General features: G+C 68.8%; 56 protein-coding genes, 1 pseudogene and 1 riboswitch (1 of these 58 running past the window's edge). Of the genes and pseudogenes, 20 read left to right on the forward strand and 37 right to left on the reverse strand.

Annotation, left to right across the window (positions count from 1 at the left end; genetic code table 11):
• Positions 1-143: 143 nt before the first annotated feature.
• Both MOQ72_RS25115 and MOQ72_RS25120 read right to left on the reverse strand, forming a co-directional pair.
• Complete coding sequence (locus MOQ72_RS25115; protein ID WP_242188089.1) at positions 144-320, reverse strand: DUF397 domain-containing protein; 177 nt, start codon at positions 318-320, stop codon at positions 144-146.
• Complete coding sequence (locus MOQ72_RS25120; protein WP_242188090.1) at positions 310-1,155, reverse strand: helix-turn-helix domain-containing protein; 846 nt, start codon at positions 1,153-1,155, stop codon at positions 310-312. Before MOQ72_RS25120 ends, MOQ72_RS25115 begins: the two co-directional genes overlap by 11 nt.
• Positions 1,156-1,322: 167 nt before the next feature.
• Here MOQ72_RS25120 and MOQ72_RS25125 point away from each other — a divergent pair, with 167 nt between their 5' ends.
• Entirely contained in the window at positions 1,323-1,814 is a 492-nt protein-coding gene (locus MOQ72_RS25125; RefSeq protein WP_242188091.1) for a hypothetical protein, read from the forward strand.
• 3 nt (positions 1,815-1,817) lie between these two features.
• Here MOQ72_RS25125 and MOQ72_RS25130 read toward each other — a convergent pair whose 3' ends face one another.
• The 6 genes from MOQ72_RS25130 to MOQ72_RS25155 form a co-directional block, all read right to left on the reverse strand.
• Positions 1,818-2,639, reverse strand: coding sequence for a hypothetical protein (locus MOQ72_RS25130; RefSeq protein ID WP_242188092.1), 822 nt, complete (start codon positions 2,637-2,639; stop codon positions 1,818-1,820).
• A gap of 2 nt (positions 2,640-2,641) precedes the next feature.
• On the reverse strand, positions 2,642-3,496 hold the full coding sequence (locus MOQ72_RS25135; protein WP_242188093.1) for a hypothetical protein: 855 nt from the start codon (positions 3,494-3,496) through the stop codon (positions 2,642-2,644).
• Between the two features lie 18 nt (positions 3,497-3,514).
• The gene (locus tag MOQ72_RS25140) at positions 3,515-4,300 is read right to left on the reverse strand and encodes a hypothetical protein (RefSeq protein WP_242188094.1); all 786 of its coding nucleotides are present in this window, start codon (positions 4,298-4,300) and stop codon (positions 3,515-3,517) included.
• Between the two features lie 62 nt (positions 4,301-4,362).
• Positions 4,363-6,096, reverse strand: coding sequence for a WXG100 family type VII secretion target (locus MOQ72_RS25145; protein WP_242188095.1), 1,734 nt, complete (start codon positions 6,094-6,096; stop codon positions 4,363-4,365).
• Positions 6,097-6,206: 110 nt separating this feature from the next.
• Positions 6,207-7,058 (reverse strand): class I SAM-dependent methyltransferase, encoded by an 852-nt coding sequence (locus tag MOQ72_RS25150; protein WP_242188096.1) that lies wholly within the window; start codon positions 7,056-7,058, stop codon positions 6,207-6,209.
• Between the two features lie 11 nt (positions 7,059-7,069).
• The gene (locus MOQ72_RS25155; protein WP_242188097.1) at positions 7,070-7,912 is read right to left on the reverse strand and encodes a class I SAM-dependent methyltransferase; all 843 of its coding nucleotides are present in this window, start codon (positions 7,910-7,912) and stop codon (positions 7,070-7,072) included.
• Between the two features lie 49 nt (positions 7,913-7,961).
• Between MOQ72_RS25155 and MOQ72_RS25160 the strand changes: the two genes are divergently transcribed.
• Together MOQ72_RS25160 and MOQ72_RS25165 are read left to right on the forward strand one after the other, a co-directional pair.
• On the forward strand, positions 7,962-8,594 hold the full coding sequence (locus MOQ72_RS25160; protein WP_242188098.1) for a TetR/AcrR family transcriptional regulator: 633 nt from the start codon (positions 7,962-7,964) through the stop codon (positions 8,592-8,594).
• A gap of 74 nt (positions 8,595-8,668) precedes the next feature.
• Positions 8,669-8,803: pseudogene (locus MOQ72_RS25165) on the forward strand (epimerase); the annotation flags it as partial.
• Between the two features lie 179 nt (positions 8,804-8,982).
• On the opposite strand, the gene MOQ72_RS25170 reads toward MOQ72_RS25165, so the two are convergent.
• Positions 8,983-10,236 carry an amidohydrolase gene (locus MOQ72_RS25170; protein ID WP_242188099.1) on the reverse strand — a complete coding sequence of 418 codons (1,254 nt, stop codon included), beginning with the start codon at positions 10,234-10,236 and terminating at the stop codon, positions 8,983-8,985.
• A 20-nt stretch (positions 10,237-10,256) separates the two neighbouring features.
• Positions 10,257-11,780, reverse strand: coding sequence for an AbgT family transporter (locus MOQ72_RS25175; RefSeq protein WP_242188100.1), 1,524 nt, complete (start codon positions 11,778-11,780; stop codon positions 10,257-10,259).
• Positions 11,781-11,897: 117 nt separating this feature from the next.
• On the opposite strand from MOQ72_RS25175, the gene MOQ72_RS25180 reads away from it, so the two are divergent.
• Complete coding sequence (locus tag MOQ72_RS25180) at positions 11,898-12,956, forward strand: Lrp/AsnC family transcriptional regulator (RefSeq protein WP_242188101.1); 1,059 nt, start codon at positions 11,898-11,900, stop codon at positions 12,954-12,956.
• A gap of 85 nt (positions 12,957-13,041) precedes the next feature.
• Here MOQ72_RS25180 and MOQ72_RS25185 read toward each other — a convergent pair whose 3' ends face one another.
• The 4 genes from MOQ72_RS25185 to MOQ72_RS25200 all read right to left on the reverse strand — a co-directional run bounded on the left by MOQ72_RS25185 (position 13,042) and on the right by MOQ72_RS25200 (position 17,300).
• Positions 13,042-13,920, reverse strand: coding sequence for an NAD(P)-dependent oxidoreductase (locus tag MOQ72_RS25185; protein WP_242188102.1), 879 nt, complete (start codon positions 13,918-13,920; stop codon positions 13,042-13,044).
• A 46-nt stretch (positions 13,921-13,966) separates the two neighbouring features.
• Complete coding sequence (locus tag MOQ72_RS25190) at positions 13,967-15,373, reverse strand: four-carbon acid sugar kinase family protein (protein WP_242188103.1); 1,407 nt, start codon at positions 15,371-15,373, stop codon at positions 13,967-13,969.
• A gap of 18 nt (positions 15,374-15,391) precedes the next feature.
• On the reverse strand, positions 15,392-16,090 hold the full coding sequence (locus MOQ72_RS25195; protein ID WP_242188104.1) for a FadR/GntR family transcriptional regulator: 699 nt from the start codon (positions 16,088-16,090) through the stop codon (positions 15,392-15,394).
• A 76-nt stretch (positions 16,091-16,166) separates the two neighbouring features.
• Positions 16,167-17,300 (reverse strand): amidohydrolase family protein, encoded by a 1,134-nt coding sequence (locus MOQ72_RS25200; protein WP_242188105.1) that lies wholly within the window; start codon positions 17,298-17,300, stop codon positions 16,167-16,169.
• Positions 17,301-17,838: 538 nt separating this feature from the next.
• Between MOQ72_RS25200 and MOQ72_RS25205 the strand changes: the two genes are divergently transcribed.
• Together MOQ72_RS25205 and MOQ72_RS25210 are read left to right on the forward strand one after the other, a co-directional pair.
• A complete protein-coding gene (locus tag MOQ72_RS25205) occupies positions 17,839-18,867 on the forward strand; it encodes an MBL fold metallo-hydrolase (protein WP_242188106.1) in 1,029 nt (342 codons plus the stop codon).
• 182 nt (positions 18,868-19,049) lie between these two features.
• Positions 19,050-19,328 (forward strand): DUF3040 domain-containing protein, encoded by a 279-nt coding sequence (locus tag MOQ72_RS25210; protein ID WP_242188107.1) that lies wholly within the window; start codon positions 19,050-19,052, stop codon positions 19,326-19,328.
• A 25-nt stretch (positions 19,329-19,353) separates the two neighbouring features.
• Here the strand turns inward: MOQ72_RS25210 and MOQ72_RS25215 are convergent, their stop codons facing one another.
• Complete coding sequence (locus MOQ72_RS25215; RefSeq protein ID WP_242188108.1) at positions 19,354-19,551, reverse strand: DUF2795 domain-containing protein; 198 nt, start codon at positions 19,549-19,551, stop codon at positions 19,354-19,356.
• 80 nt (positions 19,552-19,631) lie between these two features.
• Between MOQ72_RS25215 and MOQ72_RS25220 the strand changes: the two genes are divergently transcribed.
• Entirely contained in the window at positions 19,632-20,912 is a 1,281-nt protein-coding gene (locus tag MOQ72_RS25220) for an MFS transporter (protein WP_242188109.1), read from the forward strand.
• A 5-nt stretch (positions 20,913-20,917) separates the two neighbouring features.
• Here MOQ72_RS25220 and MOQ72_RS25225 read toward each other — a convergent pair whose 3' ends face one another.
• From MOQ72_RS25225 to MOQ72_RS25235, 3 genes are all read right to left on the reverse strand, one after another.
• Positions 20,918-22,741, reverse strand: a complete 1,824-nt coding sequence (locus MOQ72_RS25225) for a transketolase (protein ID WP_242188110.1) — start codon at positions 22,739-22,741, stop codon at positions 20,918-20,920.
• A 100-nt stretch (positions 22,742-22,841) separates the two neighbouring features.
• Positions 22,842-23,351 (reverse strand): ATP-binding protein, encoded by a 510-nt coding sequence (locus MOQ72_RS25230; RefSeq protein WP_242188111.1) that lies wholly within the window; start codon positions 23,349-23,351, stop codon positions 22,842-22,844.
• A gap of 501 nt (positions 23,352-23,852) precedes the next feature.
• Positions 23,853-25,115, reverse strand: a complete 1,263-nt coding sequence (locus MOQ72_RS25235) for an aminotransferase family protein (protein ID WP_242188112.1) — start codon at positions 25,113-25,115, stop codon at positions 23,853-23,855.
• A 211-nt stretch (positions 25,116-25,326) separates the two neighbouring features.
• Between MOQ72_RS25235 and MOQ72_RS25240 the strand changes: the two genes are divergently transcribed.
• From MOQ72_RS25240 to MOQ72_RS25250, 3 genes are all read left to right on the forward strand, one after another.
• A complete protein-coding gene (locus MOQ72_RS25240; RefSeq protein ID WP_242188113.1) occupies positions 25,327-26,259 on the forward strand; it encodes a nitroreductase family protein in 933 nt (310 codons plus the stop codon).
• A gap of 310 nt (positions 26,260-26,569) precedes the next feature.
• Positions 26,570-27,130, forward strand: coding sequence for an NADPH-dependent FMN reductase (gene ssuE / locus MOQ72_RS25245; protein WP_242188114.1), 561 nt, complete (start codon positions 26,570-26,572; stop codon positions 27,128-27,130).
• Positions 27,131-27,307: 177 nt separating this feature from the next.
• On the forward strand, positions 27,308-27,928 hold the full coding sequence (locus MOQ72_RS25250) for a class I SAM-dependent DNA methyltransferase (RefSeq protein WP_242188115.1): 621 nt from the start codon (positions 27,308-27,310) through the stop codon (positions 27,926-27,928).
• 65 nt (positions 27,929-27,993) lie between these two features.
• On the opposite strand, the gene MOQ72_RS25255 is transcribed toward MOQ72_RS25250, so the two are convergent.
• From MOQ72_RS25255 to MOQ72_RS25265, 3 genes are all read right to left on the reverse strand, one after another.
• On the reverse strand, positions 27,994-28,581 hold the full coding sequence (locus MOQ72_RS25255; RefSeq protein ID WP_242188116.1) for a TetR/AcrR family transcriptional regulator: 588 nt from the start codon (positions 28,579-28,581) through the stop codon (positions 27,994-27,996).
• A 10-nt stretch (positions 28,582-28,591) separates the two neighbouring features.
• Complete coding sequence (locus MOQ72_RS25260) at positions 28,592-30,046, reverse strand: MFS transporter (RefSeq protein WP_242188117.1); 1,455 nt, start codon at positions 30,044-30,046, stop codon at positions 28,592-28,594.
• Between the two features lie 185 nt (positions 30,047-30,231).
• Positions 30,232-31,716, reverse strand: coding sequence for an AMP-binding protein (locus MOQ72_RS25265; protein WP_242188118.1), 1,485 nt, complete (start codon positions 31,714-31,716; stop codon positions 30,232-30,234).
• Positions 31,717-31,960: 244 nt separating this feature from the next.
• Here MOQ72_RS25265 and MOQ72_RS25270 point away from each other — a divergent pair, with 244 nt between their 5' ends.
• On the forward strand, positions 31,961-33,118 hold the full coding sequence (locus tag MOQ72_RS25270; RefSeq protein ID WP_242188119.1) for an LLM class flavin-dependent oxidoreductase: 1,158 nt from the start codon (positions 31,961-31,963) through the stop codon (positions 33,116-33,118).
• 60 nt (positions 33,119-33,178) lie between these two features.
• Here the strand turns inward: MOQ72_RS25270 and MOQ72_RS25275 are convergent, their stop codons facing one another.
• The 5 genes from MOQ72_RS25275 to MOQ72_RS25295 form a co-directional block, all read right to left on the reverse strand.
• On the reverse strand, positions 33,179-33,910 hold the full coding sequence (locus MOQ72_RS25275) for an aspartate/glutamate racemase family protein (protein WP_242188120.1): 732 nt from the start codon (positions 33,908-33,910) through the stop codon (positions 33,179-33,181).
• Positions 33,911-33,994: 84 nt separating this feature from the next.
• On the reverse strand, positions 33,995-35,494 hold the full coding sequence (locus tag MOQ72_RS25280; RefSeq protein ID WP_242188121.1) for an NCS1 family nucleobase:cation symporter-1: 1,500 nt from the start codon (positions 35,492-35,494) through the stop codon (positions 33,995-33,997).
• Between the two features lie 151 nt (positions 35,495-35,645).
• Positions 35,646-36,305 (reverse strand): GntR family transcriptional regulator, encoded by a 660-nt coding sequence (locus MOQ72_RS25285; RefSeq protein ID WP_242188122.1) that lies wholly within the window; start codon positions 36,303-36,305, stop codon positions 35,646-35,648.
• Between the two features lie 241 nt (positions 36,306-36,546).
• On the reverse strand, positions 36,547-37,296 hold the full coding sequence (locus MOQ72_RS25290) for an ABC transporter permease (protein ID WP_242188123.1): 750 nt from the start codon (positions 37,294-37,296) through the stop codon (positions 36,547-36,549).
• Positions 37,297-37,319: 23 nt separating this feature from the next.
• Positions 37,320-38,276, reverse strand: coding sequence for an ATP-binding cassette domain-containing protein (locus MOQ72_RS25295; protein ID WP_242188124.1), 957 nt, complete (start codon positions 38,274-38,276; stop codon positions 37,320-37,322).
• A 38-nt stretch (positions 38,277-38,314) separates the two neighbouring features.
• Here MOQ72_RS25295 and MOQ72_RS25300 point away from each other — a divergent pair, with 38 nt between their 5' ends.
• The 3 genes from MOQ72_RS25300 to MOQ72_RS25310 are packed head-to-tail and all read left to right on the forward strand — an operon-like array spanning position 38,315 to position 40,238.
• Entirely contained in the window at positions 38,315-38,542 is a 228-nt protein-coding gene (locus MOQ72_RS25300; protein WP_242188125.1) for a hypothetical protein, read from the forward strand.
• A 34-nt stretch (positions 38,543-38,576) separates the two neighbouring features.
• Positions 38,577-39,233 (forward strand): hypothetical protein, encoded by a 657-nt coding sequence (locus MOQ72_RS25305; RefSeq protein ID WP_242188126.1) that lies wholly within the window; start codon positions 38,577-38,579, stop codon positions 39,231-39,233.
• Between the two features lie 42 nt (positions 39,234-39,275).
• The gene (locus MOQ72_RS25310) at positions 39,276-40,238 is read left to right on the forward strand and encodes an Lrp/AsnC family transcriptional regulator (RefSeq protein ID WP_242188127.1); all 963 of its coding nucleotides are present in this window, start codon (positions 39,276-39,278) and stop codon (positions 40,236-40,238) included.
• 13 nt (positions 40,239-40,251) lie between these two features.
• Here MOQ72_RS25310 and MOQ72_RS25315 read toward each other — a convergent pair whose 3' ends face one another.
• From MOQ72_RS25315 to MOQ72_RS25325, 3 genes are all read right to left on the reverse strand, one after another.
• Complete coding sequence (locus MOQ72_RS25315) at positions 40,252-41,052, reverse strand: exodeoxyribonuclease III (RefSeq protein ID WP_242188128.1); 801 nt, start codon at positions 41,050-41,052, stop codon at positions 40,252-40,254.
• Positions 41,053-41,105: 53 nt separating this feature from the next.
• The gene (locus MOQ72_RS25320; protein WP_242188129.1) at positions 41,106-42,587 is read right to left on the reverse strand and encodes a CoA transferase; all 1,482 of its coding nucleotides are present in this window, start codon (positions 42,585-42,587) and stop codon (positions 41,106-41,108) included.
• Between the two features lie 107 nt (positions 42,588-42,694).
• A complete protein-coding gene (locus MOQ72_RS25325) occupies positions 42,695-42,910 on the reverse strand; it encodes a DUF8847 domain-containing protein (RefSeq protein WP_242188130.1) in 216 nt (71 codons plus the stop codon).
• Between the two features lie 211 nt (positions 42,911-43,121).
• Here MOQ72_RS25325 and ligD point away from each other — a divergent pair, with 211 nt between their 5' ends.
• Genes ligD through MOQ72_RS25345 form a run of 4 tightly spaced genes read left to right on the forward strand, consistent with a single transcriptional unit; the run spans position 43,122 to position 47,638 of the window.
• Positions 43,122-44,021, forward strand: coding sequence for a non-homologous end-joining DNA ligase (gene ligD, locus MOQ72_RS25330; protein WP_242188131.1), 900 nt, complete (start codon positions 43,122-43,124; stop codon positions 44,019-44,021).
• Between the two features lie 58 nt (positions 44,022-44,079).
• On the forward strand, positions 44,080-44,571 hold the full coding sequence (locus tag MOQ72_RS25335; protein WP_242188132.1) for a (2Fe-2S)-binding protein: 492 nt from the start codon (positions 44,080-44,082) through the stop codon (positions 44,569-44,571).
• Positions 44,568-45,554, forward strand: a complete 987-nt coding sequence (locus tag MOQ72_RS25340; protein ID WP_242188133.1) for an FAD binding domain-containing protein — start codon at positions 44,568-44,570, stop codon at positions 45,552-45,554. Before MOQ72_RS25335 ends, MOQ72_RS25340 begins: the two co-directional genes overlap by 4 nt.
• Positions 45,551-47,638, forward strand: a complete 2,088-nt coding sequence (locus MOQ72_RS25345) for a xanthine dehydrogenase family protein molybdopterin-binding subunit (RefSeq protein ID WP_242188134.1) — start codon at positions 45,551-45,553, stop codon at positions 47,636-47,638. Before MOQ72_RS25340 ends, MOQ72_RS25345 begins: the two co-directional genes overlap by 4 nt.
• Here MOQ72_RS25345 and MOQ72_RS25350 read toward each other — a convergent pair.
• The 7 genes from MOQ72_RS25350 to MOQ72_RS25380 form a co-directional block, all read right to left on the reverse strand.
• Entirely contained in the window at positions 47,606-48,490 is an 885-nt protein-coding gene (locus MOQ72_RS25350) for an SGNH/GDSL hydrolase family protein (protein ID WP_242188135.1), read from the reverse strand. The genes MOQ72_RS25345 and MOQ72_RS25350 overlap by 33 nt on opposite strands.
• Before the next feature lie 91 nt (positions 48,491-48,581).
• Positions 48,582-48,968: a YybH family protein gene (locus tag MOQ72_RS25355; RefSeq protein WP_242188136.1), complete on the reverse strand. Its 387-nt coding sequence runs from the start codon at positions 48,966-48,968 to the stop codon at positions 48,582-48,584.
• Positions 48,969-49,214: 246 nt separating this feature from the next.
• Positions 49,215-50,369 carry a nickel pincer cofactor biosynthesis protein LarC gene (larC, locus tag MOQ72_RS25360; RefSeq protein WP_242188137.1) on the reverse strand — a complete coding sequence of 385 codons (1,155 nt, stop codon included), beginning with the start codon at positions 50,367-50,369 and terminating at the stop codon, positions 49,215-49,217.
• A complete protein-coding gene (gene larB, locus MOQ72_RS25365; RefSeq protein WP_242188138.1) occupies positions 50,366-51,034 on the reverse strand; it encodes a nickel pincer cofactor biosynthesis protein LarB in 669 nt (222 codons plus the stop codon). Before larB ends, larC begins: the two co-directional genes overlap by 4 nt.
• Positions 51,031-51,855 (reverse strand): ATP-dependent sacrificial sulfur transferase LarE, encoded by an 825-nt coding sequence (gene larE, locus MOQ72_RS25370; protein ID WP_242188139.1) that lies wholly within the window; start codon positions 51,853-51,855, stop codon positions 51,031-51,033. Before larE ends, larB begins: the two co-directional genes overlap by 4 nt.
• A gap of 4 nt (positions 51,856-51,859) precedes the next feature.
• Positions 51,860-53,155 (reverse strand): nickel-dependent lactate racemase, encoded by a 1,296-nt coding sequence (gene larA, locus MOQ72_RS25375; protein WP_242188140.1) that lies wholly within the window; start codon positions 53,153-53,155, stop codon positions 51,860-51,862.
• 140 nt (positions 53,156-53,295) lie between these two features.
• Positions 53,296-54,057, reverse strand: a complete 762-nt coding sequence (locus MOQ72_RS25380; RefSeq protein WP_242188142.1) for an SDR family NAD(P)-dependent oxidoreductase — start codon at positions 54,055-54,057, stop codon at positions 53,296-53,298.
• 169 nt (positions 54,058-54,226) lie between these two features.
• Between MOQ72_RS25380 and MOQ72_RS25385 the strand changes: the two genes are divergently transcribed.
• Positions 54,227-55,282: a LacI family DNA-binding transcriptional regulator gene (locus tag MOQ72_RS25385; RefSeq protein WP_242188143.1), complete on the forward strand. Its 1,056-nt coding sequence runs from the start codon at positions 54,227-54,229 to the stop codon at positions 55,280-55,282.
• On the opposite strand, the gene MOQ72_RS25390 is transcribed toward MOQ72_RS25385, so the two are convergent.
• On the reverse strand, positions 55,264-55,647 hold the full coding sequence (locus tag MOQ72_RS25390) for a VOC family protein (protein WP_242188144.1): 384 nt from the start codon (positions 55,645-55,647) through the stop codon (positions 55,264-55,266). The two genes, MOQ72_RS25385 and MOQ72_RS25390, sit on opposite strands and share 19 nt — an antisense overlap.
• A 141-nt stretch (positions 55,648-55,788) precedes the next feature.
• Positions 55,789-55,902, forward strand: a riboswitch (TPP riboswitch).
• On the opposite strand from MOQ72_RS25390, the gene MOQ72_RS25395 reads away from it, so the two are divergent.
• On the forward strand, positions 55,893-55,988 hold the start of the coding sequence (locus MOQ72_RS25395; protein WP_242188149.1) for a purine-cytosine permease family protein. The gene runs 1,233 nt beyond the window's last position; only the first 96 of its 1,329 coding nucleotides appear in the window; it begins with the start codon at positions 55,893-55,895; its stop codon lies off the right edge, out of view. Its footprint overlaps the riboswitch before it by 10 nt.

The following is a 55,988-nucleotide window of genomic DNA, read 5'->3' on the forward strand; positions in this document are numbered from 1 at the left end:
CCCCCCCCCCCCCCCCCCCCCCCCAGCGCCCCCGCCGCGGGGGGGCCCCCCCCCCCGGGGGGGGGGGGGGTTTCCCCCCCCCCCCCCACCACACACTCCTGCGCGCGGTGGTCCGCCTCAGCTCGGGCGAGGCCGATCCATGTTCAGCGGTCGAATCGTCCGGCTTTGACGGCCTGCACGAATCCAGCGACGTTGACGCGCAGTGTCGGGCCGTGGGGATCCTTGGAGTCGCGGATGCGGTCTAAGGAACTCGCGAGCTCGATGCAGGTCCCGGTGTTGGCGCTGTAGCTGGACTTGTGCCAGGTTGGTTCAGCGTTCATTGCCCTTCTCCATGTTGTTGGCGATGTACCTGATCAGCTTGGCAGACTCGGCCTGGCTCATCGCCACGTCAAGTACTTTCTCTGCTGCTCGTCGGTAGGTGCGCACGTCTGAGTCTTCGTGCAAGAACAACGCGGACTTGCGGTTTTCCAGGTGCACGACCGTTCCCTCACCTGTCTCTATGAGGTGGAAAGGTCCTTCGAGCGCGGGGTGCCATCCGGTGTCGAAACGAAAAACCCGCAGATCGATGTTGGGGCGCCGGGCAACCTCCAAGATGTACCTGAGCTGCTTGATCATCGCCTCTCGATCGCCGAGCAGCTGCCGGAGGGCGGCTTCTCCAACGAGAGCTACGAAACGGGCAGGTTTATCACGAGTGATCACATCGCGGCGTCCGATCCGAACGGCTATCCGTGTGGCCAACTCGCCCGCTGGAACGCTCGCCTCCGTCATGACAGTGCGGATGTAGTCGTTCGTCTGGAGCAGTCCTGGAATCAGCAGCGGCGACACCTCAATAATTTTCGTCGCGTTCTGTTCGAAGTCAATGAAGGCGGCTAGTTGCTGACGCTGAGCTGGAAGCGTCGTGGCCACCCAGTTCGAGTCATTCGCGCCGTAGGCCAGATCTACGATCTCCTCGTATCGCTCACCGTTGACGCCGAGCGACGTGAGGATTTGTGCGACCTGCTCGGGTTTCGGGGTTCGCTCGCCGGTTTCCCAGCGGGAGAGCACTCCGGGGTCGCGCCCCAGCTGAGCGGCGAATGCTCTCACGGTCAGGTCGCGGTCCTGCCTTGCTTGGCGCAACGCGCTCCCCAGAGCCCGCCCTTTCGGTGTTTTGGTCATGGTGCGTCTCCGTGTTGTCGCCGATGCAACGCCATCTTCAGCGTCCGGACCTGCGCGCATCACCTGTTGCGCCCACGGTCACGACCTTGTTGATGATGCCACGTTGCCCGATTGTTGGGAGTGACTAGATCGTGGCAACGAAAACGCCTGCTAAGGGAGGAAGTCTAATGCACGAACGGCTGCGGGACGTGAGACACGCGGATGGGCTGGCTAACCAGATTCGGCATTTCCAGTACCGGGAGGGGGTTGTGCCGGAGTGGTGCAGGTTCGCGCACATCCGTTGCGGCGCAAGCGATTCCTTGGTCCGGTCTTGGTGCCGACAGCTGTTCCAGGCGACCGAAGTGGAGGATTGCTCGGCGCCGGGGGAGCCGCGCCCTGGGCTGCCGGTGGGGATGCGCGAATGCGCGGATTGCTTTGTGGCGGTCAAGTTTCCGGGCCTCACCGACCGAACGCCGGTGGACGGGATGATCCCAGCACGGATCGACACACCGCGCGAGATGGCGTCAGCGATGCAGGTGCTGCAACAGGATCTGGTGGACGAAGCGAGCCGCATCCCGGCCGGTGACGTGGACCCCGCGCGCCTGGGCAGATTGGCTGCCGACACCGAACGCTTCGCCAGCGCCCTGCGCCGTTTCGGCTGGCTGGCCACGCGGGGCTGACGGTCACATAGGCGGGTACTTGAACAGCGGGACGGGCGGGACGGGCTCGGGGAACGCGTCCAGCACCTCTGATTCGGTCAGCAGGGCTATCACCTGATCCACAGTGGACGAGGACATGTCGGCGAGGGCGATGTGGAAGTTGTCGTCGCCGTACTGCTCTGCCGCCAGGATGGTGGGGATCTGTCGGATGAGGATTTCGGCATCGGAGCGGTTCTCGGTCCACCAGTGTTCGAAGTTGCGCAGTAGCACACCACCTCCCCAGATGGAGCGAAGGCTGATCGTCAGGATGAACGTAGCGACGATGTCCGCTCCATCTGTTGTGGGTTTGCGAGTTTCGCCGCCCCGCGAGTTCTGGGCGGGGATGGTGCGGGCGAGGTCGAGCTGGGCGCCGACTCCGCCGGTGGTGGTGACGTGGTCAACGAACGACTCGAACCGGTGAGGCGGCAGGTTGATGTGCACACCCGCCTGGGCTTGCAGCGCGTTGTCGAAGTCCGGGTTGTCGCAGATGGTCACGGACGGCCCGGGCGGTGGCGGCTCGGGTTCGATGACCTCGGCGACGAAGAGGATGTACTCCCATCTGTTGATGGAGTCGTACATGTAGTCGGGGAACGACACTGATTCCATGATCGCGCGGAGTTCGTCGTGCTCCTGCCGTGAGATGGGGAAGCGCTCCTCCTGCAGCGCGGCCAACAGCACGTCGAGGACGTCGCCGTACTCGCCATCTTCGGCCGCCCTGGACATGAACTGGTAGGTCTTCTCGGGGAGGCGGTCCCGCATCCCGCCGAACAGGGCGTCCACCCTGTTCGCGAACTCGACGTCGTCCATGGTCATTTCTTCTCGGGTCGGTTCAGCACACCAGACCTGGTCGTTGGGTACTTGAAAGTTGGAATGGGCGCGGGATTGAGGGATTCTTCGACTTCGGCATTGGCGAGGGCGGTAATGACTTCTGCTGTGGTGGCCGGGGAAATGTCGGCGAGAGCGACGTGGAGGGTGGCGTCGCCGTATCGTTCTGCCGCCAGGATCGTGGGCATCTGGCGGATGAGGGTCTTCGCCTCGGGGTGGGCTGTGGTCCACCAGTGCTCGAAGTTACGCAGCAGGATGCCGCCGCCCCGAATTGAGCAGGCGCTGACCATCAGGATCAACATGGAGACGATCTTCGATTCCATCGTCGTCGGCTTGCAGGTTCTGCCGTTCCGCATGTACTCGTCGGGAATGGTGCGAGCCAGGTCGACTTGGATACCGACTCCGGCTGTGGTGGTGAAGTGGTCCACGAACGGACCGTGCAGGCTTGGTGGCAGGTCGATGTGCAGTGCGACCTCGTGCCGCAGTGCGTCGCCGAAGTCGGGGTTCTCGTGCGCGGTCACCGGCCGCGCGGGGGCATCCGCGATGCGCTCATCATCGATGATGAGCGCTGCGGCGACGATGTTCTCCCAGTCGTTGATGGAGCCGAGGAACTTGACCGGCAGGTCGAGGTGCCCCATGACGGCGCACAGCTCGTCCCTCTCCCGCTGAGAGATCGGGACCTTCCCTCGGCCGATGATCCCCAGCAGGAGATCCAGCACCACGGCGTGCTCACCAGCAGGGGTCGGGCCGGGCGTGAAGAATATGTCCTTGTACTGCAGTCGGTCACGCATCTGGTCAACGAGTGCGTCCGTCCGCTTCATGAACTCGACGTCGTCCATGATCGCAATCCTCCACCGTCACATGGGCGGGTATTTGAACACCGGGACTGGTGGGATGGGCTCGGGGAATGCGTCCAGCACCTCCGATTCGGCCAGTACCGCGAGCACCTGCTCGACAGTGGACGAGGACATGTCGGCGAGGGCGATGTGGAAGTTGTCGTCGCCGTACTGCTCTGCCGCCAGGATGGTGGGTATCTGGCGGATCAGGGACTCGGCGTCGGAACGGTTCTTGGTCCACCACTGTTCGAAGCCGCGTAGGAGGATGCCGCCGCCCCAGATGGAGCAGCTGCTGATTACCTGGATCAGCACGGGGACGAAGTTCGCTTCCTCCTTCGTCGGTTTGTGCACCTTGCCTTTCCGCAGGTACTGGTCGGGGTTGGTACGGGCGAGGTTGACCTCGACACCGACCCCGACGGCAGCGGAGAAGTGGTCCACGAACGGCTCGTACAGCCGGGTCGGCAGATCGACGTGCAGCCCCACCTGGGTCCGCAGCGTGCGGGCGAAGTCGGGGTTCTCGTGCACGATCACCGACGGTCCGGACGGACCTGGTGGTTCGGGCTCGTCTCTGTCCGGCTCGTCATCGATGACGTTCAGCGACGAGACGATGTTCTCCCAATCGTTGATGAAGTCGTACATCTCGACCGGGAGTCGGTAAAATCCCATGACCGCACGTAGTTCATCGCGTTCGCGCTGTGCCACTGGGGTTTCGGTGTTCTTCAGGAAAGCCAGAAGGTTGTCGAGGACTTCGGCGTGTTCACCGGCGTGCGCTGCGCCGCACATGGAGTCGTAGTCCCTTTCAGGCAAGCGATCACGCATTCGGTGCAGAAGGTCATCGGTTCGATTCATGAATTCGATCTCGTCCATGATCACAGCCTTCTTGGGTTCTCGTTGACGCCGGGTCCGCTTCTTGGGTACGCGGTTACCACACTGCCGTCCTCTCTGATTATTGCTTCGATGAGGACGCCATCCCGGACTCCGGCGACCTTCCAGGTACCGTTGTTCTGTTTGAATGGCGGGCCGTCTGGGTTCTTCGCCACGTCCTGAACACGGCTCAGGATGTCTGCCCTGTCCCATCCTGGCGGCGGCGGAAACTCCGTCTTTCCCGGGTTTCCGGTCCCGGCGAGGTGGCCACCGCCGGTCTGGTCGCCGTCGAGGATGTGCGTCGCCCGCTCAGCGGTGACGTGCACGGATGCCGGGTCGGGGTGCGGTCCGGCCACTCCTGCCCAGGCGTCGTACGGCGCGGTGCCGAGGTGTTGTTCGAGTCCATGGTCTGCCTGATCGTAGGCCCGTCGCTCGGACTCCAGTGTGACCGCCTCGGCATCGCGCGCCCAGGCGTGCAGCCGGTCGGAGATGCCGGAGAGCAGCTGGATGGCTTCGCCGCGCTCGTACTCGTACGTTGCCTTGATTTTGGGGGTGATGGTCTTGATAGCCGCATACCTGCCGGTCTCGTAGCCCAGTTCAGCGAGCTGAGCGATCGAATACCTCCGCAAAAGGCCAAGTGCGGAGAAGACATCCAGATCGTCCAGCGACTCGTAGAGCTTCGCGATGCTCTTCTGGGCGTTGCGCACCGCTTTGGACAGCACCCGGCACGATTCGCTCAGCGCACTGCACGCGGAGGTGAGCACGGGCAGGATTTCCGAGGTCCCGCACAACTGGGACTTGGAAGCCCAGTATTCGCGGATGCGGTCGAAGACCTCGCCGTGGTTGGTCTCCACCAAGCCGTCTATGAGGGTGTCGCCGGATTGCGATACCTCCACAAGCGTTTTGCGGAAGCTCGCCCACTCCTTGTGGCCGTACATGAGCCGATCGGGATCGCCGTCGGGCCAGTACTCGTAGCCCCAGTCCTCCAGGGCTTGCGCGGGGGCGCCGGAACCGCTGGGTGGTGGTTCGGGGCCGGGGCGGACGGTGTCGACCGGGAGCTGCGGTAATCGCTCGGGCAGTTCGCCGCCGCGCCCGGCGACGGAGGCTTCTTCGGAGTCGACGTAGTTGTTGCCGGTGTCGGTCATGCCTTGCGCGACGCCGCCCAGCAGATCCGTCGCGGCGCCGAGCACCGCCCACACCGCCCGCGCGGTGTCGTCGTAGAGGGTTCGCCACGGGGCCAGCACCGGGTCGGCTCCGGCCATGCCCACAGCGTTCGCGTGCAGGTTCCGGCTGGTCCAGGCCATGTTGTCGGCCAGCTGCTGCTGGAGTCCGTGGAACGACCGCGCGGCGCGGCGCAGTTCCTCGACGGAGACATCGACCTCGCCATCGGGCCCGGCGGCCGGGCCCGCCGACATCGGCACGGTCGCCGACCCGCGCGACGCCCCGCTGCCGCCATCCCAGATGGCCAGGTTCGCCTGGTGCGCGCTGAGGTAGTTCTCGTCGATCAGCGACAGCAGATCCGCCATGTCGTCGAGGAATTCGGTCATCTCCTCGGCTTCGCGAACCCACGTCGCCCGAGCCACCTCGAAGCTCTCGGCAGCCTGCCCGGTCCAGGACGCCCGCAGCGGCCCGAGCGATCCATCGAGATCAGCCAGCTTCGTTCGGATCTGCCCGGTGGCGTCGCGCACGCTTTCCCACGCCTCACCGATCGCGGCGTACCGAACAGCGAACCGATCCATCCCGTTCCCCCTCGAACTGCGGCAATCCCACAGTCCTAGGACACGCCCAACCGGTGATCAACCGGTTTCGGCGAACTGTGATCAGCGCGCCTGCTCCAGGAGTCGCTAATTCACTCGTCACTCCGCCGGGTGGCGGTGACCTGCCATGCCGCGCCGCGCAGTCGCACGCCGTCGCTCTGCTGGTGCGGTCGCATCGCCGCGATGAGCGCCGCGTGCGCGCGTTCGGTGGCGACCGGGTCCGCGTCGCGGCGCATCGCCTGGATCGGGCCCCATTCGAAGAGGAAGTCGGCCGCGTCCGCGGCGTCGTGTCCCCAAACCTGCGGGGCTTCGACCGGAATCGCGGTCACGTTCGAGAATTCCGCGTCGGTCAGAACCTCGCGGATGCGGGCGGGATCGGCCAGCGAGGTTGGGCCGGGTTCGTGCGGATCGGTTGGCACCAGCGCCGGTAGGTGTTCCGCCAGCGCGCCGAGCACCGGGCCCAGGTCGTTGCTGTTCATGTCCCGCAGGCACACGAAAGCCAGCCGTCCGCCCGGTCGCAGGGCGCGGCGGATGTTGGCGAACGCGGCGACCGGATCGGCGAAGAACATCACGCCGAACCTGCTGATGGCCACGTCGAACCAGCCGTCCGGGAACGAATGGACCTGGGCGTCGCCCTGCTCGAACGACACGTTGCCGACGCCCTCCCGCGCTGCGGTTTCCCGTGCGCGGCGCAGCATCGGCGCCGAGAGGTCGAGGCCGACGGCCCGTCCCCGAGTCGCTCGCGCGGCGGCCAGGCAGGTCGTCTGACCGCTGCCGCAGCCGATGTCGAGCACCCGGTCCCGTTCGCCGATGCTCGCGGCGCTCAGCAGGTGCTCGTTGAACCCGCTGTTCACCGCGTCGTAGCGGTCCTGGTGCTCGGCCCAGTGCGATCCTTCGTAGCCGTTCCACGCGTCGGCCTGCTGGGTGTTGACGATCGATGCCACGTTGCTTCCTCTCAGTTGGTGGCGCGGACGAGCCAGACGGTTCCGGGCACCTGAACGCCCTGCGGGGTTTCGTACCGCCGGAGTCCGGCGCGCACCTCGTCGCGAATCTTGTCCACAGTGGATTTATCCAGGCCCTGGAGGTTGAACTGGACCGGGCCCAGCGAGCAGATGAATTCGGCTGCGGCGGCCGCGTCCTCGCCCAGCACCTCGATGGCTTCGACCCTGTTGACCGTGATGTCGCGGAATCCGGCCTCGGTGAGAACTTCGTCGATGCGGGCCGGGTCCACCATGGACATCATGCCGCGGGCCGCCGGTGACGGTCCGCTCATGAACTCGGCGAGGGCGGCGGTGGCGCGGGTGTAGTCACCGTCCGGGTTCGGCGCGGTCGGGCCGATGAACGCCAGTCGACCACCTGGTCGCAGGCCGCGGCGGATGTTGGCGAACCCGGCGACCAGGTCGGCGAAGAACATCACGCCGCCCCGACTGATGGCCCGGTCGAAACCGGCTTCCGGGAACGGGTGGACCTGGGCGTCGCCCTGCACGAACTCGATGTTCGGGATGCCCGCCGCGTCGGCACGGGCGCGCGCCAGCATGGGGGCGGAGAGGTCGATGCCCGCCACCCGTCCTCGGGTCGCGAGTTCGGCCGCCAGCCGGGTGGTACGTCCGGTCCCGCACCCGACGTCGAGGACCTGGTGGCCTTCGTCGATCTCGGCGGCGGTGAAGAGGGCGGCGTTGAAATCGTCGAGCATCCCGTTGTAGCGGTCGGGGTTCTCCGCCCAGAGCCTGCCCTCCCAACCGTTCCACGCCTCGGACTGCTGGATGTTGACCACCGGTCCCATCGCTGCCCCTCTCATTTGACTAGAGTCCAACTCTAGTGACTGACTCTAGTTATAGACTCCGGTCGTGAGTCCGGTCAACAAGGGTGGGAAGCGGGCCAAGAGGGCCAGGCAGACGCGGCTGCGGATGTTGCAGGCCGCGGGCGAGTTGTTCGTCGAGCACGGTTACGCCGCGACGCCGCTGCAGGACATCGCCGACCGGGCCGGAGTCGCGGTGCAGACCATCTACTTCACGTTCCGCAACAAGCGGACCCTGCTGAAGGAGGTCGTGGACACCGCGATCGCGGGCGACGACGAGCCGATCGCGACGATGGACCGGTCGTGGTTCCGTGCCGCCCTCGACGCCGAGACCGCCGAGGCCCAGCTGCGGGCGCATGTCGCGGGCGTGCGGCACATCATGGAGCGGGTCGCGACGATCAGCGAAATGTTGCGCATCGCCGCCGCGGCGGACCCCGAGATCGCGGATCTGTGGCAGCGGGACGCCGACCCGCGCTACACCGTCCAGGCGGCCGCGGCGAAGGTACTGGTCACCAAGCCGGGGGTGCGCGGCGACCTGGCGGCCGAGCACGCGGCCGACGTGCTCTTCGGCCTGCTCAGCCCCGAGCTCTACCTGCTCCTCGTCCGCGACCGCGGCTGGTCGCCGGAGCAGTGGGAGCAATGGGCCTTCGACACCCTTCGCGCGCAGCTCTGCCAAGCCTGACAGACGGCCTGGGGCGTGTTCACCGGTAGCGATTGGGGTCGACGACCGGTGAGATGCCGGGCAGGGCCGAGGACATGCGAATTCTCGTGCTGGGTGGAACTTCGTTTCTGTCGAAGGAGGTTGCTGCCGTCGCGTTGCGGCGGGGCCACGACGTGGTGTGCGCCGCTCGCGGTCGAACGGGGCCGGTGCCACCCGGTGCCGAGTTGGTGACGTCGTGAGTGCGCCCCAGCCCGGTTACGCACCCACAACCCCGTTCGGGTGAGAGGTGAGGGGCACCCTTTACCAAGTATGTTGGTGAAGGGTGCCCCTCACTCCTATTCCGTCACGCTGTGGAGCGGCGGAGCACGGTTCGCGCCGAGGTTTTTCGCGAGTTGCGAGCAGTCGGGAGTCAGTGGCGGATGAGGCGTTCGATGACGTCGAGGGCTACTGGCATGGCGGTTTCGTCGATGTCGAACAGCGGGTTGTGGTGTGGTGCGGTGTTTCCGCCTCCGACCGTCATGTACGTTGCGATGCCGCCCTGTTGTTGGACAGCTCGGGCGAACAGGCTTGCGTCGTCGCTGCCGCCCATCTGCTGGAAACCGTTACCTGTCTTGGCTTCCGGTAGTCCGGCCGCGATCTGGTTGATGGTGTCGACGAGTTCCGCGTCGCAGTCCATCGTGGCCGATCCGCCGGTTTCGACGACGTCGACCGACACTCCGTGCATCGCACCCGAACCGAGCAGCGCGTTCTTGATCCGCTCCGTCAAATCCTTGCTGACTTCGGTGTCCGTGGAGCGGGCTTCGAGGGTCATTTCCGCCCAGGACGGCACGATGTTGACGTTGTCGCCGCCGTGCAGCGTGCCGACGTTGATGCGGGTGTCCGCAGTGGAGTATCGCGGCAGCGCCATCACGTTGAGCAGCGCGCTCGCGGCGGTGACGAGCGCGTTGGCGCCCTGCTCCGGCGCTCCGGCGGCGTGTGCGGCCGTGCCCGAGAAGTTGGCGCGCATCTTGGTGGTGGCCAGCAGGCCCTGGATGCCGCCGCTGACTTTTCCGGCTGGTTCGTCGAGACCGAGGTGCACCGCCACGAACCGGTCGACCCCGTCGGCGGCTCCAGCGGCGAGCATCGACGCCGCGCCCCGGCCACCTTCCTCGGCGGGCTGGAACAGGAACCGGACCGTGCCCGCGAAGTCGTTGTCCGCGACCAATCTGCTGGCCAGTCCGAGACCGATGGTGGTGTGGGTGTCGTGCGCGCACGCGTGCATCGCACCGTAGTCGCAACGGAATCCGAGCGCGGCTGGGGCGTGCTCGGAGCTGTCGGATTCGGCGAGCGGCAGCGCGTCCATGTCGAACCGCAGCCCCCACGTGGGGCCGGGCCGGTTGCCGGTCACCTCGGCGATCACGGCCGTGCCGAACTCGGCGGCGTGCTCGACGCTCGCGGCGTCGGCGCCTGTGTTCACCGCGCGCTCGGCGACCAGTTCGCGTCGCTGGGCGGTGGGGTAGTCGACCACGGTTTCGGCCCGCATCGCGGCCTGCCCGGTCAGCGGCTCCAAGCCCAGTTTCCGCAGGTGTGACACGACGATGCTGGACGTGCGGATCTCCAGGAACGCGGGCTCGGCGTATCGGTGGAAGTCGCGCCGCAACGCCACGAGCTCGTCGAACTGCATGCTCTCTCCTTTGTAGACGGTCACAGCCGGATGCCGGAGCCCGGCCCCACTGGCAGGTCGAAGAAGTAGAAGACGGCGAGGATGAGCAGCCACATCGCGAAGAACGGCAGCACGAAGACGCTCAACCGGGCCAGCAGCGTGCCCAACTGGGTCTCCGGCTGGTACTTCCGGTTCACGCTCAGCAGGATGTAGACGTATGCGTTGAGCGGGCTGACCGCCTGCGTGGTCGAGTCACCAATCCGGTACGCGGCCTGGATGAACGCCGGGTCGTAGCCGAGGATGGTGAACGCCGGGATCATCACCGGCGCCAGCAGCGACCACAGCGCCGAACCCGAGGTGATGAACAGGTTCGCCACGGTCGCCAGCAGGATCATCACCAGGATCGCTGGGAAGCCGGTGAGGTGCGCGGCGCGCAGCCCGTCGGCGGCGCCGACGGCGATCAGGGTGCCCAGGTTCGACCAGGTGAACAGGGCGATGAACTGGGCCGCGACGAAGATGAACACGATGTAACCGGCCATGTCCTTGACCGTCTCGGTCATCATCCGCGGCACGTCGGCACGCTTGGCCACAGTGCCCGCGGTCGTGCCGTAGACCAGGCCCGCCAACAGGAACGCGAAGATGATCAGCGGGACGATGCTGTCCAGGAACGGCGAAGGAACGAGCGCGCCGCCGTCGCCGCGCAGGAAACTGCCCGGCACCAGCCAAGTCGCGAAGGCCAGCACCACGTAACCGGCGAGCGCCGCGAACGCCCGCCACACACCTTTGCGCTGCTGTGCGGTGATTTCCATCGTCTGGTCCCCGTCGGGGTCGGTCCACGGCCCGAGCCGCGGTTCCAGCACCCGGTCGATCAGGAACCCGCCGACAAGCGGGAGCAGCAGCCCGGCGGCTGCGGCGAAGAAGTAGTTCATCGCGATGTGGGTGTGCACCTCGGTGGGCGGCGGGGCGATCTGGATCGCCTTGCTGGTGATGCCCTCCAACAGCCCGTCCAGCGAGCCGATCAGGATTCCGGCGCCGTAACCCGTTGCGCCGCAAGCGAAAGCGCCGATCAGACCCGCCACCGGATGCCGTCCGGCGGCCTTGAACATCAGCGCGGCCAGCGGCGGGATCACGATCATGGACGGATCGGACATCACGTGGCCCTGGCACGCCACGAACGCCACGACGTAGGGCAGCAGCCAGCGCGGCGCCCGGCCGAAGACCAGGGTGACGGCGGCGGACAGGAATCCGGTCCGCTCGGCGAAACCGACGACGAGCATCATCGCCAGCACGGTGCCCAGCGGCGGAAAACCGATGAAGTTGTCCACGAAGTTGGTCAGGAACCACACCAGGCCCTCGGTGCTGAGCACGGCGTGCACCGGGACTGGTTCGGGTTTGCCGGGCACCTCGACGGTGACGCCGAAGGCCGCCACCACCGTGGAGATCACCGCCAGCGCGATCAGCAGGTAGACGAACAGGAAGAACGGTTCGGGGATCTTGCTGCCGAGCCGTTCGATCCCGGCGAACACCCGGTCCAGCCGGGTGTTCCGGGTACGCGCTGTGTCCATGCGATCTCCGAGCGCAGTCGTACTCGCCGCGGGCTCGTACCCGCAGTACGGCCAGGGTGGACAAGCATTCCGCCGCGCTGCTTGGATTGCCGGAAACGGTCACGTGAAGGTTTGTGCATGCAAGATTCGTCCATCCTCGACGAGCTCGACTTGGCGCTGGTCAACGCCGTGCAGATCGCCCCGCGCGGCTCCTGGCAGGTGCTCGGCTCGGTGCTGGGCGTCGATCCGAGCACGGTGGCGCGCCGATGGCAGCGGATCACCGAGCTCGGGCTGGTGTGGATGACCGCGTACGCGCGGCTGACCGTACCGTCGTCGTTCGTGCTGGGCTGCGTGGAGATCGACTGCGTGCCAGCCCACCGGGACCGGTTGGCGACGGTGCTCGCGCGGCTGCCGCAGGTCGTTTCGGTGCACCACGTCGGCAGCGGGCGGGATCTGTTCGTGCTCATCAACGCGCGGAATCTGACCGCGCTGTCCCGCTTCGTGCTGGACGAGCTCAGCCACCAGCCCGGCGTCCGGCGCACTAGCGTGCAACCGGCCACTACCGTCTACAGCGAAGGCGGGCACTGGCGGTTGGACGCGCTTTCCCCGAGGCAGCGCGCGGAACTGGCCAGGCACGCCCTGAAGCGCACGCGCCAGGGTGTGGTCACCGAAGCGGACCGCGATCTGCTGGTCGCGCTGAGCACCGAGGGCCGCCGGTCGGTGGCCGAGCTCGCCGCGCTGACGGACACCAGCGTGTCCACCGCGCGGCGGCGGCTGCGCAGGCTCATCGACGGCGGTCTGATGTCGATCCGCTGCGAGGTCGCGCAGAGCCTCACCGGCTGGCCGGTCTCAGCGATCTTCTGGGCGAACGTGCCGCCCGACGAGCTGTCCGAGGTCGGTCGACGGCTGGCGAAGCTGCCGGAGATCCGGTTCTGCGCCGCGGTGACCGGTGAGCACAACCTCGTCATGATCGTCTGGCTGCGGTCCCCGGAGGACGGCCAGCGGCTGGAGGAATACCTGGCGGCCCACCTGCCGTCGCTGTCCCTGGCGGAACGCGCGATCACCCTGCGCCAGCTGAAGCGGCAGACCCGCCTGCTGGACGACCTGGGCCGAAGCATCGAGATCGTGCCCGCGGACCCGTGGGCGGAACTCCACCTGAACACCCGCCCCACCCTGCTGGGCCGCAGTTCCGCCTGAAACCGCCCTGAGCCGAGGCGGGTGTTCCAAATTTCCCTGCAATTGGGAAATCCGCCCCAGATGGCCGTGCGCGTCGGCCGTGGGTTCAGTCCTTCGGCGACAGGACCGTGACGACGCTGGAGTCGTCGGCGGCGCTGAGACCTGCCTGCTCGCCGAGCAGGTAGAGCTGGTGGGCGGCTGCCGCGAGCGGTGTCGGCACGTGCGCGTTGTGGGCGAGTTCGCCGACGATGCCCATGTCCTTGACGAAGATGTCCAGCCTCGACCGGACTTCAGCGCCGTCGCCGTACGCCTCCAGCATGCGCGGGCCCCGGTCGGCCAGCATGAACGAACTGGCCGCGCCCTGGCTGAGCGCTTCGATGACCACGCCTGGCTCCAGCCCGATGCCACGCGCCAGCGCGACCGCTTCCGCGGCAGCGGCGATGTGCACTCCGGCCAACAACTGGTTGATCGCTTTGAGGGCCTGCCCGTCGCCGGGGTTAGAGCCGATCACCGTCACCGTCGAGGCGAGTCGTTCGAGCACCGGACGGGCCACCGCCAGCGCCTCGTCGTCGGCACCGACGACGATCAGCAGGTCACCGGTACCGGCGCGGGCCGGGCCGCCGCTGACCGGGGCATCGACGAACCGGTGACCGGTCAGCCGCGCCGCCGTGGCTCGCGCCGCTGCTGGGCCGATGGTGCTGGTGAGCATCACGACCGCGTCCGAACGCAGAGCCGATGCGGCTCCCTGCGCGCCGAACAACGCTTCGTCGACCTGCTGCTGGTCGCGGAGCGCGAGCAGCACCACATCAGCGTCGGCTACCGCCTCCGCCGGGCTCGCCGCCGCGGTGGCGCCCTGCTCCGCGGCTCGGGCGCGTTGCCCCTCCGCTACGTCGAACGCGGTCACCGGGAACTCGGCGGCGAGGTGGGTGGCCATCGGCAGCCCCATCGCGCCGAGGCCGATCACCGAAACCCGTGGCGTGGCCATGTCTTCCTCCGGTCGTGAGTGGTTCTGGTTGCTGTGACGGCCAAAATCACTCACGAGTGCGCAGGGTGCGGACGACGTGAGCGAGGGCGTGTTCGTCCCCGACGTTGCCGGGGAAGACGATGTAGGCGATCCCCGCCGACGCACCGGTCACCGGTTCCCACAGCGACACCATGCCCGGCAGCATCGTGCCCCTGGTGATCGCGCGGCGGATGTGCAGGCTGTCGGTGGCGATGTCGCTGGAGGTGATCCCGCCCTTGGCGACGACGAATCCTGGCCGGCGCGTCCGAACCGCCGCGGCCACGGTCTCGACCAGAGCGGATGACACCGCACGGGCGATGGCCAGGCTGTCGTCCGCGTCGGCACCGGTGACCAGGGTGCGACTGGTGCGGATCACCGCATCGCAGCGCGCCATCGCCTGCGCCGCGCGATGGCTGATGTCGGCGATGTGATCGTCCCTTGTGGACGGATCGAGCAGGGTCGGCACGTCCAGTTCGAACTCTTCGATGCCGCCGAGCTCGCGCAGCCCGGCGAGCTGCGCGGTGGTCAGCCCGACGTGCGAGCCGACCGCGATCAGCCCGTGCCCGGCGCCGTACGCGCGCAGCGCAGTCCCGTTCAACGGCGGGCTCGCGGCCTGCCCGATCCGGGCCCGCACGAACGCCGGTCCGATCCGGTAGAGCAGCCGCGTGCCCTGCGATTCCGCCTGGTGCAGGGCGAGTGCGAGCACCCGCAGGTCGTCGTCGCAGGCCGCGTCCACGACGATCTGCCGCCGGTCGCGCACCCCGGCCAGCAGCGTGGCGACGTGCTGGGGTCCACCGGCGCGCAGGTCGGCTAGCGTGATCGCCAGGACGTCCTCGGCCGCGACTCGTCCGCCGGTCTTCTCCGCGACCCAGTCGCGGAGGTTCGAACTGCGGTAGCCGAAGCTGGCGTCGCGGGCGAATTCGGTTTCACCGGCCGGAACCATCCCCTCGGCGGTCCGCGTCCAGTGCACCGAGTCGATCGTGAACCGACCGGCATCTGGGAAGGCGGGCACGATGACAACACCGTCGACCTGGCGTCCGCGCCGGTCCAGTTCTTCGGCCAGCACATCGGTTTCCAGCGGGTAGTGGCCGCGCAGCGTCGAGTCGCTGCGACTGGCCAGCACGAAGTCGACGCCTTCGGCCCGCGCCGCCTCGGTGAGCGCGTCGACGACCTCGCGGTTGCGCGCGGCGGCGTCGTCGGCGGCGAGGCTGCGGGTGTTGGTGAGCACGAAGAACGCGCGGCCCGGCTGCCGCAGCCCCCACCGCAGGTCCTCGGTGGACCAGCTGGTCAGCACCGGCACGTCGGCGACGGTCTGGGTGCCGGTGGGGTCGTCGTCGAGGACGACCAGGTGCGGTCCGTCGGTGATCTCGGCCGCCTCGACCGGGCGGACCGGTGGTAGCCCGGCCAGCAGTTCGTCTACCGGAACCGGCGGCATTGCTCCTCCCCGCATTGGTCAGCCCTGCTTGTCGATCACGTGGGTGCGCAGGTCGTCGGCGGTCTGCGCGAGGTGGTCGATCATCGCCCGCCGAGCCCGCACCGGATCGCCGGATTCGAGCGCGCGCAGGATCTTGGTGTGCTGCTCGATGGCGTTGGCGCGGATCTCGCCGACCGAGGAGGTCTCCCGGCGGCCCTCGATCAGCAACCGGCCGAACGGCTCGAACATCAGCGGGATGAACACGTTGCCGGTGGACTGCATCACGGTGTTGTGGAAGGCGATGTCGGCGGCGACGAACAGTTCCACGTCGTCGGTGTCGGCGGCGGTCTGCATGTCGTGCAGTTGTTCCCGCAGTTGCGCGAGGTCTTCCTCGGTCCGTTTGACGGCGGAGAGCTCGGCGGCGCCGACCTCCAGCAGCCGACGGGCCTCGATCAGGCTTTCCGAGACTGCGCTGCTGGACCGGGGCGAGGTCGCGGCCCGGATCATCGGATCCAACGCGGTCCACTGCGCTGGAGCGTTGACGTAGGTGCCGCGACCGCGTTGGATGCGCACCACGTTCTGCACCCGCAGTGCTTTGATCGCCTCCCGGATGGTCAACCGGCTCACCGAGAACTGCTCGGCGAGCTCGCCTTCCGAAGGCAGTGCGGTGCCGGGCGGGTAGCTGCCATCGATGATCGACCCGAGCAACCGCTCGGAGAGTTCGTCCGGCAACGACACCCGAGGCTCCCTGTCATCAGACGTCAGATGTCTGGGTGACGTTAAACCTCCGCCGCCATCTCGTCAAGGCTCCGATTCACCGCGCTGCCAGCCGGTAGACGCGGCGTGCGTTGTCCCGGCCGATCATGCGGGCCACCCGGATCGCGTCGTGTGCGGACCACTCACCGGCCTCGACCCACGGTGAAAGCGCCTTGCGCATACCCCGCCGCCACAGCAGCGCGCCCAGGTGGTGCAGCTCCGGCGGCCCCCAGGCGTCGGAGGAGAACAGGATCTTCGCGAACGGCGCGAGCTCCAGCGACTCCGCGACCACGGCCGACGAGCGGACCCCGCTGTGGTTCACGCCGAGCCCCACGTCGAAGTACACGTGCGGGAAGACCTGCGCCAGGTATCCGGCATTGCGGTGGAACGGATAGCAGTGCAGCAACAGCAGATCGACCCCGAACGGCTCCACGAGCTTGATGAACCGCGTCAGCAGCAGCGGGTCGCAGCGGTGCAACTCGATGTCGGGATCCCCGTAGCCCGCGTGCAGCTGCAACGGCAGGCCGCGGTCGACGCCCGACCACAGCAGGAACCGCAGCAAGACCGGGTCGGCCACGCGCCCAGCGCCGGAACGCAGCCAATTTTCGGCGGCGGCAACGACTTCGACATCCGAAGGACGTTGCGGATCGAAGTCGAAACCGCAGCGGTAGGCGACGATGCTCTTGAGGCCGACCGCGCCGACGGTGCGCTCCGCGAGCACTTCGGGGAACCGCGACGGCAGATCCGCGGCACGCACCTCGTGCCGCGCGAGGTCCTCCAGCACCGCTTCCAGGCGCACGACTTCGTCGGCTGGGACGCCGGAAGTCGACGCCATCTCGGCAGGGGAGAGGACCTCGTCGCCCTGGTACCCGGTTTCCACCAGGTAGTGCCCGATGCCGCTGGCCGCCAGCAGCCGCCGCGCGACCTCGGGTGCGCCGAGTTCTTCGCGGCGTGCCACGTAGTCGGCGGCGTCGGCGTGCGGCGGCAGGTCGAGCACCGGGGCGCACCAGCGCCGGATGGCGAAGCCCAGCTGCGAGTCGAACTGGGTCATCCAGGTGGGAACCGGTCGGTCGGACTCGGTGAGCAGCAGTTCCAGCGTTGGCCGGTCGACCGCGCTGGCCAGCGCGCCGTGCACGTGGTGGTCCACCAGCGGCAGGTGGTCGATGGCCGTCGCCAAGTCCTCAGTAGACATCCGCTGCCCTCCCGGTGCGTCGCGCGTCGGGGCACCCGCCGAGGTTCGCGAGTCCGCCGCTGACATCGAGTATGGAACGACCATCGCCGCGAGCATCTTCCGAGATGCGGAATCATTCGGTCTGTTCCGGTGAATTTCCACGAGAACCGCTCGGTATGCGGACGCTCGGAATCCGGAGTCGACACGACCACGGCAGCCATGCGGGCGGACCCAGCCCCTGGAGTTGGGCAGCGGTTTCCACTGGATCGCCGGATGTGACCAACGACACTGTTTCTTCATCTCGGCTCCTGCCGAGGTCCACTTTGGACGCTTCGGGTGGATGTGGTGGCCGTAGTCCTCGCGTGGCTGAAGTTCGCAGCTCGGCCGCGATGTGCTGGGCATCAGCGCGTCAGGTCGCGGCACTCGCGCCGTCGCGCGTTCTCGGACGTACGGTCCCGAGCGCGTCGCGTGCTGCGGCCCGCAGCACACTGACCGGTTGGTATGTGTGTGGTACTCCTGGTGGACCGCCCAGGTCAGGGGCGTGCTTGGAGGTGTGGTCATGGGCGACTCGCGGCACGAGTGGATGCAGCCGGGCGCATACCCCGTCGCGCCGGGCGTGCACCGGATCCCGCTGCCCCTTCCCAACGACGGTCTGCGTGCCGTGAACGTCTACGCGGTGGCCGACGGCGACGCGCTGACCCTGATCGACGGTGGCTGGGCGCTGGAGGAGTCGCGGGACCAGCTCAGCACCGCGCTGCGCCAGATCGGAGCCGGGCTGGGCGACATCAACCGGTTCCTGGTCACCCACGCGCACCGCGACCACTACACCCAGGCGGTGGCGCTGCGGCGGGAGTTCGGGGCCAAGGTGCTGTTGGGCGAGGACGAGCGCTACACCATCCGCGTCCTGATGGCCCCCGACCACAGGTCGCTGGACAAGCAGATCGAACTGCTCGACGAGTGCGGCGCCAAACCGGTGCGCGACGCGGTGGTGGCCGCGCGCGAGCAGGGCGGCCGTCGCAGCTCGCACGTCTGGGAAGAGCCCGACGAGTGGATCGGCAACGCCGCCGACCTCAGCCTCGCCGACCGACCGCTGCGCGCGTTGGCGACGCCGGGGCACACCCGTGGGCACCTGGTGTTCATCGACGATGCCAACGACCTGATGTTCGCCGGGGACCACGTGCTGCCGCACATCACGCCGTCCATCGGCTTCGAGCAGGCCCCGAGCGAAGTGCCGCTGCGCGATTACCTGGCGTCGCTGCGGCTGGTCCGCACGCTGCCCGACATGCGGCTGCTGCCCGCGCACGGCCCCGTCACCGAGAGCGTGCACCAGCGAGTGGACGAACTGCTCGACCACCACGACGCCCGGTTGGCCGCGACCGCGGAGGTCGTCGGCCGCGGCGCCAGCACCGCTTACGAGGCGGCCCGCGCGCTGACCTGGACCCGCCGCGAACGCACCCTCGACGAGCTCGACCCCTTCAACCAGATGATGGCGGTGCTGGAAACCGCAGCCCACCTGGATGTGCTGAGCCTGCAGGGCAAACTGGGCAAAGCGGAGATCGAGGGCGTCGTGCACTACGCGTTGGCCTGACCGGCCTGTCCGACGACGTTCGGTAATCGTCGGATGTTGCTGTGCGTGCTGGAAAATCACCCGGCTGCCGCGTTCGGTGACCAACCTCGGCGTGCGAATCTGGATGGGCCCATCCGTGGCTTGAGGCAGGTGGGGGACGGGTACCTCGTTGGGGTCGAAGCGAACGTCGCTAGGAGCTCGTCATGTTGAGCAGGCACGAGCGGGACAGGTTGGCCGAGATCGAGTCCGCTCTGGCGTCCGATGATCCTCGGCTGGCGGAGAAGTTCGATCGGTTCGACGGTGGCCGCCGCTGGCCCGGCGTGCGCAGGCTGCTGGTGCTGCTGGTGCTCGCGGTCACCGCTTTGGTGGCGCTGATGTGCCTGGTGAGCGGGCTGGTGCTGAGCTCGCTCACGCTGGCGCTGCTGACCGTGGCCGGAACCGCTGGCGTTTGCTGGCACACCCGGCGGAAACGGCGTTCCTGACACGTTCCAGTCCAATGTGGACGATTTACGGCGTGCGGTGCGGCAGTGCCTGCAGCACTGTGTCGGGCTCGACGTAGACGCCGTCGGGCAGGCTCTCGATGCGTTCCAGGTGCGCCGCTGGAGCTCCCAGCGCGACGCACTGCTGGAAGATCTCCCGCTTGGTGGCCGGAAAACGGACGTGGCAGAGGAACCTGAGCAGTTCTCCGCGGTCAGGTACGGGCATCATCGTGTCCCCCGCCGGTCGATCCAGCTGTGTCGACAACCGACTACCCGTCCCACTTGGTGAAAACACGCGGAACTCCGATGACCTCGCGGATGTGGCGGTTGGGGTGGCTGGGGCTTGACACCACGCCCGTCGAAGGTGTTGTTGGAGGGAATGCGAATCCACTGCGGACCGCGGCGGTGAGCCCGCTGTCCGAAGCTGGCCTGCGTCGTGTCCTGCTGGTGCTGTGCGGCACCGAGATCACCAGCTGGGGCGTGCTGGTCTACGCCTTTCCCGTGCTGGCACCGGCGATCAGCGCGGACACCGGTTGGTCGGTGGCGATGCTGACGGCCGGGTTCTCGGTGTGCCAGATCACCGCGGCGTTGACCGGGGTGGCGGTCGGCCGTTGGCTGGACCGCTGGGGGCCGCGCCCGGTGATGACGGCGGGTTCGCTGCTGGCCGTCCCGGCCTTGCTCGGCGTCGCCAGCGCGACGACCCCGGCGTGGTACTTCGTCGCCTGGATCGTCGCGGGCTTGGCCACTTCCGGAGTGCTCTACCAGCCCGCGTTCGCGGCGCTGACCAGGTGGTGGGGGCCGCGGCGGGTGACGGCGCTGACAGCCGTGACCTTGGTCGCCGGACTCGCCAGCACCGTGTTCGCACCGTTGACGGCCGTCCTCAACGCCCACTTGGACTGGCGGACGACGTACGTCGTGCTCGCCGTGATCCTCGGCCTGATCACGATCCCCGCGCACGCGCTCGGCCTGCGCGGCGCCTGGCCACGCGCCGCCCAAACCGAGGCGCGGCACGGCGATCCGGGCGCGGTGGCGCGCAGTCGCGCCTTCATCGCGCTCGCGGCAGCGATGAGCCTGGGCGCGTTCGCGATCTACGCCGTGGTCATCAACCTGGTGCCGCTGCTGATCGAACGCGGGATGTCCACCGGTCTGGCCGCCATCGCGCTCGGACTCGGCGGCGTCGGGCAGGTCTGCGGCCGTTTGGGGTACGGGCGGTTGGTCAACAGCACGGCAGCGCACACCCGCACAGCGGTCGTGATCGCGGCTGGCGCGGCGACGACCGGACTGCTGGCCGTCATCCCCGGCCCTGCGGCGTTGCTGATCGCCGCGGCGATGTTGGCCGGGGCGGCGCGCGGTGTCTTCACCCTGCTCCAGGCGACGGCCATCAGCGATCGCTGGGGTGCGGCGCAGTTCGGGCGGCTCAACGGAATGCTCTCCGCGCCGGTGCTGGTGGCGATCGCACTGGCACCGTGGGGCGGCGCGGCGCTGGCGGAGGTGTTCGGCGGCTACTCGGTCGTGTTCGCGGTGCTAGCCGGGCTAGCCGCATTCGCCGCACTGCTCTCCCTGGCGTCGATGCCACCCGACCCCTAGGAAGTTCAGGCGGTGACCAGTTTGCGGGCTGCGTTGGCGATGGCGGGTGCGTCGATGCCCGCCTGCCCGAGCAGCTCCGCCGGGGTGCCGGAGCCGGGCATGGTGCGCACCGCCAGGATCCGCACCGGCGTTTCGGTCCCCGCCAGGGCGCTCAGCACGCTCTCGCCGAGGCCGCCTTCCGGCCAGTGGTCCTCGGCGGTGACCAGTCCGCTGGTCTCGGTGGCTGCCCGGCGCAGCGTGTGCACGTCCACCGGTTTGATCGAGTACAGGTCGATGACGCGAGCCTGAATTCCTTCCTTGGCAAGGATTTCCGCTGCGCGGAGTGCCTCGTGCAGGGTGATGCCCGCGCCGACGAGCGTGACGTCGTCGCCGTCGCGCACCACGCGTGAGCCGCCGATGGGGAAGTCCTCGCCCGGCTCGTAGATCACCGGCGTGCCGCCGCGGGTGGTCCGCAGGTAGCTGATGCCGCCGCGGTCGGCCATCGCCTCCACCAGTCGCACGGTTTGGTTGCCGTCGCACGGGTAGAGCACTGTGCTGCCGTGCACCGCGCGGAACGCCGCGATGTCCTCCAGCGCCATCTGCGACGGCCCGTCCTCCCCGATGGACACCCCCGCGTGCGAGCCCATCAGGCGCAGGTTCGCCCGGCTCACCGCGGCCATCCGGATGAAGTCGTAGGCGCGGCTGAGGAATGCCGCGAAGGTCGAGGCGAACGGTACCCAGCCGCGCACCTGCATGCCGATCGCCGCGGAGAGCAACTGCTGCTCGGCGATGTACATCTCGAAGTAGCGTTCCGGGTTGGCGTCCCGGAACAGCTCGGAGAAGGTCGAGTTCGACACTTCGCCATCGAGCGCCACCACGTCGCCGCGCCGATCACCGAGGGCGCGCAGCGCCTCGCCGTATGCCTTGCGGGTGGCGACCTTGCTGCCGACTTCGAACGCGGGCAACCCGCCGCCGCGCACCGCGAAGGTGTGCGGAGCTTCGGTGCCGGTGGGCTTGGCCGGGGTGACGCGCAGGTCGCGGATGCCGCCGAGTTCGCGGATCGCCTCGTCGGGATGCACCAGTGCTTTGCCGTGGAATCCCGGCTTGTCCTCGACTTCGGCGACGCCCTTGCCCTTCTTGGTGGCCGCCAGCACGGCAACTGGCCGACCGTCCCCGGATTCGGCGTCCTTCAGCGCGGCTTCGACCTGCTCCGGGTCGTGGCCGTCGATCTGCAGCGTGCGCCAACCGGCCGCATGGGCGCGGGCGGCGTAGGCGTCGAGGTCCCAGCCGTGCATCGTCTGGCCGGTCTGGCCGAGCCGGTTGATGTCGACCAGCGCGATGAGGTTGTCCAACTGCTCGTGCCCGGCGTGCTCCAGCGCTTCCCAGATCGACCCCTCGGCCATCTCGCTGTCGCCGCAGAGCACCCAGACCCGGTAGGGCAGCCGGTCGAGCCGCTGCGCCGTCAGCGCCAGACCCACCCCGATCGGCAGGCCCTGGCCGAGCGAGCCGGTTGCCACGTCGACCCAGGGCAGCACGGGTGTCGGATGGCCTTCCAGGCGGCTGCCGAACTTCCGGAAGGTGAGCAGTTCGGCGTCGTCGATCGCGCCGACCGCCTTCAGGCACGAGTAGTACAGGGGCGAGGCGTGCCCCTTGGAGAAGATGAGGTGGTCATTGCGCGGATCGTCCGGGCGGCCGAAGTCCAGCCGCAGGTGACCGTCCAGCAGCGCGGCCAGCAGATCTGCGGCGGACATCGATGACGTGGGGTGCCCCGACCCGGCTGCGCTGCTCGCGCGCACCGAGTCGACCCGCAACTGCTGCGCCAACTCGAAGCGGAACGTCAAATGGTCCATGCCTCGGGTGATGCCCGCCGAAGCGGCCTGCGAAACCAGTACCAGCCAGCATGCGCGGTGCCGGAGATCCCGGACCGCGAAACGAGTTCGGAGACGGCCTTCAGAACACGTCGGAGTTGCTCAGCCCGGAAAGCAGGCGCTTGATCACCTCGGGGTCGATCTCGGCGGTTTCCTCGACGTGGTGCTCCGCTTGGGAGGCGCGCTTCCGAGAGCGGCGGGGCAACGGCACCGCGTTCGCCGAAACACCGCTCGGCAACGGCACCTCGCACCAGACCAGCGTGCCACCGCCGCGCAGTGCGGTGGCGCCGCAGCGGCCACCGGCGAATCCGGGGGCCAGCGCGGGCGGGATGGTCGCCTGCTCGTCCTCGACCTCGGCCACCAGGCTTTCCCCGCTCAGCCGCAGCCGGACCGTGATGAAGCCGGGGGAGTCCGGGTCGGCGCTGTCCACCGCGGCGGTCACCAACGCGGCGGCCAGCTGCGTGGTCTCGTCGATCAATTCGCGCAACGACCACTCTGTCAAGGAAAATCGGACGAACATCTCGGTGCAGTTCAACGCGCTGGGCAGTGCGATGAGTCGCAGATCGTCGACTTGTGAGGTCTGGGTGTTCACCTGGTTGTCGTCCTCCGTCCGCGTCCGCTGCGCGTCATCACCCGCTTGCCGTATTTTGCCAACTCGTGCGGGTGGCTTGTCCACAGGGGCGGCGAATTCTCGAAGCGCCGCTCACGGGTTGTTTCCGAGTGGAATGTCGTTCTCTCCGGCGGGCGCGTCGCACGGCGCCCGGTCGGCCCGCGCGGCGCGCGGCCTGTCAGGTGACTCGGCGCATATCTGACATCCCTCGGTTGTCTAATGTGGACGGTTCTCGGCGAACCCTGTTGCGGCACAACGAGTTCGGCCACCGGGCTCAATCGTGCCAACAGTGGTGCGCAGTGCACGACAGTGGTCTGGCCAGAAACGTACGGCACTGATCCCACTTGGTACAGACCGGTACGTATCGGTTCCGCAACGGGAATATTCCAGCCCGATGTTCGACGGATGTCCAGCGGCCGGATGGCCGGTTTTCGCCACGGCGATCGGGGTGCCCGCACCGACGGCGCGGGCACCCCGATCGGCTCAGACGAGGGTGTCCAGACCTTCCCGCATCGCCTTGCCGAGCTGCTCGATCTCCGACTCGCTGATGATCAGCGGCGGCGACACCGCCAGTGCCTTGCCCAACGGGCGCACGATCACGCCGAGATCGCGGATGGCGACCTGCGCGCGGAACACCGCGCCGGGATCGGCGGCCAGCAGCTCCGGCGCCAGCTCGACCGCGCCGAGCAGGCCGGTGCCGCCGCGCACCTCGCCGACGGCCGGGTGCTCGGCCAGCTGCCGCAGCGCGTCGTGCAGCGGGCGTTCCAGTTCGTCGGCCCGAGGCAGCAGCTTCTCGCGCTCCAGGATGTCCAGGTTGGCCAGTGCCGCGGCGCACACCGTGGGATGTCCGGAGTAGGTGGCGCCGTGCCGGAAGGGGCGGCCCGGCTGGCTCCAGAACGGCTCGGCCACCCGGTCGGCGATCACCACGCCGCCCAGCGGCAGGTATCCGCTGGTCACGCCCTTGGCGAAGGTGATCATGTCCGGTTGCAGGCCCCACCGCTCGACGCCGAACCAGCTGCCCACCCGGCCGAAGCCGCAGATCACCGCGTCGGCGACGAACAGGATCTCGTGCTCGGCGCAGATCTTGGCGACCGCCTCCAGGTAGCCCGGCTGCGGCGGGTACAGCCCGCCCGCACCCATCACCGGCTCGGCGAAGAACGCCGCGATTCGGTCCGCGCCGAGCCGGTCGATGGCCTCCCGCAGGCTCTCCGCGTCATCGTGGGCGACCCGGCTGGTCTCGGGCACGAGATCGCCGAACCCGGCCTGGTTGACCGGGATTCCGCCGATGCTGGTGCCCATGCCGTTGGTGCCGTGGTAGGCGTTGCCGCGGCTGAGGATGTGGGTCCGCTGCGGTTGCCCGACCTGGGCCCAGTACTGCCGGGCCAGCTTCGCGGCGGTGTCGATCGACTCGCCGCCCCCGGTGGTGAGGAAGATCCTCGCGTCGTCCATCGGGGCGAGTTGCGCGAGCCGGTCCGCGAGCGCCTCGGCGGGCGGGTTGGTGAAGTCGTTGAACACGAAGTAGGACTCCAGCGTGCGCATTTGCGCTGCGGCGGCCTCGACGATCTCGGTGCGGCCGTGGCCGACGTTGGCGTACCAGAGACTCGCGGTGCCGTCTAGGTAACGGCGGCCCTCCTGGTCGTAGATCCAGACCCCATCGGCCTTGCTGACGCAGAACTGACTGCTCTGGACCTCGAACATGTCCGCGAACGGGTGCCACAACGCGGTGTTGCGCGGTGCTGTCGACATGCGTTCCTCCTTCGGTGTCGCGCCCCCAGCTTCGTCTCCCAGCCCTCGGGTACGCCAGTGCCAAAACGCCGAAAATCACCCGGCGAGATGGCCAGATCGCCAATTTCGGGCGCTGCCGCGCTGCTGGGAGCCGGGACTTTTTCCTCTGCTGGAGCTCTCCCGCTGACGGCACGGTCATCGGTGTTTGTCCGTCGCCTGGAGGTGTCAACGCATGAAATGGTTCCCGATGCTGCGCCGGTCCCCGGTTGTATCCGCCGACGAGCGTTCGTGGACTACCGACGAGGTGGCCGCACTGGCCGAGGCAGTGCGCCGTGCCCCGTCGGCGTACGACACGCAGCCCTGGTCGCTTCGGATGCACGGGCGTACCGCCACGCTCCGGCTTCGCCCGATGGCCGAACTGGTTCGGCAGGACCCGGAAGGACGCGATCGACGGATGTCGTGCGGGTCGGCGGTCGCCAACCTGGTGGTCGCGATGCGCGGCCTCGGCTGGGCCACCGATGTGAGCTGGGACGATGAGTCGGATGGCGAGGCGACGATGATCGGTACGCACCGGCAACACCCGACAGCGGTGGATCGCGACCGCTGGCAGGCCATCGCACGCCGCGTCGACTTCCGCCGGGCCTTCACCGACCGACCGATTCCGCACCTGGCGCGCGCCGCCGTGCTCGACGCGTCGACGACGCAGGCCACCTGGGTGGACGGAGCAGTTGAGGAGCACGCGCTGGCGAGGCTGCTCGGCTACGCCGCGCGAGCCGACCACGACGATTCGAATTACCAGCAGGAATTGGGTGTCTGGATCGCACCGATCGCGGGTGACGGCCTGTCCACCGACGTGCCCGATCTGGAACGCATCGCCCAATGGCTGACGCCGGAATCGGTGCTGGTGTTCAGCACGATCACGGACAACCCGCGAGATCACCTCCAGGTCGGCGAAGCCGCTGAGCGGGCCTGGCTGGAGGCCACCCGGCTGGGTTTGGCGGCTTCCGTGCTGGCCCAGCCGCTGCGGCTGCCCGAGGTGCGCTTCGGGTTCCGGGATGAACTCGGGCTCGATGGCGTGCCGCAGTTGCTGATGCGGGTCGGCTACCCAGCGGCGATCCCGATGCCGCGCACCATCCGGCGGCAGTCGAACGCCTTGGCCGACTGACCGTCCACTGTGGTCTTGGTGCGAAGTGGCTGCCCAGCCGCCGCCCTGGCGCGTGTTGAGCGCCACATCGCGGCCGGTGGGCGAGGTGTCCGGCTGGTGGGAAGTGCGGACCACCGATTGACATGCCGCGTTGCGCTGCTCACGATTGACCCGTGACGTTCCCGGTGCTCACCAAGCGGCGACACGTGGATTTCCGCCGCGTGTCCGCCCAGTCCTGTTGATCTCATCGTGCCGCCAGTCCGGGTTTGGCGCTGCCGCGCGCGGATCCGGAACAGCCCGAGTCCACAGTGGACGTGATCAGGGAGCACGTGTGTCCAGCGTTCTGGTAATTTCCGGTAGCCCGTCGCGCACTTCGAAGACCGAACGGATCGGCGAACACGTGGCGCAGCGCTTGGCGGCCGCTGACCGCAGCGTCGAGCACCTGCGAGTTCGCACCCTGCCCGCGGAGGCGCTGCTCGGTGCCGACACCCGCGACCCGGCGATCGCCGACGCCACCGCCAGCGTTGCCGAGGCCGACGGCATCGTGCTGGCCACGCCGACCTACAAGGCGGCCTATTCCGGCCTGCTCAAGACGTTCCTGGACCTGCTGCCGCAGTTCGGCTTCGCGGGCAAGGCGGTGCTACCGCTGGCCACCGGCGGCACGGTCGCCCACGTCCTGGCGATCGACTACGCACTGCGACCGGTGGTGCACTCGCTCGGCGCCCGGCATGCGGTGCAGAGCTTCTTCCTGCTGGACAAGCACCTGTCGGTGGTGGGCGACCAGCTCAGCGTCCACCCGGACAGCGCCGAACCCCTGACGGACGTGATCGAGCAGTTCACCAAAGCCCTCGACGGGGTTCCGCACGCCACCGTCCTCGGCCGCTCGGCCTGAAGACCTCGTGAGTGCATAGCCGGGTTGGAGCCCGGTTGCGCACTCACGACCATCAGCGCCGTTCGCGGTGGACCGCAGTTCCAACTGAAACTGCGGTCCACCGTTGTGATGTTGGTCGTTTCCCGCGGATTCGGATCGTGCGAGGGTTGGCTGATCCGAGCGGGAGGAGTGCCGATCATGGCTGAGCGCAGTCCGAAGTTGCAGCGCGCGTACGACCTCAAGAGCAAGGAAGAGGCCGAAGCCGTCTACGACGAGTGGGCAACCGACTACGACACGGACATGATCGACGGCATGGACTACGTAGCGCCCGCGAACGCGGCGAACCGACTGGTCGACGTGGTGGGCGGCGATCCGGGCCCGGTGCTGGACGCGGGCTGTGGAACCGGGCTGGTCGGTGTGGCGCTGGCGCGGCGATCGGTGTCGGTGATCGACGGTGTCGACCTGTCGCAGGGCATGCTCGACCAAGCTCGGGCCCGCGGCGTGTACCGAAACCTGGGCAAGGCCGACCTGACGCAGCGCTTGGACGTCGCGGACGACACCTACGGCGCGGCGATCTGCGTCGGCACCATCACCGACGGTCACGTCGGCCCGGAGGTCTTCGACGAACTGGTCCGGGTGGTCCGCCCCGGCGGCCTGGTGGTGGCGACGGTCGCCCACGTCTGGGAATCCCGCAAGGTCGGCGAACACCTCGACGACCTCGCAGCACGAGGTCTGGTACACCTCAGAGAAGCCGACGAATGGGAGTCGGTAAGAGGCGAAAACGTCTACTGCCGAATCCCAGTCCTCGAAGTCCGCTGACCCGTCCACTCGTGAGTGCGTAACCGGCTCCAGCCCGGTTACGCACTCACGACTGCGGGGCTCCGCTACAGCGGGCCGTTGAGCCAGTTTTGGAGCAGTGGGGCCGTTATCGCTATCAGGTTTTCCTTGGGTTCTGCGCTTATTGCTTTTGTTCTCAGGACTAGGCGGGCTGCTCCTAGGCCCATCAGGTGGCTGCAGACCAGCTCTGCTCGGAGGCGGGCTTTGGGGCCTGGTAGGCGTTTCGCCAGGCGGGTTACCAGTTGGCGTTCGAAGTTCGCTCGGAACTGGGCTCCCGCGGGGCGCGACGACGTGAAGACCGCTCTCACCATCGGGTCGCCCTGGGTGCGGTCGTGGTAGTCCAGCAGGGTTCGGACCAGGTGTTCGCCCAGGTTCGGGAGTTCGCAGTCCAGCAGGCGTTCCGCGTCCTGTTCGAAGGTCGACGCTTCCTCGAACAGGTTCTCCTTGCTGCCGAAGTACTTCACCACCAGCGCCGCGCTGACCTCGGCGTCCGCGGCGATGTCGCGCAGTGTCACGTCGGCGTAGCCGCACGACGAGAAGCGTCGGCGGGCCATCTTGAGGATGGCTTCGCGGGTGCCGCTCGCGTCGCGCCGCTGGTCCTCGTCGACCGTCGCGGCCGGAGCCGTGCTGGGCATGTCGTTCAGGCTAGCGTGACTGCCCGATCGCAGTCGCCACCTGGGCGGTAACAGGCATGTACCGACGCGCGGCCGGGGTCGCCGCGGCGATCACCGCCGCCAGCAGCGCCGCTCCACCGGCCACCGTGAACACCCAGGAGTAGGCGAGCACCGACGGGTAGTTCACCCCGGAGATCTGCACCACCGACCCGGTGGTCAGCGCCACCACGATGGCGCTGCAACTGGACGTCCCCAGCGAGCGGGCCAGGCTGTTCAGGCTGTTGGCCGCGGCGGTCTCGGTCGGCGGCACCGCTTGCATGATCAGCGTCGGCAGGGCGCCGTAGCACAGCGCGCCGCCGATCGCGACGACCGTCAAGTTGAACACGACCAGCGGTAACGGGTCGTGCAGCATAGATCCGGCGAGGTTGCCCAACGTCAGCACGGTGCCGCCCATGATCAGCGTGGCGCGCGGTCCGCGCCGTCGGGAGATCCGGGCGGAGACCGGGGAGAACACGCCCATCGCCCCGCCGATCGGCAGCAGCACCAGCCCGGTGACCACCAACGACATGCCGAAGCCGTACCCGGTGTCTTCCGGGGCCTGCATGATCTGCGCGCCCACCATGAACCCGGCGAACATCGCCAGCCCGATCAGCACCGAAGCGATGTTCGTCAGCAGCACCGTCGGGTGCGCCGACACCCGGAGGTCGACCAGCGGTGCGACGACGCGCAGTTCGTAGCAGCCCCACAGCACGAACAGCACCGCTGCCGCCGCGAGCAGCCCGAGGATGACACCACTGGTCCAGCCCCAGTCGTTGCCCTTCGAAATCGCCAGCAGCAAGCAGGTCAGGGCCGCCGACAAGCCCAGCGCGCCGAGGACGTCGAACCGGCCGCCGCTGCGCAGCGACGACTCCGGCACCACCAGCCGGACGAGCAAGATCTCGCCGATGCCGAAGAGGGTTGCGCCCGCGAACAGCCAGTGCCAGTTGAGGTTCTCGGCCACCAGTCCGGTCACCGGCAGGCCCACCGCGCCGCCGATGCCCAGCGTCGCGCTCATCAGCGCGATTCCGGAACCCATCCGATCCTCGGGCAGTTCGTCGCGCATGATGCTGATGCCCAACGGCACCACCCCGATCGCCGCGCCTTGCAGCACGCGGCCGACCAGCACCGCGATGAACTCGTCGCTGACCGCACCGATCGCGCTGCCCACCGACATCATCGCCAGCGCGACCAGCAGCATCCGCCGTTTGCCGTACATGTCGCCGAGTCGGCCGAGCACCGGCGAGCACACCGCACCCGCCACCAGCGTCGCGGTGACCAGCCACGCCGCGTTGGATCGGGTGGTGTCGAGGAGTCTGGGGAATTCGGGTAGTAGCGGTACGACCATGGTCTGCATCAACGACACCGCGATCCCGCACGATGCGAGCACCCCGATGACGATCTTCGAACGTCGCGCTGGGGCGGGGGAAGCGGAGGCGGCGCTGCTCATCTAGCTCCTCGCGATCGACTGTGAACTTGTGTTCACCCGAGGAGTAAACCCGCGTTCACCGCAGGTTGCAAGACGCCGCTCGTGTCGATTCAGTGCGAACAGGGGAGGTTTCGGTCACAGCACCGTCCACTGTGGATAGACCCGAGTAGGGGATTGCGGTAGTTGTCGGAGAGTGGATCAGTTCCTCACCGCGGCTTCAGGCGTTCGGCGCGCAGGCGGGAGCGGCGGACCTTGCCCGCCTCGTCGCGCAGCGGCGCGGCGACGAACTCGAAGCTGCGCGGCAACCGGTAGGGCGCGACCCGAGACCGCAAGTGGTCCAGCAACGCCGCTTCCGTCACCGGTTGGCGGGGGAAGACGATGGCGTGCGGGACGTTGCCCAGGTCGTCGTCGGGCAGCCCGATCACGCAGCTGTCCACCACGGCCTCGTGCAATCCGAGCGCCGCCTCGATCTCCGCCGGGTACACGTTCGCGCCGCCGACCAGGATCATGTCCGCCTCCCGGTCGCCGAGGTAGAGGTAGCCGTCGTCGTCGAACCAGCCGACATCGCCCAGGGATTCCCAACCGTCGGGATCGATCTTGGCCTCTCCGCCCAACAACCGATAGGTCGGCGCGGTGCCCGCATCGCGGCGCAACCACACCTTGCCCTCCTGGCCGGGCGCCAGCACCCGGCCCTCGGCATCGCGCACCTGCATCTCGCCGCGCAGCACCCGTCCCACCGAGCCCGGATGCTCCAGCCACTCCTCGCTGGTGATCAGCGTGGCCGCCTGCGACTCGGTGGCCGAGTACATCTCGCGGAGGATCGGACCGACCCAGTCGATCCAGTGCCGCTTGAGCCACACCGGCACCGGCGCCGCGGTGTGGAAGACCGTGCGCAGACTGGACATGTCGGCCGTGGTGAGCACATCCGCGGGTAGTTTGGCGATCCGGCTCAGGATCGTCGACACCGTGTAGAACCAGGTCACCCGGTGTTCGGCGATCAGCTGGAGGGCTTTGGCGGCGTCGAAGCGGCGCATCAGGACCACGTGGTTGCCGCGCAGCAACCCCAGCCCGACGGCCATGTGCGGCCCGTTGTGCGAGACCGGCGACGGCACCAGCACCACGCCGTCCCGCTCGATTCCGAAACCGTTGGCTTGCGGGTCGACCTCCTCCACCAGCGACCGCCGCCCGGCGACGATCACCTTCGGGCGGCCGGTGCTGCCGCCGGAGGCCGGTGCTTTCCACGAGGGCGAGACCACGACCGGCAACGGGCTGTCGTCCTGCCGGGCACTGCGGAACTGCGCGGGCAGCACCGGTCGAGAACCGGATACCGGGGGTTCGACGTCGCCGATCACCAGCGCCGGGTCGGCCAGCGCGACGATCTCGGCCAGCTCGCCGGTCGGGAGCTTGGGGCTCAACGGCTGCGGAATGCCCCCCGCCTTCCACGTCGCGACCTGCGCGAGCACGAACGGCACGCCGTTGGGCAGCACGATGCTGACGAAGTCGCCCGGCCGCACCCCGCGGTCGCGCAGATCGCGGGCGAACCGATTGGTGGCGGACTCCAGCTCGGCTCGGGTGAGGGTGGTGTCTTCGCAGGTCAGCGCGGCGCGGTCGGGGTCGGCGGCGGCAAGTTCGGCCAACCGGACGGGGAACGGGGTGCCGGATGGCGCAACGGGCTGGTCGTCTGCGAGCACTCTGCAGCTCCTTCGGGCGGGCCGTTTAGTCCACAGCGGACAGGAGGGACCGAACGTCAACGAATCAATCACCGACCGGTTGGTACGACAAAGATGTTACGTCTAACGGTGCAATAGGCGCTGCCTATGCCGGTGTTGTTCGGTCGGCCGATTGCGCAGCGGCGGTGACTTTAGTGCACTGGGGAGACGTCACCGCGGGTGCGACGATGCACCGGGAGCGCCCGCCGACTCCCAGGAGGTAGGCGTGAGCAGACTGCGTTTCGGGATTTTCCTCGCTCCTTTCCACACGGCGGGCCAGAACCCGACCCTGGCGCTGCACCGGGATCTTGAGCTCATCCAGCACCTGGACGCGCTCGGTTACGACGAGGCGTGGATCGGCGAACACCATTCCGCGGGCAGTGAACTAATCGCCTCGCCGGAGATCTTCATCGCCGCCGCGGCGGAACGCACCCGCCAGATCAGGCTGGGCACCGGAGTCGTTTCGCTGGCGTACCACAACCCGCTGTGGGTGGCGGACCGGATGGTGTTGCTGGACCACCTCACCCGTGGCCGCGCGATGCTCGGCGTCGGACCCGGCTCGCTGCCCACGGACTCCGCGATGATCGGGCTGAACCCGACCGAGACCCGCGAACTGCTCGAAGAGAACATCGACATCGTGTTGCGCCTGTTGCGCGGCGAGTCGGTCACGGCGCAGACGCGCACACACAACCTCATCGACGCGCGCTTGCAGCTGCGCCCCTACTCGGATCCGCTGTTCGACGTGGCCGTTGCAGCGGTCGCGTCTCCAACGGGGCCCCGGCTGGCCGGGCGGCACGGTCTCGGGCTGTTGTCGATCGGTGCGACCCTCACGGCCGAAGGCTTCGACGCCCTGGGTTACCACTGGGGCATCATGACCGAGCGCGCCGAGACCTTCGGGACGCAGGTGGACCGCAGCGCGTGGCGGCTGGTTGGTCCGATGCACGTCGCCGAGACGCGGGAACAGGCATATCGGGACGTCGAGTACGGGATCGTGGACTGGTTCCAGTACTTCCAGAAGGTCGCGGCGTTCCCGCAGATGCACGTCGAAGGCGGCGACCTCAAGGAGATGATCGCCTTCATCCGCGAGTCCGGCGTCGGGGTGATCGGCACTCCCGACGACGCGGTGGAGCAGGTGCAACGGCTGGCCGACCAATCCGGCGGGTTCGGTGCGATGCTGCTGATGGCGCACGACTGGGCCAACCCGGCGGCGACCAACCGCTCCTACGAACTTATCGCCCAGCACGTGCTGCCCGAGTTCCAGGGCCAACGACAGTCCACACTGGACGCGAAGGAGCGGGCGAGCGCGACCCGCCAGGGCCACGCGCAGGCCCAGCACGACGCGGTCGCGCACATGACCAAGAAGTACGAGTCCGAGCGCTCCTGAACCCGATCGGGCTGTGGGTGAGGGGCACCCTTCACCAACATACTTGGTGAAGGGTGCCCATCACCCGGCGGCGAACGGGGTGATGGGCCAGCCCTTGATGGCTTTGCGGCGCGGGGTGGGATAGGCGCGCTTGGAGGTGGTGAGGTGCTGGCGGACCAGGGATTCCGCCAGGGCGACCGCGGCGGCCACGCCGTCGACGACCGGAACGTCCACGGCGGCCTCGACGTGTTCGGCCAGACCTGCCATACCCGCGCAGCCGAGCACGATCACGTCGGCGCCGTCGGATTCCACCGCCAGCCGCGCCTCCTCGACGATGCGTTCGGAGCTGCGCTCCGGATCGGCTTCCAGCTCCAGCACGGGTAATTCGGCGGCGCGCAGCGCCGCGCACCGGTCCGCCAGACCGATCAGTCGCAGTCGGTCGTGGATCTGGCCGAGCGTGCGGCGCAGCGAGGTCACCACCGCGTAGCGGCGGCCGATCAGGCATGCCGTGTGCGCCGCCGCCTCGGTGATGTCCACCACCGGGATGTCGAGCAGTTCGGCCAGCCCTTCCTTGCCGTGTTCGCCGAAACCGGCGAGCACCAGCGCGTCGAAGGGCTCCCGGATCTGGGTGATCCGGTCCATCACCGCCACCGCCGCCAGGTAGCTCTCGAAGTTGCCCTCCACCGAATCAGCACCGAAATCTGGCGTCACCGCCACGATCTCGGTGGCCGACCCGGCAACCTTCACCGCCTGCTGCCGAATAACCTCGGTAACACCCTCAGTGGTGTTGACGTTCGCGACGACGATCCGCATTTCTTCCCCTACCGCGTGGAATTTCCGGAGGTGAAGGGCACCTATTACCAAGCAAGTTGGGGAAAGGTGCCCTTCACCTGTCACTCAGTGGATACCGGAGGCGATGGTGGCTTGGCTGAGGTGCGCGCCGGAAACGTCGGTGAACTGGCGCTTGCGGTCGGCGATGACCAGGTAGATCGCTCCGGCGATGATGGCACCGATGAACCAGGAGAACGCCGAGACTGTCGAGAACGTCGGCGCCAGTGCGAGCACCATGCTGATGGCGGCGGCGGGCAGGAAGGCCGCCAGCGCTCGCGGGTTGACGCCGTGGCGGTAGGCGTACTCGCCCGCCGGGTCGGTGGTGTAGAGGTCCGGAACGTTGATCCGGGCGCGGCGGATCAACCAGTAGTCGACGATGATCACGCCGAACAGCGGGCCGAGCAGCGCACCCAGACCGCCCAGGAAGTAGTTCACCGCCGCCGGGCTGTTGTAGAGGTTCCACGGCAGCACCGCGACCGCCGCCACCGCGCTGATGATGCCGCCCCGCCGGAAGTTGATGTACTTCGGCGCGAGGTTGGCGAGGTCGTAGGCGGGTGAGACGAAGTTCGCCACGATGTTCACGCCGATGGTGGCGAAGGCGAACAGCAGCGCGCCGACGACCAGCACGAACGTGTTTGGCACCTTGGCGATGATCTTCGCCGGGTCGGTGATCACATCGCCGAACAGCGCCAACGAACCCGCGGTGACGACGATCGAGACCATCGCGAACGCGGTGAAGTTGACCGGCAGTCCCCAGAAGTTGCCGCGCACGATCGACTTCCGGTTCGGTGCGAACCGCGAGAAGTCGCAGAAGTTGAGCATCAGCGTGCCGTAGGTGGAGATGGTCAGCCCAGCGGCACCGAGCATCTCCCACCACATCGCGGGGCCGGACAACGCGTTCGGCGGGGTCCAGGTGATCCGGTCGCCGACCAGCACCAGCATCCAGATCGCCAGTCCGAGCATGACCAGCCAGACGATCGGCCCGGCCCAGTCCTGGAACTTGCGCACCACCTCCATGCCGAAGCTGAGGATGAACAGCTGCACGGCCCACAACGACAAGAAGCAGATCCAGCCCAATGTGGACAGTCCGAGGATCGAGTCCTGGGTCAGCGGCAGCAGCGCCGGGGAGATGCGCAGCGCCAGCACCACGACGGCCAGCGAGGCGAGGTAGGTCTGGATGCCGTACCAGGCGATGGCGATGACGGCGCGGATCAGCGCCGGGATCTGGGCGCCGTGCACACCGAAGCTGATGCGCGACATGACCGGGAAGGGCACCCCGGTCTTCTGCCCCATGTAGCCCATCAGGTTCATGCCCCAGAAGACCACCAGAATTCCCAGCAGCAGCGCGAAGAACGACGGCAGCGCGCCGAGGCCGATGGCGAAGAGTCCGGCGGCGAAGGTGTAGTTGCCGATGTTGTGCACGTCGTTCATCCACAGCGCGAAGATGCTGTAGGTCTTCCAACGCCGCTGCTGCGGTGGGGCCAGATCGGCGTTGTAGAGCCGATCGCTGACCGGTCGGTGCGTTGCGCTCACCTGGGGATCGACGTCGACGGACTCGGCGGCCATGTTATCACCCGAATTCCACTATGTGGAAGTATAAGAGTATGTATACATAAGGTAGGTTCGGATGAACAGCCGGTCAAGGTCATGTCGAAGTCGATCGCGTTCCGACTGCGTTACCGGAGCCGACCAACGTGACGCGCTGGTTTCCCGCGAGTCAGAACAGCATCCGCTCCAGCACCATCCGGCGGCTGGAGAGTACGTGCCGCTGCGCGACTTCGGCAGCCCGGTCGGCGTCCCCGGCGGCGATCGCGGCCTGCAGCTCCTCGTGCTCGCCGCAGACCCGCTCGGGTTCCAGGTTCATCCGGAACAGCCAGGCGAGTCGGCCGTGCAGCGGTTCCAGCATCGACGCCAGCAGATCGTTGCCCGCGAGCGAGACGAGCTTGTCGTGGAAGGCCGCGTTGGCGTCCGACATCCCGTCGACATCACCGGCTTCGTGCGCGGCGCGCGCCTGGCGGGCGAACTCGGCCATCTGCGCCACATCCGCGGGCTCACCCCGATGCGCGGCCAGCCGAGCCGCGTAGACCTCAAGGGCCTCGCGCACTTCGAAGAGCTCCTTGGCCTGCTCGCGGTCGAGTCCACGGACGAACACGCCCCGGCGGCGCGGCAGCACGTCGACGAATCCTTCGCTCTGCAGCATCCGGATGGCCTCCCGCACCGGGACGCGGGAGATGCCGAGTTCGACGGCGAGGTCCTGTTCGAAGATCCGGTCACCGGGACGCAGTCGGCCATCGGCGATGCGGGCCTGCAACTCCCGGCGCACCTGGTCGCGCAGGGGGATGCGGGCATCCGCAGCGTGCTCTCCGGTGACCGACACGTCGCCTCCTCGTGCTTGGCTGCCTCCAGCCTAGAGACTGTTTCCAGCAGTGGTTTGCGTAGCGGAACCTCAGACGCCGTCTCGCTGTGGGATCCCCGACATCATGTACTTCCAATTCGCAGTTTCACTGCACTGTCGTGGCTGTCCTCGCGAGGCGACGTCTGAGAACCCGCGGCGGTGCGAGCTGAGTCCCACACCGCAAGCGGCTACGCCGCTTAAAACAGACACCAGGCGAGCCGGGTCAGATGCCGCGTTTCATCGCTCGCGTCCCCAACCACACGCCGACCGCCGCGATCACGCCCGCCGCGATCGTCCCGGCCAGCACCGACGGAGAGGCGAGTTGACCGGAGAACAACGCGCGCTCGGCATCGGCGATGTGCGAGACCGGGTTGAACCGGGCGGCGGCCTGCAACCACGCCGGGCCGAAGTCCATCGGCAACAGCACGCCGGACAACAGCAGCAGGGGGAACAGCACGAGTTGGGTGACGGCGTAGAACAGTTCACCGCCCGGATGCGCGACGATCGCCAGCACGAACGACAGCGCGCCGAGGCCGACGCCGAAGACCAGCAGCAGCGCCAGACCGGCCAGCACGCCGGTGGGATGCAGGCGGAAACCCAGTGGCAGGGCCAGGCCGATGAGCAGCAGCGCCTGCACCAGCAGCAGTGCGAACTCCTTGAGGGTGCGGCCGATGAGCATCGCCGAGCGGTTCAGCGGGGTCACCAGCATCCGCTCCATCGAGCCGCCGCCGAGTTCGATCAGCAGGTTGTAACCGGCCATCAGCGGGCCGAACAGGCACATCATCACCAGCACGCCCGGTACGAACCACTGCCACGGCGACGTTTCGAACCCGGTGGTGCCGGTCAGCAGCGGACCGAAGAAGAACAGGAACAGCACCGGTTGTGCCATGCTGAACAGCAGTGCGAGCGGCGCGCGTAGCGTCGGGGTGATCTCGCGGCTGAAAATTGTTGCGGTGTCGCGGAAGAATTGCATCAACAGGTCCTTTTCATCGTTTTTCAGGATTGTTCGCTCTCGCGGAGGCTTCGGCCGGTGAGTGCGAGGAAAACGTCGTCCAAGGTGGGCCGGGCGGTTTCGGCCGCGATCGCCTTGATCCCGGTCTCCTCGAACGCGCGCAGGTACTCCGGCAGCGCGGTGTCCGCGCGCGGTACCCGGATTCGAACCGATCGGCCTTCGACGGTGACGGCATCGGCGGAGGCGATCTGGGTGGCCGTATTCGCAGCCGATGCCACGTCCGGCTGCGCGACGGTGATGGTGATCCGGTCACCGGCGAGGTCCGCCTTCAGCTGCTCGGGTGTGCCGTCCGCGATGACCCGGCCGTGGTCGATGACCACCACCCGTTCCGCCAGGTTGTCGGCTTCGTCGAGGTAATGCGTGGTGAACAGCAGCGTGGTGCGGTGCTTTTCGCGCAGCCGCAGGATGTGCTCCCAGATGTTGGCGCGGCTGTGCGGGTCGAGGCCGGTGGACGGCTCGTCCAGGAACAGCAGCGCGGGGTGGTTCACCAGCCCCATCGCGATGTCGAGTCGGCGGCGCTGTCCGCCGGAGAGGGTGCCGGGCGTGCGGGTGGCCAGCGGCGTCAGGTCGAGCATGTCGAGGACCTCGTCCGCGCGACGGCGCGACTCGTGGCGGGTCATCCCGTAGCTGCGGCCCTGGGTGATCAGTTCGTCGCGGGCCCGGAAGTTCTCGCCAGCGCTGGTCAGCTGACCGACGTAGCCGATGCGGGCGCGCACCCCGGCGGGGTCGGTGGTGATGTCGCGTCCGGCGACGGTTGCTGTTCCCGAGGTGGGCGGCAGCAGGGTGGTCAACATCCGCAGGCTGGTCGACTTGCCAGCGCCGTTCGGCCCGAGGAAGGCGACCAACTGGCCTTCTTCGACGTCGAGGTCCAGGCCGCGCACGGCATCCACCGGCTGGCGTTTGACGGTGAACCGGCGGGTCAGGCCGCGGGCATGGATCATCATCGGCTCCTTGTGCTCGGCTGCCGCGGAAAGCGGGCATGACGAAGAAACCCCAGTTCAGGGCTGTTGGGGTGAGATGGATGATCCTGGCGCGGGAAAGCCGAGTGGTCAAATGTGAACACCACGTTCATGTTCGTCTTGACCTGCGGAAACGCCCTTTCACTCGAATCTGGCGCATTGCTGCCATGTGGCCGAAAGCGCAGTTCAGCAGTGGGCTGGCGATTTTTTCGGCGGAATTCAATTGTGAACCTGATGTTTACAGCTGATACTGTGAACCCGAGGTTCACAGGGAGGTGGGACATGTCGGCGGATGAGGCCGGGCGACTGGTCCGGCAGTTGGCGGGCTCGGTGCCCGTGGAGGTGCTCGATCCGGGACCGAAGGGCAGCGATGTCGGCGACGAACAGGCGCGTCGGCTGGCGGCGCTCGGTCGGTTCCGCGCCGCACTGGATGCGGAGGAGTTGGTGTCCGAGGCGGCCGGGCGCGTCACCGCGTCGGCTGCTGAGGAAACGGTGTGGCTCGGTGCGAGCCTGGCGGATCTGAGCGCGGTCACCGGGCGCTCCCGCCAGGCGGCGCGCAAGCGCTGGCCGGAACTCGGGAGCGTCTACCGCCGCCGCAAGTGGCTCGGCAACCACGTCGAGGACATCAGCTACCTGGCCGGGCTGTTGGCGTCCCGCGCCGATGATCTGGTGCCCGGTCGCGGATATGGCACGTTCATGAAGCTGGTGCGGCAGTTGCGCGAGGGCCTGCGGCGCTGCGAGGCGGACTTCGCGTCGGACGCGCAGGACCGAACCAATCCGGCGGCCCGCTGGCGCGCGCTCGACGACCTGGTCAACGTGACGATGCGGGAGATCATCGGGATGGCCGGAAAACCCGCGACCCCGGAAGCCGACTTCGCCCTGCACGGCGCGCGCGGCGTGCTCGCCTACTACGACCACGCCACCGCCGAGGAGCAGTGAGCCGACCCGGCGACATCGGCGGAACCGGTCACATACTTGGCCATGAGCGACACCCAGGTCCGCTTGGACGAACTGGACCGGCGCATCGTCGCGGCGCTGCAAGTGGACGGCCGGGCTTCGTGGCGGCGCATCGCGGGGGTGCTCGGCGAGCCGGAACGCACCATCGCGCGGCGCGGCACCCGGCTGCTGCGGTCGGGGATCGTGGTGGTCACCGGAATGTCCAGATCCGGCGACCCGATGTTGCTGCGGATCGGCTGTGCGCAGGGCATGGTCCGCACCGTGGTCCGCGCACTGGCACAGCGCGCGGACACCACGTTCGTCTACGCGCTGACCGGAACCCTGGACTGCATCGCCGAGGTGATCACCTCGCGGTTGGACGCGGTGCTACTGGACGAGCTGCCCGCGACGCCCGGCCTGGTGAGCTGTTCGACGCACCCGGTGTTGCGGTACTTCCGCACGGTGCACCAGTGGCAGCCCGGTCTGCTCACCGACGCCGAGGTGGCCGAGCTGCGGGAATTCGAATCCGTGACGGCCTCGCCGCCGCGGGAGGGCGTCGGGGACAGCCGCGAGGACCGGCTGATCCTGCAGGCGCTGGCCGAGGACGGGCGGCGCACCCACGAGGACCTCGGCCACATCGCGGGGATCTCGGAGGCCACCGCACGACGTCGGGTCGAACGCCTGCGGCAGTCCGGGCGGGTGCTGGTGCGGGCCGTGGTGGAGCCCGATGCGCTGGGCTTGCCCGTCGAGGCGGTGCTGTGGATCAGGACCCGTCCGGCACAGGTGGAGGCCACCGGCCAGGCCTTGCTGCGCTCCCCGCTGGTGCGCTACGCCGCGGCCACCACCGGCGAGTACCAGGTCTGCGCCGACGTGACGGTGCCGGACCGGGCCGCGCTGTACGAGTTCGTCACGGCCGGGCAGTGGCTGTCCGGGGTGCGCTCCGTCGAGCCGTTCATCGTGGTCAGCGCGCGGAAACGCAGCGGCGTGCAGCGACCGTCGCAGGCGTGAGGCGCGCGTCGGGTCACGGCAGGTCCAGATCGACTACCACTGGGGCGTGGTCGGAGGTGCCCTTGCCCTTGCGGGCCTCGCGGTCGACGTAGGAGTCGGTCACCGCCGTGCTGAACTGCTCGTTGCCGTAGACCAGATCGATGCGCATGCCCTGGTTGTTCGGGAACCGCAGTTGCCGGTAGTCCCAGTAGGTGAACGGCACGTCGTACTTCAGGGCGCGTGGGTAGACCTCGGTGAGCCCGGTTTCCGCAAGCGCCGCAAGTGCCTTCCGCTCGTCCTCGGTGACGTGCGTGCTGTCGGCGAACGCGGTGATGTCCCAGACGTCGGCATTGGTCGGGGCGATGTTGAAGTCGCCGAGCACCGCGAACGGCCGGGCCGCGGCCAGCTCTTCGGCGGCGGTGGCGCGCAGCGCGTCGAGCCACCGGAGCTTGTAGGCGTAGTGCGGGTGGCCGACTTCGCGGCCGTTGGGCACGTACACCGACCACACCCGGACTCCGCCGCAGGTCGCACCGATCGCCCGCGGTTCCTGCGTCTCGAACATCGCGCCGTCGGCCTGGTAGCCGGGCTCGTCGAGCAGCCCGCGGCGGACCTCGTCGATGCCGACCTTGGACAGCACGGCCACCCCGTTCCAGCGGCCGGTGCCGTGCGCGGCGACCTCGTAGCCGAGTTCGCCGACTTCGTCGATCGGGAAGGCGTCGGCGGCGGACTTGAGTTCCTGAACGCACAACACGTCCGGCTCGGCGGCGCCCAGCCAGTCGAGCAGCTTCGGCAACCGGGCACCAATGGAGTTGACGTTCCAGGAAGCGATCCGCATACCCGAACCCTGTCACACGCCCCTGTCAACCGGCCGAGCCGGGCACCTGCGGTTCAGCGGGGCAGCCAGGCCGGGCGGCTGGCGCCGCGCGGCAGCAGGACGTGGCGGTAGGCACCCGGTGTTTCGGTCATCCGGACCTGCTCGGTGACGCCCTGGTAGTGGCCGAGCGGGGTCTGCGCGGTGAACGTCTCCGGGTCCAGGTAGGCGTGCTCCTCGCCGGTTCCGGCGATGGTGCGGGCGTAGTCGCGGTCGAAGATGCCCATGCTCAGGATCCACAGCGCGGCCCTGGTCAGCGAGACGTGCACGCGGTAGCTGCCGCCCTCGGTGGCGCGGCGGACGAGCGCCTGCCCGATGCCGAGCGCCAGCAGCCACGACACGATGTAGTCGTTGACCACCAGGATCGGCGGTAGCGCAGGGGTTTCGCCGTCGCCTTCGAGGTTCATCATGCCCACCACGCTGCCCGCGGACTGGTCGAAGCCGACCCACTGGGCCCACGGCCCGGTACGGCCGTTGAACGAGGCGGTTGCGTGGATGATGCCCGGCCGGGTCGCCGCGGCCTGCTCCGGCGCGAGCCCGATCGAGTCGAGGTAGCCGGGGCGGCGGTTGGCGTAGAAGACATCGGCACCGGCGAGCAGGCGCTGGATCAGCTGGGCACCGTCGGAGCGGCGTGGATCCACTGTGGACGATCGAACTCCGACGTTGGCGGTGAGGTAGGTCGTGTCGTGTTCGAGTTCCGCGGGGCGCCAGAGGTTGAGCACATCGGCGCCGTGCAGTGCCAACGCGCGACCGGCACCCGCACCGGCGATCACGTGACCCATGCCGAGGGCCCGCACCCCGTCGAGCGGAGCGGCGGCCGGGCGGAGCGGTTCAGGGACGCTGTCGCCGATCTTGGTCACCTCGATCAGCGGCAGATCGGCGAGGAAGTCGCGGTACTGGACCTCGTCGAGGATCTCCTCCGGGGTGCGCAGCACGGGCATGACCACCCCAGCGGCGGCTCCAGCTTCCTCCAGTTCGCGGGCCCGCCACCCGGCGATGGCGCGGGCCACCGCCGCACCGTCGTCGGGAACGCCGAGCAGCTTCTGGGCGCCGATCTTGATCTTCGGGTACGGGTTGAGCGGCATCACCCACCGGTCGTCGGCGGTGCGGTAGAAGGCGAAGCCGAGCGCGTTGCTCGGGTTCGCCTGGCTCGTGCCGGGATAACCGTTCAGCAGCTCCCACCGGTGGTCGTAGAACGGGCACAGCCGGTGCGGCGCGGTGCGCAGGTCCACCGCGATGTCCTGGCCGGGCCCGCCGCGCAACTGCCAGATCTTCGCCAGCACCACCGACTTGGCGGCCAGCGCGATCGCGGCGGCCGCACCCAGCCGCAGCGTGCTGGGCACCACCGGGTCGGCGCCGCGGAAGGAGATGCGTCCACCGGAATCGGCTGGGGCCAGGTCGACACCCGCCAGCAGGTCGGCGAGTTCTGCATGCGGGTCGAAGCTGTCATCGGTAGCGGGTGCCGCGATCGCCTTGCTGATCCGCTCGGTGAGGGACACAGGACCTCCCTGACTGGCCGACGTCCAGGGTCATTCACCAGGCTAGAGACTGTTTCAGAAGTGGTTTGCGTGGCGCTGCGGGGCGAAGGCGTGGCTGGTGGTGCCGGTCAGCGGTGCACGGGTTGTTCGCCTGCGTACCGGTAGCGCCAGACGCCGTCCGCGCGGCGATCTTGCCGATCGTAGCGAGCGAAGGGGGCCGCGCCGTCGCGCTGCGACGGGAAGCTGAACTGACCGATCGGTAAGTCGCTCTCCGGTACGGGGATGATGAACGACCGGCCGTCCTCCGGACCACCGATCAGTTCGGCGTGCACGTGCTGTTCCATGGATGGTCTCCCTGGGTCGAGCTGCGCCACCAGTGGGTTTTCTCGCCCCATGGGACCAAATTGAGCCGCCCCCGGTTCCGAACTTCACCCGATCGTCTCAATGCGACGCACGGGTGCTTCTCGATCGGGCCGGTCCGATTAGGGCGCTTCCGGTTCGGGTACACCCACCACATGCGCCTGACGGACCAACGACGAGCTGCGGTGATGCCGCGTGGCTGAGCAGTTGGAGATCGACGGGCGTCAGATCGAATTGTCCAATCCGGACAAGGTCTTCTACCCCGAGGACGGCTACCGGAAGCGGGACGTGGTCGAGTACTTCCGGAGCGTGGCGGCCGTCATGATCGCGCACACCCGGAGCAAACCGCTGACGCTGCGCCGGTTCCCGGACGGCATCGCATCCAGCGGTTTCTTTCAGAAGGAGGCGTCGGACCACTTCCCGGACTGGGTGCGGGTGGTGACCGTGCCGCAACGCGGCGAGCCGGGGGCGGTGCACCACGTCGTCGCCGACGATGCCGCGACGGTGCTGTACCTGGCCAACCTTGCCTGCCTGGAGTTCCACGTCGGCCTGTCCACAGTGGATGATCTGGATCGGCCGATCCTGGCGGTGCTGGACCTGGATCCGCCGGACGGCGTCGAACTGGCCGAACTGCGCGCGGTGGTGGGACGGATGTGCGAGCGGTTCCGGGACGCCGGGCTGTCCCCGCGCGTGCAGGCGACCGGCGGACACGGCTTCCACATCGCCGCACCGTTGCGCGCCGAGCGGGGCTTCGACGAGGTCCGGTCCGCCATCCGGGAGCTGGCCGAGGAGGCGGCGTGGGACGAGCCGCAGCGGCTGACCGTCGAGCAGCGCAAGGCCAAGCGGGGCGACCGGATCTTCTTGGACACCAACCGCAACGCCTACGGCCAGACGATGATCGCGCCGTACTCGCTGCGGGCCCGACGGGGTGCCCCGGCCGCGACCCCGCTCGACCTCGACGAGGTCGCCCGCGTGACGCCGCAGTCCTACGGCCTGGCGAACATGGCGCGGCGGCTGGCGCAGAAGGACGACCCGTGGGCGGGCTTGGAGAACACGCGGTCCGGTAGCGACTTTCCGCATCCCGGCAGCAGCTGACGTGCGTGACGCGGCCTCCGCTCGGGTACGCCTGGTTAAAGCGCGAGGGGAGGGGACCGTGGAAGCCGAAATCACCCTCATCGTGGACGGCGCCAAGCACCGGCTCACCGTCGACACGCGCACCACCGTGCTCGACGCCCTTCGAGAGCGGTTGGGGATCACCAGTCCGAAGAAAGGCTGCGATCACGGCCAGTGCGGCGCTTGCACCGTGCTGCTGGACGGCCGCCGGGTGAACAGCTGCTTGATGTTGGCGGCGGCCTACGACGACGCCGACATCCGCACCGCCGACGGACTCGCCGACGGCGACCTGCACCCGTTGCAGCGGGCGTTCATCGAGCACGACGCGTTCCAATGCGGATATTGCACGCCCGGCCAGGTGGTTTCGGCAGTGGGCGCGTTGGGCGAGATGCGCGATGGCGAGCCGAGCGCGGTCACCGACGAAGACGTCGGGTTGGCCGACGAGATCCGCGAGCGGATGAGCGGCAACCTGTGCCGCTGCGGTGCCTACGCCAACATCGTTCCGGCGATCGTGGAGGTGGCGCAGCGATGAAACCGTTCCGGTACCAGCACGTCGCCGACGTGGACACCGCCGTCAGCACCCTCTCCGAAGCGCCCAACGCGGCGTTCCTGGCTGGCGGCACCAACCTGGTGGATCTGATGAAACTTGAGGTCGAGGTGCCGGACGTGCTGGTCGACGTCCGGCGGCTGACCTCCGACCGGATCGAACAGCACCCGGACTTCGTGCGCATCGGCGCTTCGGTCACCAACAGCACCCTGGCGGCCGACCCGGTGATCCGCGATCGGTTCCCGGTGCTGTCGCAGGCGGTCTTGGCGGGCGCGTCGGGACAGCTGCGCAACCTCGCCACCACCGGCGGGAACCTGTTGCAGCGCACCAGGTGCGTGTACTTCCAGGACGTCACCACGCCGTGCAACAAGCGAGAACCGGGCACCGGGTGCCCGGCGCGGGAAGGCTTCCACCGCGAGCACGCGATACTCGGGGCGTCCGAATCGTGCATCGCCACGCACCCCTCCGACATGGCGGTGGCGCTGGCCGCGCTCGATGCGGTCGTCAACACCCGAGGTCCGCACGGAGACCGGGCGATTCCGCTGGTCGAGCTGCATCGGCTGCCCGGCGACGAGCCCGAGCGGGACACGATCCTGGAGCACGGTGAACTGATCACCTCGGTCGACGTCCCGTTCCTGGAGTACGGCGCGCACTCCCGCTACCGCAAAGCACGGGACCGCGCCTCGTACGCCTTCGCGCTGGTGTCGGTGGCTGCGGTGCTCGATGCCCCCGACGACACCATCCGCGACATCCGGCTGGCGTTGGGCGGGGTCGCGCACAAGCCGTGGCGCGCGACGCGGGCGGAAGCGGCGCTGCGCGGGGTCAGCGCCTGCACGGCGGCCTTCCGCGAGGCGGCCGACGAAGAGCTCGCCGACGCCCGACCGCTGCCCGGCAACGAGTTCAAGATCCCGTTGATGCGCAACATGATCGTCGGCATCCTCGCCGAACTGCTGGGGGTGTCGCGATGACCGTCACGACCGGCCTGATCGGCGCCCCGGTCGACCGCATCGACGGTGCCGAGAAGGTGCGCGGAGCCGCGCTGTACGCTGCCGAGCACCCCTTCGACCGGCCGGTTCACCTGTACCCGCTGCAAGCCGATATCGCGCTGGGCCGGATCACCGGTATCGACACCGCGGAGGCGCTGGCCGAACCGGGTGTGGTCGGCGTGCTGACCCACGAGAACGCGCCGCGACTGGCCATCACCCAGGACGCCGAGCTGGCGATCCTGCAGTCGCCGGAGGTCGCTTTCCGCGGCCAGTTCATCGGCGGTGTGCTGGCCGAGAGCGCGGAAGTCGCGCGCCGCGCGGCGAGCCTGGTGCGGCCGAGCTACGAGCAGCACGCGCACGACGTCTCGCTGCACCCGGCCCGCCCGGACCTGGTCGAACCGGCGGAGCTCAACGGCGGCTTCCAGACCGACACCGCCGACGGCGATGTGGACGGCGCGTGGGCCGCCGCGCCGGTGCGCCTCGACGCCACGTACACGACGCCGCAGGAGCACAACAACCCGCTGGAGCCGCACGCCACCATCGCCGTGTGGTCCGATGGCGAACTCACCCTCTACGACTCCACGCAGGGCGTGCACTGGGTGCGCGACACGATCGCGGTGCTGTTCGGCATGGACCCGCAGCGGGTCCACGTGGTCTGCCCGCACGTCGGGGGCGGCTTCGGCTCGAAGGGACTGCCGCACGCGCACGTGGTGCTGGCCGCGATGGCCGCGCAACTCGTCGTGCCGCGTCCGGTGAAGGTCGTGTTGACCAGGCAGCAGATGTTCTCGGTGGTCGGCTACCGCACCGGCACCATCCAGCGGATCCGGCTGGGCAGCGACGCCACCGGCCGGTTGACCGCGATCAGCCACGACGTGGTCGAGCAGACCTCCCGGATCAAGGAGTTCGCCGAGCAGACCGCCGTGCCGACCCGCGTCATGTACGCCGCGCCGAACCGGCGCACCACCCACCGGCTGGTCGAACTCGACGTCCCGGTGCCGAGTTGGATGCGCGCACCCGGCGAAGCGCCGGGCATGTTCGGCCTGGAGACGGCCGTGGACGAGATGGCGATCGCCTGCGGGCTGGACCCCGTCGAGTTCCGCATCCGCAACGAGCCGGACACCGACCCCGAGACCGGTCGGCCGTTCTCCAGCCGGAACCTGGTCGCCTGCCTGCGCGAGGGCGCCGCGCGGTTCGGCTGGTGGGAGCGGGATCCGACGCCGCGCGCCCGGCGGGACGGGTCCTGGCTGGTGGGGACCGGGGTGGCCGCCTCGACCTATCCGGTGTTCACCATGGCGGGCTCGCGGGCCACCATCCGGGCCCGACCGGACGGCCGGTACCGGGTGCTCATCGGCGCGGCGGACATCGGCACCGGAGCTTGGACGGCGCTCACCCAGATCGCCGCTGATGCGCTGGACGTCGGGATGGACGACGTGCTGTTGAGCATCGGCGACACCGACCTGCCGTACGCCTCCGGTGCGGGCGGCTCGACCGGGATCATGTGCTGGGGTTCGGCGATCGTGGACGCGGCCCGCCAACTGCGCACCCGACTGCCGAACGGTGAGCCGATCCCCGACGAGGGCGTCGAGGTCACCGGAGCGATCCCGGACAACCCCTACACCGGGCAGCTCGCGATGCACAGCTTCGGCGCGCAGTTCGCCGAGGTCCGGGTGTGCGCCGACACCGGTGAGGTGCGGGTGCCGCGGCTGCTGGGGATCTTCGCGGTCGGCCGGATGATCAACGCCAAGACCGGTCGGTCGCAGCTGCTGGGCGGGATGACGATGGGGTTGTCGATGGCGCTGCACGAGCACAGCGTTGTCGACCCCCGCTTCGGGCACGTGGTCAACCACGACTTCGCGGAGTACCACATCCCGACCAACGCCGACGTCGGCAGCATCGAAGTGGACTGGATCCAGGAGTCCGATCCGTACGTGAACCCGATGGGGGCCAAGGGAATCGGCGAACTCGGCATCGTGGGCACGGCGGCGGCGATCGCCAACGCGGCGCATCACGCCACCGGAGTCCGGGTCCGAGACCTACCGATCACCCTGGACAAGTTCCTGACCTGACGGCCCGGAACCGCGTACGCCGGAGTGGCGCCGGAAGTCCGCAGCGCTGAGCGGGGTGGGCTCGCGCCGCCGCAGCGCGTCCCGGACCAGCGTTGTGAGGGCGTACCGGGCGAGGTCGTGGCCGCGTCCGAACAGCCACGGCAGTCCTTTGGCGACCAGCCACCGGAAGTGGTCGAAACCGCTGGCCCGCGCCCCGCCGGAGCATTCCAGCGAGACCTCGCCGGGCACCGCCAGCCCGGCCGCGCCGAGCCGGTCGGCGAAGGCAGCGGCCAGCATGCGATGCCCGAGCTCGGACGGGTGCAACCGGTCGACACTCCACGCCTCCGGCCGGTACACGCCGGGCAGTCGGTCCAGATCCACGACACCGGCGGCGTGTTCCTCGGCGACCGCCGCCAAGATCCGGTTGAGCTCGCCGATCCGCCTGGTCAGCGCGTGCCGCAGCGGTCCGGGCAGCCGGAAGACCCGGCTGTGGTCGTGGTAGCGGATCGTCACGACGACCGTTCCCGCGGTGGTGAGGGCGTGCACCACGGCGTTGAGCTGCTGCCGCAACAGCGTCGCGTCGAAGTCGGAGCGCATCGTGTCGTTCATCCCGACCATCAGCACGGCGGCATCCGGCGCGGCGTGCAACGCGGCCGGGAGTTGGGTGTCGTGCACGGCTGCGACGCGTGCCCCGCTGGTCGCCAAGTTCGCCAGCCGCGCCGCCCCGAGCGCGTCGGCGAGCAACGGCGCGAATCCGCGCCACCGCCCGCCGATCACCGGGTCGCCGATGCCCACGGCGACCGAGTCGCCGAGGACCGCGAGGGTGCGTGCTCTTCGCGGACCGGGCCAGTCCGCCGTGATCGCGTCCTGCACCCGATCATCGTGATCGCCGTTCGTCCTGCGGCGGTAAGGCCGCGGTGACCAGTCGGCGACCGCTGGGCGAAGAATCGGCGGTGTTGGGCCATCAGAGGTAGTCAGCGCGGTAGGACTTGTCCGGCCAGAACGGCCATTCCTCGAACGCTCGGCATTTCCCGTTGGGATCGAACCGCAGGATCCACAGGTCTCGGTACTCCTGCGGCACCGAGCCGCCGTACCGGACTTCGACCCGCACCACCGCGGTGTCGCCGTCGACGGCCACCACGCGGCTGGTCAGCTGGAACTCCTCGTCCGGCCCGTGGCGTTCGGCCTCCCACATCCGCGCGATGGCGGACAGACCGGCGACGGGCGCCCGGTACGGGGCCTGCTGATAAGTCGCGTCCGAGGTGAAGATCTCGGCGAGCAGGTCGGTACCCGGCGCCCGCCACGCGCGCTCGTACTCCACGACCCACGCATCCACTCGCTCTCGGTCCATGACCTGAAGAGTCTGGCAGCCACGAAGTGCTCGCGCAGCGAGCAACCGCCCACCAGCCTCGCTACCCGACGCTGAACCCGCCGCACCACAGCGCGAGTCGCACCCGCGTTCCTCCGATCGGTGAGGAGTGAAGGGCACCTTTTACCGGCATAGCTGGTAAAAGGTGGCCCTTCACCTCGCCCTTATCGTGTGAATCGGCGGCGTTGGTTGCGGTCGCGGAGTGCGTTGCCGGTTGTCAGCCGCGGTTTATTGGGGTGGAGCTTCGGCGAGGGCTTGGGTGGCGACCGTGCGTAGCGGGCGGCCGAGGGACTTCGCCGCCGCCGCGACGTCTTCGTGTTCCGGTTTGGTTTGCCAGGGGCCGTGTTTGAGGCGGATCTCGTGGCCTTCGACCGTGACCGTCGTGGTGTGGCGGGGCAGGGCTTGGCGGTCCACCGCGTGGTGGCGGATGCCGAGGCTGCCCGTCTCGGAGAGGACCAGCTCGGCCAGTTCCGCCTGCTGCTCGGGTCGGCAAAGCACGTGCAGCACGTGCGCCGGGCGGGACTTCTTCATCGTCGCCGGTGTCGTCCAGATATCCGCCGCACCGGCTTCCAGGGCCCGGTCGAGCAGGTGCCCCAGCAACTCGCCGGTGACATCGTCCACATTGCACTCCAGCACGACCATCGGTTCGGTCGGTTCGGTCGGTTCGGCGCCCAGCGGCGCACCGAGGGTCGCCGAGAGCACGTTGGGGCGCTGCGGAAAACGACGCGTGCCAGCGCCGTAGGCGGTGTCCTGCACGGTCATGGCCGGGGGCGGGGTGAACCGCGTGCCGATCGCTTGCAGCAGGGCGGCACCGGTCGGCGTGACCGTCTCGCCCGGCAGGTCAGTGCCGACAACGGCCGCGCCGCGCAGCAGTTTCAGGGTGGCGGGGGCAGGAGCTGGCAGCACTCCGTGACTGCACCGCACTGTCCCGCTGCCCAGCGCCAGCGGCGCGGAATGCACTGCGGTGACGTCCAATGCGTGCAGCGCGGCGGCCACACCGACGGTGTCCACGACCGTGTCGAGCCCGCCGATCTCGTGCAGGTGCACGTCGTCCGGGTGCTGGCCGTGCAGAGCGCCTTCCACCTCGGCGATCGCTGTGATAGCCGCAACGGCCAACGTCGCCACCGGTTCGGGCTGCGCCTGTCGGACACGCGCGATGAGTTCCGAGGCATGACGTTCCGTGCTGGTGTCCTCGACGTCGACCACGGCCTTCGTCGCCGCGATGCGGTCCACCTGCACCGCCTCCGTGGACAGCCGCCAGCCCCGCAGCCCCGTCGACTCGATGGCCGCGCGCACCTGGTCCAGCGGTGCGCCCAGGCCGAGCAGCGCGCCGAGCAGCATGTCCCCGGAGACACCGGTGACCGGGTTGAGCCAGAGGATCATCGGGGTCTCGCCACCGTGTGCGCCAGCCGGTGCGCGGCCATCGCCGCGGCGAAGCCGGAATCGATGTTGACCACCGTGAGCCCTGCCGCGCAGGAGGTCAGCATGGCCAGCAGCGCCGTCACGCCCTCCAACGCGGCGCCGTAACCGGTGGAGGTGGGCAGCGCGATCACCGGGCAGGCCACCAGGCCGCCGACGGCGCTGGCCAGCGCGCCCTCCATGCCCGCAACCACGATCACCGCGTCCGCCCGGCCGAGTTCGTCGCGCACCGCCAGCAAGCGGTGGACACCGGCGACGCCGACATCGCGGACCACCTGGACCGACAGCCCGATCGCGGTCGCCACCGCCTCGGCCTCGGCGGCCACCGGCCAGTCCGAAGTGCCCGCCGTGGCGATGCAGACCCGGAACGAGCCGGGGGCGGCCGGACGCCACACCAGCAGCCGCGCGGTTTCGTGGTAGGTCCCGCCGGGCACCTGGACCGCCGCGGCGACATCGGCTTCGACGCGGGTCACCAGCACCGGCCCGGTGCTGCGGGAGAGGAGTTCGGTGACGATGCCCGCGATCTCCGCCGGTTGTTTGCCGGGCGCGTAGACCACCTCGGGGAGCCCCTGCCGGGACTCCCGATCGGTGTCCACCCGCGCGTAACCGAGGTTGGTGAAACCGGTCATGACGCGGTCCGGGTCGGTAGCAGCGGCAGCAACACGTTCATCCGTCCACTTTGGAACCCCGCCATGTCCAGCGCGCAGAACTCGAATCCGGCGCCGCGCACCGCGTGATCCAGCTCGACGTGCAGCGCCGCGGCCCGGTCGATGTCGGCGGCCGGCACCTCCAGCCGGGCTACCGTGCCCTGGCCGTGCGCCCGCACCCGGCAGACCTCGAAGCCCAGGCCGTGCACCGCCGCCTCGGCGCGCTCGATGCGGCCGAGCACCTCCGGAGTCACCGGGTCGCCGTAGGCCACCCGCGAAGCCAGGCAGGCCGCCGCAGGTTTGTCCGCAGTGGACAGACCGAGTTCCTGGCTGGCCCGGCGAACAGCGTCCTTGCTCAGCCCGGCATCCACCATCGGCGCGATCGCGCCACGCTGCGCGGCGGCCTGCTGACCCGGCCGGTGATCGCCGAGGTCGTCCAGGTTGGTGCCCAGCGCGATGCGCGCGCCCATCGTCGCGGCGAGCGGTTCGAGCGCGTCGAACAGCGCGGATTTGCAGTGGTAGCAGCGGTTTCCGTCGTTGGCGGCGTACTCCGGCCGATCCGCCTCGTCGGTGCAGACCTCGACGTGCGCGAAGCCCTGGCTGCGGGCGAAGTCCTTGGCCTGCTGCCGCTCAGCGGCGGCGAGGCTCGGCGAGACGGCGGTGACCGCGAGCATCCGCGAGCCCAGCACCTCGTGCGCCACCACCGCCAGCAGCGCCGAGTCCACACCGCCGGAGAACGCCACCACCAGCGCTTCCTCCGCGCCGAGCCGGTCCCGGAGGCGGTCGAGTTCGGGGACGCTCACGGGTTCACTCCTCTCCTGTGCCTGCCAGGTACGGGATGGTCTGCGGTCCCTCCGGCAGCACGCAGACCCGCGCTGTCGGCCCGGCCACGGCGAGTTCGTCGAGCACCGCCTGCTCGACATCGGCGCAGTGCGCCAGATGCGCTGACCGCAGGTCATCCCGCGACAGGTATTCGCTGTGCACCGCCACCCGCGCGGTGCTCTGGATCTTCGCCTGGATCTGCACCTGCCACTGGTCGGGCACGGTGTACTCGCGCGCCTCGATGTCGGCCAGCAGACCCTGCGGCGACGCGGACGAGGCCAGCACCTCGCGGAACGAGCCGTGGTCGGGGAAACCGTCCCGGCACTCGGCGGCGCAGATGATCAGCCCGCCCGGCTTGACGACCTTCGCGGCCGCCGACATCCCCTTGACCGACTGGTAGAGGTTCTGGTCCAGCGGATACCCGGAGTTGGTCGTCACCACCACGTCGAAGGGCGCCGGGACCGGCCGCATCGCCAGCCGCTCGGCCGCCGCGCACGCCGCGCGGTGCATCGGCAGCAGATCACCGGCGAACGCCTCGATGATCTGCTGCTCGCGGTTGAGGATCACGTCGAAGGCGAAGTCCACGCCGGTGCCCGCCGCGATGGCGCGCACGTCGTCGTGCACGGGGTTGCCGTCGATGACACCCCAGGTGGCGTTCGGGTGCGCGATGCGAGCCGCGTCGTGCAGGGTCAGCACGGTGTCCAGGCCCGCCAGGCCGGGGGCCACCAGCTTGGGGCCGCCGCTGAACCCGGCGAAGAAGTGCGGTTCGACGAACCCGGTGGTGATCCGCACGTCGGCCCGCACCCACTCGCGGTTCAACCACACCGGCACGTCGTTGCCGTACTTCCCGCGCCACACCAGCGAATCCGCGTCGCGTGCGTCGTGGTTGACCACCCGAACCGCGTCCACGACCTCGTCGCCGAGCATCGCGCGCAGTTCGTCGTCGGTGTTGGCCCGGTGCGTCCCGGTGGCCACCAGCAGCACCACGTCCGAAGTCCGGACGATGCCGTCCAACTCGTCGAGCAGCGCCGGGATCATCAGGTGTCGGGGCTGCGGCCGGGTGCTGTCGCACAGCGACACCGCCACGGTCTGGCCCGGCCGCACGCGGTCCCGCAGCGGCGGCCCGGCCACCGGGTTCCGCAGGGCCTTGCGCAGCACGGCCCGCTGATCGGCGGCACCGGGCCGGAACTGCGGCTCGACGACCGTGGTGTGCTCGCGCGGCAGGTCGATGTCCAAGCCGGTCTGGCCGTAGGCCAAGCGCACCCGCACCGAGTCAGCCACGACCGGCCGCCCGGCAACGGGAAGACCTCACGAGTTGCATTGCGTTCCTCTGCGTAACGGTCCGGGCAGGTGGTCTGACCAGACTCTAACCGGATTCACCCGACGATCCCATCCCCCCGCCGACCGAGAACGACGTACAGCTAGATAGCTGTCATGCCGCCGTCCATGACGAAGGCGCTGCCGTTGACGAACCTGGCTTCGTCTCCGGCGAGGAACGCGATGCCTGCCGCGACCTCTTCCGGGCTGCCCATCCGGCCGTCGAGTTGGCGCTGTTCCATCGCCTGGCGCGCGGCGTCCGGGTCGGGCGCATCCGCCAGGATCTTGCCGATCCATTCGCTGGCCACCGTGCCGGGGCAGATCGCGTTGGCGCGGATGCCCTGGTGCGCGTAGTCGACCGCGATGGACCGGGTGAGGCCGATGACACCGGCCTTGGACGCGCAGTAGGCGGCGCGTTTGCGGACCCCGACCACACCCGCCACCGAGGCGACGTTGACGATGCAGCCGCCACCCGCGGCCAGCATCTTGGGCAGCACGATCCGGCAGGTCTCGAACAGCGCGGTCAGGTTGATGCCGAGGACGGTGTCCCAGTCTTCGCGGCTGGTCTCGGTGAGGGTTGCCGCGACGCCGACCCCGGCGATGTTGGCCAGCAGTCGCGGGGCAACGCCGAAGTGCTGTTCGGCGCGCTCCACGGCGGCTTCGAAGGCGGCGGTGTCGCGCACGTCCAACGCGACCGGCAGTGCCTCGGACCCGGCTTCGGCCACTGCCGCCGCGGCCCGCTCGGTGCCGTCGGCGGCGATGTCGACGGCCACGATCCGATAGCCGGAGGTGGCGAGCTTGACCGCCGTGGCGTAGCCGATGCCGGAACCGGCGCCGGTGACGATCGCCGTGCGAACCTCGTTCATCGTGCGGGTCCCTCCGAGTCGTCCAGTGTGGATGCGGTTGCTTCCCGGTGCGGGGGAAAACCGGTTTTCGTCGCCGCAGCCTATGCCGTCCGGGACCTGCGGTGTCAAGGTCCAGATGACACGTTCCGGCTAGGAGACCGGTTTTCCACCATTGCGCTATGGTCGGCGGGTGACGAATCGGCAGGGACGGGCCCGGCTGGTCGACGTCGCCGAGCGGGCCGGGGTGACCAAGTCGGTGGTCTCCCGCGTGCTCAACGACGATCCGACGCTGTCGACGCGGCCGGAGACGCGGCGGCGGGTGCTGGCCGCGGCCGCGGAGCTCGGTTACCGAGCGCACGCGGGCGCTCGCGCGCTGGCCGGTTCCAGCGCGCGAGCCATCGCGATGCTGATCCCGGACCTGACGAATCCGGTCTACGCGCGGATCCTGCGCGGCGCCTACCAGTGCGCCCGGCAGGCCGGGTACGTCGTGCTGGTCACCGAGGACGCGGCGGGGACTGAAGCCGACGAATCGATCGCCGACCTGGTCGCGGCCGGTCGGGTGGACGGGCTGCTGATCGCGTCAGCGCGTGCTGGCCACCCGCTGCTGGTCGAACCGGCGCTGGCCGATGTGCCGCACTTGTTCGTCAACCGGGGCGTGCCGGGTTCCGGGCGCAATGTGCTGATGGACGGCGCGCAGGCCAGTGCGGCGGCCGTGCGGCACCTGGCGGCGCACGGCCACCGCGCTATCGGCCACGTGGCCGGGCCTGCCGAGATCGAGCCGTCACAGGGCCGGGAACGGGGATTCCACCAGGAGATGCGGGTGCGCGGCCTGGTGGGACCGATGTCGCGCGGTGAGTTCACCGGGGCGGGTGGGGCAGCTGCGGCCGAGCGGCTGTTGGCCGAGCACCCCGAGCTGACGGCCATCTACGTCAGCATGTTCAGCCAGGCCGTCGGGGTCGCGCACGCGATCCGGGAAAGCGGTCGGCGCATTCCCGAGGACGTGTCGTTGATCAGCTACGACGACCTGCCCTTCGCCGACTACTTGGAGCCACCGCTGACCACGGTGGCGATGCCGGTGCAGGACCTGGGGCGGGCGGCGGTCGAGGCGTTGCTCGGTCAGCTGCGTGGTGAAGCGCCGCACGACGTGCTGGTCCCCGCAACGCCCGAGGTCGTCGACCGCCGCTCGGTGTGCTTCGCGCCGCGCCCGTCTGACCAGGTGAAATCCGGTTATCCGCCGCTGCCGTAGGGGCGGGTGAGGATTTCCAGGATGTGGCCGTCGGGATCGTCGAAGTAGACGCCGCGCCCGCCGTCCCGGGTGTTGATCCGCCCCGGTTCCTGGTGGGCCGGGTCGGCCCAGTACGCCAGCTGCTGCGCCTTGATCCGCCCGAAGATCTCGTCGAACTCCGCTTCGCTGACCAGGAACGCGTAGTGCTGCGCGATGATCTCGCCGTCGGTCTCCAGGTAGTCCAGGGTGACGTCGTTGCTGGTCTGCACGCAGACGAACGGTCCGAAGGGTTCCGGCTCGGGCAGCCCCAGCAGGTCGGCCAGGAATCGCGCGGAGGCGATCTTGTCGGTGGCCGCGACGATCGTGTGGTTGAGCTGAACAGCCATGATTCGCTCGCTTTCCTCAGTCGTTCAGCGACGTCCTAGAGGCTAGGAGCTCTACTTAGGTCGAAGTCAACGCCTGCCGACGCCGGCTTCTCGCGTTGGGGGCTTTTCGGTGGCTGGCCCGAGCGGGGTAGGGTGTCGCCGACGTATCCACGCGGGAGCTCGGGCGCACCGGGCTGAGAGGGTGGCACCGCACGCGCCACCGACCGCTGAACCTGTCCGGGTAATTCCGGCGTAGGGAGCTGTTGATGGCGCTGGACGCCGATCGTTCCGAAGTCCCGCACACCCTCGACGAACCGGCGCCCAAGACGCTGGGCGTGCTCGACCAGGGCGCGTTCTGGGGC

It is taken from the genome of Saccharopolyspora soli, assembly GCF_022678645.1.
Taxonomy (GTDB): domain Bacteria; phylum Actinomycetota; class Actinomycetes; order Mycobacteriales; family Pseudonocardiaceae; genus Saccharopolyspora; species Saccharopolyspora soli.

Coding starts and splice junctions, on each gene's coding strand:
- MOQ72_RS25135 (WP_242188093.1), bottom strand. CDS start 3,496: ATGGACGACGTCGAGTTCATGAAGCGGACGGACGCACTCGTTGACCAG.
- MOQ72_RS25180 (WP_242188101.1), top strand. CDS start 11,898: ATGCAAGATTCGTCCATCCTCGACGAGCTCGACTTGGCGCTGGTCAAC.
- MOQ72_RS25120 (WP_242188090.1), bottom strand. CDS start 1,155: ATGACCAAAACACCGAAAGGGCGGGCTCTGGGGAGCGCGTTGCGCCAA.
- MOQ72_RS25185 (WP_242188102.1), bottom strand. CDS start 13,920: ATGGCCACGCCACGGGTTTCGGTGATCGGCCTCGGCGCGATGGGGCTG.
- MOQ72_RS25155 (WP_242188097.1), bottom strand. CDS start 7,912: ATGAGAGGGGCAGCGATGGGACCGGTGGTCAACATCCAGCAGTCCGAG.
- MOQ72_RS25305 (WP_242188126.1), top strand. CDS start 38,577: ATGTCGGCGGATGAGGCCGGGCGACTGGTCCGGCAGTTGGCGGGCTCG.
- MOQ72_RS25225 (WP_242188110.1), bottom strand. CDS start 22,741: ATGGACCATTTGACGTTCCGCTTCGAGTTGGCGCAGCAGTTGCGGGTC.
- MOQ72_RS25210 (WP_242188107.1), top strand. CDS start 19,050: ATGTTGAGCAGGCACGAGCGGGACAGGTTGGCCGAGATCGAGTCCGCT.
- MOQ72_RS25175 (WP_242188100.1), bottom strand. CDS start 11,780: ATGGACACAGCGCGTACCCGGAACACCCGGCTGGACCGGGTGTTCGCC.
- MOQ72_RS25205 (WP_242188106.1), top strand. CDS start 17,839: ATGGGCGACTCGCGGCACGAGTGGATGCAGCCGGGCGCATACCCCGTC.
- MOQ72_RS25390 (WP_242188144.1), bottom strand. CDS start 55,647: ATGGCTGTTCAGCTCAACCACACGATCGTCGCGGCCACCGACAAGATC.
- MOQ72_RS25125 (WP_242188091.1), top strand. CDS start 1,323: ATGCACGAACGGCTGCGGGACGTGAGACACGCGGATGGGCTGGCTAAC.
- MOQ72_RS25235 (WP_242188112.1), bottom strand. CDS start 25,115: ATGTCGACAGCACCGCGCAACACCGCGTTGTGGCACCCGTTCGCGGAC.
- MOQ72_RS25340 (WP_242188133.1), top strand. CDS start 44,568: ATGAAACCGTTCCGGTACCAGCACGTCGCCGACGTGGACACCGCCGTC.
- MOQ72_RS25130 (WP_242188092.1), bottom strand. CDS start 2,639: ATGGACGACGTCGAGTTCGCGAACAGGGTGGACGCCCTGTTCGGCGGG.
- MOQ72_RS25250 (WP_242188115.1), top strand. CDS start 27,308: ATGGCTGAGCGCAGTCCGAAGTTGCAGCGCGCGTACGACCTCAAGAGC.
- MOQ72_RS25190 (WP_242188103.1), bottom strand. CDS start 15,373: ATGCCGCCGGTTCCGGTAGACGAACTGCTGGCCGGGCTACCACCGGTC.
- MOQ72_RS25295 (WP_242188124.1), bottom strand. CDS start 38,276: ATGATCCATGCCCGCGGCCTGACCCGCCGGTTCACCGTCAAACGCCAG.
- MOQ72_RS25325 (WP_242188130.1), bottom strand. CDS start 42,910: ATGGAACAGCACGTGCACGCCGAACTGATCGGTGGTCCGGAGGACGGC.
- MOQ72_RS25355 (WP_242188136.1), bottom strand. CDS start 48,968: ATGGACCGAGAGCGAGTGGATGCGTGGGTCGTGGAGTACGAGCGCGCG.
- MOQ72_RS25310 (WP_242188127.1), top strand. CDS start 39,276: ATGAGCGACACCCAGGTCCGCTTGGACGAACTGGACCGGCGCATCGTC.
- larB (WP_242188138.1), bottom strand. CDS start 51,034: ATGACCGGTTTCACCAACCTCGGTTACGCGCGGGTGGACACCGATCGG.
- MOQ72_RS25315 (WP_242188128.1), bottom strand. CDS start 41,052: ATGCGGATCGCTTCCTGGAACGTCAACTCCATTGGTGCCCGGTTGCCG.
- MOQ72_RS25290 (WP_242188123.1), bottom strand. CDS start 37,296: ATGCAATTCTTCCGCGACACCGCAACAATTTTCAGCCGCGAGATCACC.
- MOQ72_RS25115 (WP_242188089.1), bottom strand. CDS start 320: ATGAACGCTGAACCAACCTGGCACAAGTCCAGCTACAGCGCCAACACC.
- MOQ72_RS25280 (WP_242188121.1), bottom strand. CDS start 35,494: ATGGCCGCCGAGTCCGTCGACGTCGATCCCCAGGTGAGCGCAACGCAC.
- MOQ72_RS25255 (WP_242188116.1), bottom strand. CDS start 28,581: ATGCCCAGCACGGCTCCGGCCGCGACGGTCGACGAGGACCAGCGGCGC.
- MOQ72_RS25240 (WP_242188113.1), top strand. CDS start 25,327: ATGAAATGGTTCCCGATGCTGCGCCGGTCCCCGGTTGTATCCGCCGAC.
- MOQ72_RS25200 (WP_242188105.1), bottom strand. CDS start 17,300: ATGTCTACTGAGGACTTGGCGACGGCCATCGACCACCTGCCGCTGGTG.
- MOQ72_RS25220 (WP_242188109.1), top strand. CDS start 19,632: ATGACCTCGCGGATGTGGCGGTTGGGGTGGCTGGGGCTTGACACCACG.
- MOQ72_RS25215 (WP_242188108.1), bottom strand. CDS start 19,551: ATGCCCGTACCTGACCGCGGAGAACTGCTCAGGTTCCTCTGCCACGTC.
- MOQ72_RS25145 (WP_242188095.1), bottom strand. CDS start 6,096: ATGGATCGGTTCGCTGTTCGGTACGCCGCGATCGGTGAGGCGTGGGAA.
- MOQ72_RS25170 (WP_242188099.1), bottom strand. CDS start 10,236: ATGCAGTTCGACGAGCTCGTGGCGTTGCGGCGCGACTTCCACCGATAC.
- MOQ72_RS25300 (WP_242188125.1), top strand. CDS start 38,315: ATGACGAAGAAACCCCAGTTCAGGGCTGTTGGGGTGAGATGGATGATC.
- MOQ72_RS25275 (WP_242188120.1), bottom strand. CDS start 33,910: ATGCGGATCGTCGTCGCGAACGTCAACACCACTGAGGGTGTTACCGAG.
- MOQ72_RS25260 (WP_242188117.1), bottom strand. CDS start 30,046: ATGAGCAGCGCCGCCTCCGCTTCCCCCGCCCCAGCGCGACGTTCGAAG.
- MOQ72_RS25380 (WP_242188142.1), bottom strand. CDS start 54,057: ATGAACGAGGTTCGCACGGCGATCGTCACCGGCGCCGGTTCCGGCATC.
- larC (WP_242188137.1), bottom strand. CDS start 50,369: ATGATCCTCTGGCTCAACCCGGTCACCGGTGTCTCCGGGGACATGCTG.
- MOQ72_RS25345 (WP_242188134.1), top strand. CDS start 45,551: ATGACCGTCACGACCGGCCTGATCGGCGCCCCGGTCGACCGCATCGAC.